The sequence below is a fragment of the Paenibacillus nuruki genome (genome assembly GCF_001721045.1).
Classification (GTDB): Bacteria; Bacillota; Bacilli; order Paenibacillales; family Paenibacillaceae; genus Saccharibacillus; species Saccharibacillus nuruki.
Genome location: NZ_MDER01000064.1, coordinates 1 through 57,671 on the forward strand (window position 1 = coordinate 1; position 57,671 = coordinate 57,671).

Sequence of the window (57,671 nt, forward strand, 5' to 3'; positions counted from 1 at the left end):
ATGTATAAACATTGGTCATTATCCAATTTGAAGTACCATATTTCCAATCTAATCCTTTATTTTCTTCACTCCATATTAAGTTTAAAATTTTGGTTGTCGATTTTTGTAAATCAAAAAGAATTAATTTTATTTCTGAAATAGAATATGAACCTATTGCTTCTGTTCTGAGTCTATTATTATTAAAAAAAGTCTTTGCTATAAAATGACGAAGTTCACGAAGTTTAGTGGTTTCACGAAGGTTTCCTTGCTCAATCTGGACTGGTTTTAATAAATGATAAATATAGTCTACAGGGGGTATAAAATATTGAACCTGAACTTTTATTAAGCGAGATAATTTATTAATATAATCTGTAAACTTAATAATTCCTTTATTTTTTAAATGTATAATTATATCTAAAACACAAAAACATTTTGAGTTTTCATCGATTTTATCGTAACTATTTAGATGACGATCATCTATCCATAATGCTACATTGGTTCTATTTCTCCCTATGGTTATTACATCATTCAATTGAATTGCAATAAGATTTTGAGTATCTAGATTGTTATTAGTTCGAACAATGTATTGAATTTGCTTTCCTTCTATTAAGATTTTAATACGGTTTAATAAATCCTCTAAACTTTGAATGAGTTCTTGTTTTCTAACTTCATGCTGAACAATATTATTTAACTCTTTTTCTAAGTGATCAGTAACTAATAAATAGAAATGATTATTTGCCGCGTCTATCCAATTATTTTCTAATAGAATTTCTAATACAATTTCATCTATAATAATTGGTTTTTTTTCGATGATCAGGTCTACTTTACTAGAAATCGGTAGATCAAAATATCTTGTGTTTATTAAGTCCTCACTATTTATTTCACCTAATTTAATCAAAGCATTTACTATATCGTCACTTGTTACTTGAACCGCTTTTAAAGCTTCTGGAATAAATAATTGACTACCATCATTTAATAATTCCTGTGTAAAATTTTCAATACCGATTAATGCATTATGACTTTTTGCTAGTTGAAAAAGAAACCCATCAAAAGGTTGTAAGGTTTGATCTATCATATTTATAGCTTCTTTATCCAAAGAAACTTTTTCTATTTTTAATCTTGTTATTGCTTTTAATATATTTTTTTTGCTTTGTATTAATTTAGGTTGTTTAATTGTCAGTTCTCTAATTTCATCTTGAATACAATTGATTAAATATGGCGATATTAATACATTCTCAAAAGCGACAGTTATAGCATTAAAAAGATCTAGGGAGAATATAGTTAAACAAGCTGTATAATCTAATACTATTGAATCATACTCATTCAAATTAGAAGCATTATTTTGTTTGCCACCGTAAAGCAAATACAAATTATTTTTAAATATTTTATTAGAATTAACGTTTACATCCCAAGTTTCTAAAAAATTAGAAGCAAAACGTATGTTTGAACTTTCTAATAAAATATGAATAGGTAAGTCCCCATCTTCATACATACTATTATTTTGCTCTTGGTTCTTTCTATGTTCATCAACCATTTCGCTAAATTCTGAAATATTTATTTTTTTAAAATATTTATTAGTTGGAAATTTGGTTTGATAGTCAATTAGTAACTGATTTGTTTCTTGATCCAAATTTGTTTTAAATCCAATACCAATCAAGTTCCGATATAATTCTTCAGTATTGTAGATATCATACCCTTCTTTTGCATATTTAAAAGCATCTGAAGGATTAATTTGAAGCAAAAGCTGGGATAAATAAATATATAAATCTGCTGAAGTAATTCTCTTATCAATACCATCTTTTAAGGCAACAATAGAACGTAATATGTCCCCGCTATTACTATATATAATTGATCGTTTTAACAGTAACTCGACATCCATATATTGAATCCACAATGAATCTGCTAGGTTAATAGCTTTTAACCATTGCCCAGAATAAACCAATATATCTAACTTAAAAAAACTAATCTCTTTTGAGATTTTCTGATCTGCAATGTTCTCCATTTTGTCTAAAAGTTTTAAACAAGTTTGATAGTCTTTAAGATTAAAGTAAGATTCTACTTCAAACAACAAAGCTCTAGGATCTTGGAAAAACGAAAACCAATCTTTAGATATTTCTATTAATCGACTCCAATTTTTCTCATAGCGCAAAATAATGCTTAATTGTTCATAATGGTATCGATCTTTTTGTAATTGAATTAATTTTTCTAATATATCAATTTGGTTTAAATTATCCGCATTTCTTACTTTTATTTGTAATCTAAGTGATTCTTTTTCTTTCTCACTAATATCTTCATCTTCTAAAAACATTAAAGCTTTATCTTGATTTTCAGTGATGTATATTAAATCAATCTTAAATTTTATCCATGTCAGTTTTTCTTGTTTTAGATTATATAACGATTTATAATCTTCTAGTAGTTCATTCGCTAATTCATTTTGACCTTTATTCAAATAATAAATAATAAGAGGATTTACCAAGTCTAAATTTTTATCTCCTTGCTCAATTGCTTCAATAAATGGTTCAACATACTTTTCTTCAAAAGAAATATTATTAAAAACAAGGTAACTAAACGCAAAATAGTTGTTCTTATCTTCGTCCAACAAAGAGAGTGCTTGTTCTTTTTTCTCGTTTAAAGAATTAGAAGATGTACTAATAGTTAGTAATAAGGCAAGTTTAGAATTTATTACTAATTCTTTATTTTTTTGAGCACTAGCTAACTGTATAGCCTCATAAAAAAATAGTTTAGCTTGTTCCATGTCAGTTGCTTGTTTTTCGAAAAGGCTAACAGGTGCATTTAATAAAACAGGGAAAAATGTGCTACGATATTCTTTCAGATCATCTGGAATTCCTTTCCAATAATAAATACATCCAGCAATAAGATAGTGATATGGCATTTCTTTTTCTTGTTTTATCGCTTTTTTAATTGCACGAATAGCTCTATCATACAAGCCTGCCTGTAAAAAGCTTCTAGCTAATGCTTGTTGAATCATAGGAGTAATCTCTATACTCAAGCTATTAACTAAATTCTCAACTTGATCCCCTTGGTTTTTCAACAAGTAGGTATTAATAGCGTTTAAAAGCAGTTCTTCATTGTCTATTGGTTCTAGAATCTCTATAGCTTTTTCATAATTTTGTTCTTTATTGAATATGTTAGATTTATAAATACGATCGTCTACTGAAATGTCTAAGGATTTAGCTTTTTGGTATAAAATACTTGATTTTTCAATTTCATTTACCTCTAACCCCATAGTGAAGCTTTCATGTAATATTTAGCAGCAGTGTGAGTAGACATATGATCGACATCTTCTAAAATTTCATATAGTTTAGTTAAAGCTTGTTTTCTATTTCCAGATCTTTTTTCTATTATCAGTTTTTGTAACTTATCTTCAGTACTCTGTTCTAGAATATTTTGATAGTCTGTAAGTAGATTACTCGGTTGTTTAAGATTCATTACTAAATGTGGATAATTATTAACTTGATATTCAACTATTTTAATTAAAGGATAATCATTCTCTTGTAAAATCTCATTTACTTTTAAAATAGATTCTGCTTCAAGATCTCCATAAGCGACATCATCATGTTTCACTTGAGTAAAAATACCCATTAAAAATAATGTACCGTTTTGATTTTCTTCGAAGAGTCCTGATCCCGAAAATCCTTCTATATAAACTTTAGCTTCTTTATCAAATGTTTGTTGTGGAGGAATCGAAAATTCCACCCGATTTAATCTATATGTTTTAACATTTGTGATATGACCTTTCAATTCTGACATAGGATTATCTGTTTTAATAGATTCTGCTGGAAAACCTTTAACATGAACTTCACTATTGTAGTTAGGCATAGTTGCACTAATTTGTTCAGGAAGATTTACTTTCTCAATAATTATAATAGCTAAATCCACCTCCCGTACGGAGTGCAAAAAGTAATCTCTTACTATGAATTCTTGAAACCCTCCATCAGGATGTAATCGTTGTACTTTAATACTTCCTTTTTGTAATTCTTGATCGTTTTCCTTTTTTCCAGTCAGACAATGCTTAGCTGTTATTACATAGCTACTATCTGGTGAAGACGAATTTATTAATACTCCACTTCCTTCTGATTTAGAACTTTTAACTTTTATGCAAAATAGATTATAAAGTTCGTCAAAACTCATACTAAACCTCCATTTCATCTATCGTGTACAAGCAAGTAAAATTATATTTTTGCATTTCTTCTTGGGTAAAAATCTCATTGTAAATATCATAATTAAATATTAGTTCTACGTTCTCTTGAGTTAATATTATTTTTGATAACATTTCTTTGCTGGGTGCGCCTCGTTTGGACCCATTAGTACTAATTATATACTTAGAGCATTTAATATGTTTTAACAACTCTATATTTGTATTTGCTTTACTTCCATGATGAGAAATCTTTACAAAGTCAACCTTTAAAGGATTATCGATACTATACCCTAATGATTTAATTCCTAAGATTACATCTTTTGGTGTACTATCTGCCAATAGTAAAATCGTTTTTTCATTATATTCTAAGATACATGATATGCTGCTTATATTAAAAGGTGCATCATCCTCTATAAACCCTTCTAAGTCATCAACCACGTTCACTTCGTTAATTTCAATATTAAAGTCATGTAGTTCTGCTGACGTTTTAAGCGATGCTTCTTTTTCAAATGCTATATTTAATGTTTGTAGAGATACAATATTAGGAGTTAATACTGTAATCATTGCTCCTTCAAAATTAATCTTATTATAGGATTTATTAAAATAAACAATTTCTGTATTTGCGATACCTAATTCTTCAAGCTTATTCTCAAAAGTAATAGAATTTGAATAACTCATTTTTTTTGATGCTTCATCGTAAAGATTAATTTCTTCTATTCCTAGATCTTGTATATATTTTGCTAAAATCTTATTAGAGTTGAACCATACCTTTTTAATTAAAGACTTATCCATACTGGAGTCACTAAAAAATTTAAGAATTCCTCTTAAATGATCATCATGAATATGTGTAACAATTAACAAATCAATAAACTCTCCACGATCTATAATATTTTGGATTTCTTTTTTAAGAGTAGCGATGTAGGTTCTAGTGATTCCGCCATCTATTAATATGTTATTTTTTTTATCTTGTTCTCCATACCTAATTAAAATACAGTCTCCATAATGTGCTGGTAGTGATTTAATACTAAACATGAATTACCTCACTAATTTTATTTAATTTATATTAATAATCGTAAAATAAATATAGCATATTTTTACATTACAAGAATAATCTTAATTTTTTTAAGTTTTACAATAAACTAATCAGGTTATGAATCAAAAGAATTAGCTGAAAGTGGACTTGTATACGTATTAAACGTGAGATTCATTGAGAATAAAAATTAATTGTATAGAAATGGACTAGCCACTTTAAGGCTAGTCCATTTTTGTTTGCAACAAAGTTTCAGTTATGTATCTCTCATAAGAACATTTACTTTTGTAGTAAAATAAATTCATAAAAAGACTAGTGGTTTGGTCTTAGCCCTGTCAAGTAGACACTAAAAAAGTACAGTTTCTCAAGCAACTACCTTTTCCCGAAATTCTTTCGGGGAAAGGTCGTTTAGTTTGCTTTGAAACCGTTCCTCATTGTAATAAATCAAATAATCCGCAATGTGGTGCCTTGCTTCTTCAATCGTTTTGGGAGGGTTCAAGTACAACTTCTCAGTCTTCAGATGTGAAAAAAAGACTCGACACACGCATTTTCAAAGCAATTCCCTCGCCTCAAATGGCTGCCCATGAGTCCTTTCACCTGTAGCCGATGAGCATAGCTCTTCGTCGTGTATTGAAAGCCTTGGTTCGAGTACAACAGACTCGGTTGGTGGTCCAACTTTTCAATCGTGTCGGTCACAAGCTTCAAATCATTACGCTCCGATAGCACCCAAGCCTTGATTTCATTGTTGTACAAATCGATTACCACAGATAAATAGGCAAATGTGTTTCACGTTCGCCCATACGTTATCTCGGTCACAAGTTTTTGCCCGGGCACTTCCGAAGCAAAGGCACGGTTCAACATATTCGCAAACAGACAGAGGATTTGCGCCCGGCAAAGGGACGCTTTCGGCGAATGACAGAGCGAATAGAGAGTTCAATGAAGTCAAAATTGCTTTCTATATGTAAAAATCTATTTATGTTGCAATACTATAAGACTATAAAATAGATCTTAGCACCCTTATTTCAAACATAATTAGACAATTAATTTTCTGTTAATTGTAAATAATCCCCTAAAATTCTAGCTATATTGTATAAATTAAGTACTTAAGTATCAATTTTCTATTACCATTTTGCAGTATACAGATTATAACTAAAAAGCCGATTCGAAAAAAAATCGAATCGGCTTTTTATCAAAATATTAAATTTAAAATACAAAAGTAAAATTGAGCCTAAAGATCGGGTTGAATATAAAAAGGCTCCATATTGATCGTGGACAAATATTGGCGGAAGCGAGACAGTTCTTCGACCGCCCTCTCCTTCTGTTGAAACGTACCTACCGTAAAAGCAGATTCGACCGAACCGTCTCCTACGTAAGCGGAAAGAACAGTTCCTTCGTTTGATGTTTCTAGAGTAAGGGCAACAGATTTGACGATCGTTTGCTCATCTTGACTGATGATCCACATGGTTGGTTTCTCCTCTCGAGGTATGTATAAGAGGAGTATAAAACAATTTAGTGAAATATAGAACATAAGGAAACAAATCGTTGCATTATTAGTAAAACTGGAAACAGCTTGTTACTTCACTTAGTTCTTAAATTATTAATTTTTTGCTTTAGATATATTCACATCCAGCCATTCTTTTATTTCAGGAACACTTTTGTTTAACTTATAGACTCTTTTCATATTCTCAAGAGAAGTAAAAATAGATTCTTTTAACATTACTTGAAAAACTCTATATATGAGTAAATTTGTCGCTTTTTTATAGGTACTTTCTTTAATTATTTTTTCTTTCATGAGCATATTTATACTGGAAGTTCTTAATGTCTCTTTATTATAACGTTCAAATTGATCAATACACGTTAAAACAATATCACAAAATAAATCTATGGGTACATTATTACTATAAATAGCTCCATTATTGGGTCTTGCAGTTTCTATTTTCACTAATTTTCCAATTACCTTCCAATTAGTTCTGTCGATTGCAGAAATTTCTTCATAATCAATTTCTTGTTCATCAATCTCTTGCTGATTTAATTCTTCATCTTCACTTGGTTCTTCATTCATAAAAATTTTGGACTTAAATAATAAATTTGTATCATTTAATAAATCAGTCTTTATATTATTAATTAAATTCTTTTGAACATTTAGCTTATTTTTAAGATTTTTTAAATTTTCAAATTCTTCACTATTATCTTCATCCTGTTCAATCATTTCGTGCAGAAGATTTTTAAATGATTGTTGTAAGTCAAGAAATCCGTCAAACAAAAGGTCAAATGCTGCATCTACATTTCCCAAGGTAACTTGTATATCAGTTTTATTTTTCACAATTAATCATTCTCCTTAAAATAATATTAGTTTATTTTGAAATTTTTATTGATTTTCTACTTTCCTTCACCCTCAAAATCATCTCAACCAGTTCCTCACGATCGACCAAGCGGACATTGTTCGACCTCGCCAATGTCCTTGCTTGTGGCGTATACCTACTATTCGTCACAACCCAACCTGCCGAAGCTTTGTAATGTGCAATGGCTCCATAGACTTCCTGTACTGCTTTCAACCCTACATTCTTGCTATACCGCTTCGCCTGAACTACAATCCGCTTGCCATCTTTGTTCAATACCAGATCAGCACCATAATCTCCCTGTGCCTGCGTTACTGTGGCGTTGTATCCTTGAAGGTGAAAAAGTTGACCTAGATAATGCTCAAATTGATCGCCTGTCATTTTGTCTATTTCAGCTATCCCTGATCTTCTTAATTTGTTGATTCTTGCCTGATTGATCGAGTAGGTAATCAGTGCAAATACAATGATGCCTAAGATGATGGCAACAACGCCTACCGCAATACTTTTAGCAAAATAACTAAAGCCTATTCCCCCGAATATAATCAGTCCACCGATTGCATTGGCGGATTCTTGCTGTTGTTTCTTTTTGCTCTTTCTACGTGCCATCTGTAACGCCCCTTTGAGAATATTCTAAAATGTGTTCTATGATTTGAATCGTTGTTGCTTCTTCTGTTCCACTGCATCACTTGCTTCGACAACCTTCTCTTCCAACCACCCTGCGAATCCCTCAACCTTGCTATAACTCAAAAACAACCAGTCCATCGCTCTCGTCATCCCGATATAAAATAACGACACTTCTCGCTCTGGATGTTCTTCTAGCTTGAAGGGCATACTATCAATATTGACGATAAATACTGCTTTGAAGTCCAGCCCTTTGGAGCTGTCGAGTGTGGATAGCTTCACGGCTTCTTGTTGGCGTTCGAATTGTCTTTTGGCGGCTGTATTTTCGGTGAACCAGTTGTAGGGAATCCCATACTTGGATAGTTCTTTTTGCAATACATCTATATAAGAGTACGAATAGCGCTTTTGTACCCGATACAGGACAGCCATTTCGGCGTAAGGTACTTTTTTCTGCTCATGTAGTATCTTCATCTGCTGTGCCACCCATGAGACTTCTTCTGCAAAAGAAGCACAGTGTTTGATCTGTGGCTCTCTTCCTTTGCGCTTGGTACTTTGCGGTGGGATAATCTCTACCCCTTCTATACTTGTGCCTTCTTTGACCTTTTCCCCTAAGCTCGAATGGGTACGATAGAAGTCCCATGCGAAGTTGACGATCTGAGCCGTATTGCGGTAGTTGATACTGAGAATCTTGGAGCGTCCACGGAAGTCCAGTCCGGTGTTCTGGCTCAGGCTGGTTTTGCGTTTGTAGATATTTTGCGCTTTGTCCTCGACCAGTAATAGTGATTGCGTCTCCGGGTTAAGCACCTTACTTAGCAATTCTAGCCATGACGGTTCGAAGTCTTGTCCTTCGTCGATCAGGATCGCATCGTATTGCGGTAAGATGGTTTCGCCTCGATTGATCTTTTCTAAGTAGGGTTCGATCAGCTCGTCTTTGATACGCATGGTGCTCCATAGCCATTCATGGAAAGTGGCGATCTGTAGGTTAGATGGCTTTTCTATAGAAGGTGTAGAAGATGGATTCTCCTGACTGTTGGCAAAATCGAACAAATCTTCTGGCTCTTCAAGCATCCGATGGATCTGGCTACGAATCACGCGGGATAATGGAATCCCATAGCAGAGAACAAGGATTTTCCAATCAGGATGTTCTTTAATTAGTATTTTCGCTCTAGCAGCTAAAATTAAGGTTTTACCACTTCCTGCCACACCACGAATTAAGCGGTTCTTATCCCCTAATTGTCTGGCAAGTGATTCCTGATGCAAGTCCATCGCTTGTATATTATGAAGCGATAGTAATAATTGATCTTGGTAGTACACCGGTTCACGGTACTGTGCACTAATTCGCACTTCCGGGAATAGATGATAACGAATCGCTTGGATATCTTCGTCTGTGAGCATCTGATTCATATGAAAAGGCGTATCGAACATATGGGTAATCCGCTCTAATAAATGATCTGCGGTGCAATTGGCATCTTCAAGGTCTATTTCTTCTCGTGTCAGCATATATCTAGGATCGATCACTCGATGCAGACTGTGCTTCACGATATGCGTCTGCTTAAGACGGGTAAAGACAACTCCATGTCCATAGCGGAACTTGAGATTATTTGCATAGACTCCACTTTGTTGAGTTAGATTCTGATCTTTTTTGAGCTTATTGTTAATGCGAAAAGCATAATCTCTTGCTTGAAGCAGTGGGTTCTTGACCGTTTCCACTGATCCTGTTCCTTTTTGAGTATGTAGCTGCCATTCATGAGTATTGAGTTCGTAGAGAGTATTTTCGGTATAGTCTTTGACTTCGAGTACAAGTAGTCCTAGATCGGGTCCGATAATCACATAATCCGGTCGTCTGCCACCGATCTCTGGTTCGTAGTAGACAATATAATCGTCTGGAAGATGTTCTTTGAGGGTCTGGAAAAGAAGGCGTTCGCCTGCGGTTGCTTTTCTAGGAATAGTTTCTGGAATCGTATACGCCATAGATGTATTCTCCTTAGTGCAGGCAGAAGATATAGATAGAGTCCAGTTCTTCTGGAAATCTGCGATGAATTTACTTCAAATTAAAACCTTTAAATTTTTAGGTCTTAAGTTGGGAGCTTATTTACCTACATCATACTTTGTTTGGACGATATTGGAAATACTTTTTTTCAAAATAATGGTTCAACTCCAAAAAAGAAGGACATCCCCCATATGAGTCTGGAAATGTCCTCTTCATGCAAATCATGATGGCTGAATCCCTAGCAGGTATGCTCATTTTATTAAATATTTCATTTCAATCTTCTATAAATTTTTTACTTTAATTGTAATATTTAATAATCAAATATAAACAAACAGCGAAATTTGTCGATATAGATATTACATTATATGTTTAAACAATCATAGGGAGTGGAATTATGCGTATTAGTATTCAGACTAAATTATTACTTGGATTTCTAAGTGTTATTTTATTATTAGTTTTAGTTAGTATCCTATCTTTATGGAGTATGAAAACGATGGGAGATCAGACCAAAGCGATTGATAACAAATGGATGCCAAGTGTTACTTTGCTAGGCACGATGAATGGAGATGTATCTGATGTAGAACGTTTGGTTCTGAATATGGTGATTGAAACGGATCCTACTGAACTGACTGCAATCAAAACAAGTTACGAGGAATTATTGAAAAAGATCGAAATCGAACGTAAAGAATATCAGGCATTGATTCAATCTGAAGATGAGAAGAAATTGTATGAACAATTTTCTACTAATTATGATAGTTATCTAACAACACTACCTGCACTTGTTCAGGCTGCTATGACTAATAATGCGGAACAATCTCAACAATTGCATCGTGCTTCTTATGATGAATGGTCTACAGCCAATAATACCATCTTTCAATTAATCACTTTAGATAATACGCAAGCCGCTTTGATCACAGCCGAGTCTGTCGATACAGCTGCAACATCAAGCAGAAACATTATTATTTTGAGTATTCTAGCGGTTCTGATTGGTATCGCTATCGCTTACTTGATTGCTCGCTCGATTTCTCGCCCTGTCAAACAAATCCAGCAAGCAGCAGAACGTATCTCTGGTGGTGATCTTACAGGAGAAGCGATTGTTATTCGTAACAAAGATGAAGTGGGCTTACTGTCTGTCGCTTTCAACCAAATGGTAGCTAATCTACGTGGCTTGATTGAATCAGTAGCCGCAACTTCTGAGATCGTTGCCGCTTCATCCGAGCAATTAACAGCCAGCAGTGAGCAAAATAAACAAGCTTCTGAACAGATCGCTGAAACCGTACAAGAAAATGCAAATGGTGCTGCCAAACAAGTCGATATTGCAACGAAGTCTTCACAAGCAATGCAAGAAATGGCAATCGGTGTAGAGCAGATTGCAGTTCGCGCACAGACGGTATCGAGTTCTGCTACCAATGCAGCAAGTAAATCATCTAATGGTAACAAAGCGATTCAACAAGCTGTTACACAGATGGATTCTATTCAGACTTCCCTCCATTCTCTCGGAACTGTAGTCAAAGAGTTGGGTAATCGTTCAGAAGAAATTGGGAATATTACTAAAGTCATCACTGGTATTGCGACACAGACCAATCTTCTTGCTCTGAATGCTTCGATTGAAGCGGCTCGTGCAGGTGAAGCTGGTCGCGGATTCGCAGTCGTCGCAGAAGAAGTTGGCAAACTAGCAGAACAATCTTCTCAATCGGCGAAGCAAATTATTGAACTGGTTACTTTTATTCAAAAAGACACGACAGAAGCGATCCATGCTGTTGAATTGAATAATCGAGAATTTGATAAAGGTCTTGCTTCAGTATCTATCGCTGGTGAAGCATTCGAAGATATCTTACAAGCGGTCAATCAAGTGGCTGGAGATATTGAAGAAGTATCGGCTGGTGCTGAACAACTATCTGCAAGCACAACAGAGATTGTTGAATACTCTAGACAGATCACTCATATTGCTGAAGAAGCTTCTGAAGGTATGCTTAGTGTATCTGCCGCGACTCAAGAACAGTTAGCATCAATGGAAGAAATCACTACCTCTTCTTCTTCGCTAGCACAGACAGCAGAACAACTTCACGCAGAAGTGAGTGAATTCAAAGTATAATCATTTATTGACACTCTTTAATGATAAAACAATACCCCTTATCTTGTATGATCAGAAGATCGTTTATGCAGGATAAGGGGTATTTTAGTTGTCTATATGCCTAATCGTTTTATATTTTGATCTTTTTACTTTTCTTCCCTTTATCATCCAAAGTCGAAAGTTTGCCTTCTGCTCGTTCCATCTCAATAATCTTTTCTGCTAAAATTTTGCTAGAGTTCGCCAATACCGCCATTTTGAGCGAAAGATTGCTGAGCATTTCTTGCTCTGTTGCTGCCGTCTGTCCCAATAGTTCGCTTTCGGCTTTGGCTTGTGCCATCGTATAGACCGAAGCTTGTTCTTGCTCAATCGCAAAGTGATCATAGACCTCGGCAAATGTTTTGGTCTGTAATTGAAACTCGATAATCCCTTGCACTACAGCCAAAGGCAAGACTGGCTTAAGTGTACAGAGCATCATTAGATAAGCAATATGGGTACGGGAATAACGCTTTTTGATAGTAGGCGGAATAATCCCTTGTTTGACATAATTATTAATCATCGAAGGTGAGATCAACTTGCCTGCACTATCTCCTGGGAACTTGTGAAAATGCTTTTCCAGTAAGGCAATCACTTGATCCATATACAACTCTATATCTGGAATCTGCTCCCACCGAGGAAATGTATATGCTACTTTCTCTTTGCCCCATGCTTCTAATTCTTGAGCAAGTTTGTCTTCCATATGTAATCCTCCTTGAGCTGAATAAATATTGTAGGTTGTATAGTACGAAGTTTGTGTTTATATCTCTATATGGTTATAATAACTATATCACAAAGTTATTAGTTTTATATGTTAAAATTTTAATAATCTTAATATAGCCTTTCTACTATATTATATCCCTGTGTACAGAAAGAGTGGTTTGAATGAAATCGATTGCTTGGATAACAGACAGTACAGCTATGATTGATAAAGACTTTGCAGCAGAGAATCATATTTATATTGTACCTCTACGTCTGATTGTGAACAACGAAGCTTACAAAGAAAATGTAGAAATTACCTCAGAACAGTTCTATGAGAAAATGCGTCAACATGAAAGTGTCAGTAGTTCACAACCTCCCATTGGCGAGTTTATGGAACTCTATGAATCACTTAAAGGCAAGTATGACGATATTATTGTGATTCATTGTTCTTCTGAATTAAGTGGTACGTATCACACTTCTCTACAAGCGGCTGAGATTACCGAAACAGAAGTGATCGGTATTGATTCTAGAGTAGGTGCTTTCCCTTTACGTGAAATGGTCATGCAAGGAATCAAATGGCAACAACAAGGTGATACTGCCCTGGAGATCAAAGCCAAAATTGATATGATCATCGAAAATATGGACTTCTATCTCATTCCAGCTAGCCTTTCTCAATTGCATCGTAGTGGACGTGTATCTGGTACTCAACTGGTGATTAGCCAATTGCTACGTATTCATTTATTGCTACGTTTTGTAGAAGGTAAGATTATTGTAGAAGACAAAATTCGTACATTTAAAAAAGCCAAATTCAAATTAATGGATATATTAAAAAGAGATATCAATGTTGTTAAAAGTGTCTGTATTATGCATGCTAACAATATTGAAGAAGCATTCCAGATGGAAAAAGAAATTAGTCTTTTTGCTCCTTTCCTCAAAATCGAGATTGCTCCTTTTATTCCAGTTGTAGGTGTTCATGCAGGTGAAGGTACGATGGCATTAGCATGGATTCGTCAGAAGTAATTGTTTGGTACACCGCTTTAAATTTATCGTACAAAATGAAATATCAATAGCCTAATCGAAAGCAATTTATAGGTAACCACTATAGATTGCTTTTTTTGTTGTGGGCTACTCGCTTACATTGTGAGTAATAGTACATCCCTAAAAATAAAGAATAGATATATTAATATGTAAGCATTTACAAATACAAACCTACGAACTACGCCCTTAGTACTAATATTTCCAAAAAAAACTAAATTATAAAAATATTTTGTCGATATAGATAAAGTTAAGAACGTTACCATTACATATTGGGGGATCATATTATGAAACAATTACGTATAGGCAAAGTTGGCAGAATCAAAATGAGTATACAAACCAAGCTATTAACTGGGTTTTTGAGTGTAATCTTGTTGTTAGTTATTGTTAGCTTACTTGCTCTAACAAGTACCAGAACGATGGGGAATCAAGCAACAGATATCAATACCAAATGGATGCCGAGTGTGACTTTGTTGGGTACACTTAATGGAGATATATCTGATTTAGAGCGTCTACTGATCAATATTATTATCGAAGATAATGCAGATGAAGTAACTAAATTAAATCAAGACTATACTGCATTATTAACCAAAATCCAAACGGAACGTACAGCTTATGAAAAATTGATTCAAAGTGATGATGAGCAGCGATTGTATGAACGCTTCTCTACTCAGTACGAAGCTTATGTCAAAGTTTCTCCTAATGTATTAAATGCAGGTCTGAATGATGAACTGGATAAAGCGATCTTGTTACACCGTAATGCATACGCTTTCTGGTATAATGCGAACTCAACGATTGCTGAATTGGTCGCTTATGATAACAAGCAAGCAACGCAACTTACTAATGAATCTGTAGATATCTCTCGGACAGCAAGCTTTAATATTATTGTCCTGAGTGTAATCGCTGTTATTGTTGCTTTTGTTATTGCTTTCCTTATTGCGCGCTCGATCTCCAAACCTGCCAAATCATTGCAACAAGCGGCTGAACAGATCGCTGCTGGTGATCTGACAGGTGCTGACCTTATCATCAAAAATAAAGATGAGATCGGTTCACTTGCTGTTTCCTTTAATCTAATGAAGCAAAATCTACGTCAGGTGATCGAATCGGTCGCTTCTACGTCCGAGTTGGTAGCGGCTTCGTCTGAACAACTAACAGCAAGTAGTGAACAGAACAAACAAGCAGCTGAACAAATCGCTGAAACAGTACAGGAAAATGCGATCGGAACCGCCAAACAAGTCGATATTGCAACAAAATCTTCTCAAGCGATGCAAGAAATGGCAATTGGAGTTGAACAAATCGCTGTTCGTGCACAGACGGTATCCAGTTCTGCGGTAGATGCAGCAAGTAAGTCTTCCGATGGTAATCAGGCGATTCAGCAAGCGGTTGCCCAAATGGATTCGATCCAACAATCTCTTCATTCTTTGGGATCTGTCGTGAAAGAGTTAGGTAATCGTTCACAAGAAATCGGTAATATTACCAAAGTGATCACTGGGATCTCTTCACAGACCAATCTACTCGCTCTGAATGCTTCGATTGAAGCGGCTCGTGCAGGTGAAGCAGGTCGTGGATTTGCAGTCGTAGCTGATGAAGTCGGTAAGCTTGCTGAACAATCTTCTCAATCGGCGAAGCAAATTATAGAACTGGTTTCGTTTATCCAGAAAGATACATTAAATGCGATTGAAGCTGTTGAATTGAACAATCGTGAATTTGATAAAGGGATGGCTTCGGTTGCAGTTGCAGGTACAGCATTCCAGGATATTTTACAAGCTGTTAATCAAGTTGCAAGTGATATTGAAGAAGTATCTGCCGGTGCTGAAGAAATGTCTGCTAGCACAACAGAGATTGTCGAGTATTCTAGACAGATTTCTCATATTGCTCAAGAGTCTGCTGAAGGTATGCTTAGTGTATCCGCTGCGACACAAGAGCAATTAGCATCGATGGAAGAAATCAATGCTTCTTCGTCTTCTCTAGCCGAGACCGCAGAACAACTGCATAGTGAAATGAACGAATTCAAAATTTAATACAGATCCGTATCGGCAACCTCTATGCTTACTATAAAATAGATATTAAAACCTATAGATCAAACAGCCCTAATTCTCTAAAATGAAAAGGATTGCTTTTCAAAAGAGATTAGGGCTGTTGTCGGTCTGCTTGTAATGCTTCTTAGTAGTAAGATAGAATAAAGAGAGATTTTCCTTCTGACTTCTCGTAGAACCGTAACAAAAGTAGATTTACCACCGATATATACAATAAGTACTTAGAAGAAGTAGACATAAAAAGATACAAATGCATCCTACACTCAGTCTTTATAATAATTAAGCAACTTTGTAAATCATTCTGAATCAGGAGGAATAGTCATTATGAGTACATCCAAACAAGAACATTCTAAATCATCTAGTACTCCATTACATACACAGACACCTTCTGTATCGGAAATGTCTCATACCCCTACTCCAACAGATGAAGAAGCTCTATTCGAAGCCAAACGCATGCGCTCACGTTTCCCCTGGTTGGATGCTCGATTACTGGTTGTGGTCGGTTTTACCTCTGTTGTAATGTTGATCTTACTTATTGTGCCTATGCCTACTGAAAGTACCAACACTACTGCCTCTTCTTGGGGCAAATTAGAACCTTTTCAGCAATATCAATCGGAAGTCATTCAGAACCAAAGCTTAATCTCGGCTATCAAACATAATTATATTCAGTATGTGAATGAAAGCGCTGAGAAAGACGGTTATATTGTCACGGTCAATGCTGTAACAGCCGATGAGAATCAGTTAATCCTTCTGTATACTGCCAAAAGCTTAAATGGGCAAGAAATCTATGGGATGAACAGTGTCAAATTAAGCAGTATCGCTACTGGAAAATCGTTAGGGCATTCACGCAATAATGGAACACATGATGCCGATCGGGAGAATGTATTCCGTGGCACAACCACTATTCGCTTGAAATCTAGAGAACCTTTTCCACAAGAAATTGCAGCCAAATTCCAAATCGCTTCTGTTGATGAAGGTCGACTTAGCGATCCAGTGACCAATACCAGTACAGAAGATATGCATCATTCACCTACCTTACTTATCCACTTCTCATTAGCCAGTCAATTCAAGCGACCTGAGACTGAAATTGTTTATCCGAATCATACGATTACTTTAGGAGATCATACTGTTGCTTTAGCCCGTGTAGAAATGTCTCCACTGGAGATGCGTGTACGCTTCACTTCAGATCAGCCTTTCGAGCCGTACAACACCAGTAGACAATGGGTTGAAGCTACAGGTATCCTTGCTGGCGAAGGCGATCAGGAAGTGCTGTTACGTGCGCTTAATCGCAAAGTCGCTTTCGATGATCCCAACAGTTATGAATATATTTTCTATAGCAATTTATTAGACCAACCAAAAACATTACAGTTACAAGTCGTAACGCGAGATGCCGATCATGTAGGAGATCCAACACTAATCCAGATCAAATAAAGTATCGTTTCACTCTATAATGTCTATTATGAGAATCATGAAATAATACAAATAGACGCAATATAACTATCGGGTTGATATACAGCGATCCGATAGTTATACTGCGTCTACTTTTGGTATCTATTTATGGAATATTAAATATTCGCTTCTAACGTTTTTCTTAGTTGTACAGGTGCGGATACAGATGCTGTATGCATTCCCGCAGACAACGCCTGACATTCATGAAAAGCAAAATGCTGACAACCACGACACTGTTCCAGGTTCAGATGGTCTAATGCTTTGTTAATAGCCACTCCTGTACGCTCATAGAAATGGTTAGCTCCGATCATCGTATATAGCCCTGTTTTACGCATCAGTTCAAGTGGTTGCTGCTGAATACCTGAGATGATAACGATTCCGCCATAAGCTTGTACTTTATGTACCAGTGTCAGTACATTTGCATCCCCTGTCGTATCAATCATCGGCACTCTAGCCATCCGAAGCAACACCACACGAGGTTGATTAGTGATAGCTTCATCTATAGCAGATTCAATTATATGGGTTCCGCCGAAAAAAAGAGCCCCTTCTACTGTATAAATACTAATCTGCGGACAATCATGATTTTCGGTGACCATGTGACTGTGTACTTGTTGATGCTTGGAATCAGGATCAGGCAATACTTTAGTGATCGTTAATCCTTGACTCATCCGCTGGATAAATAAAACCACAGCTAACAATAATCCAACTTCTACAGCAGTCGTCAGATCAGCAAATACCGTTAGTAGAAAAGTGATTGCTAATACAAGCGAATCACTGGTTTTGATTTTTAACATATGCATAAAATGCTTACGTTCACTCATATTCCATGCGACTAACATAAGAATAGGCGCCATACTGGCAAGCGGAATATGAGAAGCATACGGAGCAAAAAGAAGCAATACTAACAAAACCACTATTCCATGTACTACACCGGAAATCGGCGATACAGCGCCATTTTTGATATTTGTAGCTGTACGAGCAATAGCACCTGTAGCTGGAATCCCACCGAATAAAGGTGTAATCATATTGGCAATTCCTTGTCCGATTAACTCCCGATTACTATTATGACGCGTCCCTGTCATGCCATCGGCTACAACAGCAGATAATAATGACTCAATACTGCCTAACATCGCAATTACTAGAGCAGGACGAATCAAAAGTGTCATGTTGTCCAACGTTAAGTTAGGAATATGAAATTGAGGAAGTGCGCCCGAGATAGCGCCAAATGAAGATTCGATCGTAGACACTTTGCCTTGAAAAAAGAGTACCGCTACAGCTGTAGAAATACATAAGCCGATTAATGATCCTGGTACTTTGGGGAAAAATCGTGCCGTCAATATCATCGCCAAAAAACAGATTAATCCGGTGATTAAGCTGTAGATATTAAATGTATTCAAATGAGTAACGATTTCTCGCATATTCGAGAAAAAATCTTCATGCTTAGTGAGTCCTGTTAGACCGAGAAAATTAGCAATCTGTCCTCCAAAAATCGTGACAGCAATCCCTGCGGTAAATCCAATCGTTACTGGTCTAGGGATAAATGAGATCAATTTACCCAATCGACATAATCCCAAAATCAATAAAAATACCCCTGCCATAAAGCCGGCTATCAATAAATTCTCATAGCCATACTGCATGACCACTGCGAACAATATCGGAATAAATGCACCTGTCGGCCCGCCGATTTGAAATTTGGAACCGCCAAACAAAGAAATACATATCCCTGCAATAATAGTGGTATAGATTCCGTATTCCGGCTTCACTCCTGAAGCAATCGCAAAAGCCATTCCAAGTGGAATCGCAATAATACCTACAATCAAGCCTGAAATTAAGTCTTTACGCAAACTATTCTTATTGTATCCTGCAAATCTCCCTGTCCACTTCATCCAGTTACCTTCTCTTTTTAGATATTTGATCATTATTTTAAATATCTGATTATTTGAATATACAGAGATAGTACGCCTATGTATAGATCATGTCAATGATATTGTGTACACACCAAAAAGTACCTCCAATCAAACGAGAGATACTTTATTTTTATCATTCTATTCTATTGATTCTATCCTCAATCCAGATGCTTGATCGATTCTGGCTCATTTCGCATTCCTTCAAGTAAGGAGATCGCATCTACAAGATGATTGTCAAAAATCTGCTTCGCCACTGCTAACAAATCCTGAATCAACGGATCACGTAAAGAATAGATCACAGACGTGCCTTCTTTCACACCCTGCACCACATTTTTACTACGCAATATTGATAATTGTTGAGAAACGGCTGATCCTTCTGAACCGACAATCGTTTGCAGTTCATTCACAGTCTTGTCTCCAGTACATAGAGCTTCTAAAATCTGAATCCGCATCGGATGAGCTAAAGCTTTGAAGAAATCAGCTTTGAATTGCTGTATATTTTGATTCATGAATCCATACCCCTTACTGTATTATCTTCAACAGATACGGATATCATAACACAAAATAATCATCATACCACCAGATGACCTCGCTTCTCAGCTAGACCGATCGTTGCTGTCATCCCTGAATTGAATTCTAGAAAGTCACTTTCTACCCCATCGCTAAAGATCACTCCATTTTCAGGCATCTGCGATATAATCCGTAACGGTTGATTCTGATTAATTTGTCCGAATACACAGTTCGTCGATGTAGTACGACTAGGAAAAGGTTCTCTGACTGTAAAATATAATTGTGGTGTATCCCATGCTAATGAAGTCGTAGTGACTGACTGTGTCTCCTCGTAATGGACACTGCCTGTAATCTGCTGATAACTTTCGCTATGCACAATACCACTTGCACCAGCGAGCACACTTTTGAACCATCCGGTGGCTCCCATCCCTGTAGATACAATAATCCCACTTGAAGATTGCTGTTCAGTATGCCCTGCTAACTGTAATTGATACCGTGCAGAGACATGCGTTTTGCGTCCGATAAATAAATCGTTGACTCCATACAATGTCTGCCCATCATTCAGCTCTGCTTTGGCAAGCATCACTTCTTGAATCGTACGACGCTTGCTCAATACTTCCGGTACAATCTTAATCAGATCACGCACTTGAAAAGGAAGCAATACTCCATCCCAGCGTAGTGGATCAGGATTCACGCCGATCAATGGTTGATGCGTGACATACTTCATCGTATTAGCGACTAATCCATCTTGACCGAGTACCACTACAATATCATCATCCCCAAAAATAAAGTTGGGTACATGTTCGCGTTCTAGCAATTGTACTCTGCCTATACTTTGCAATGTCATTACGGATTGCTCTACAGCATGGCGGTAATTCTGATCTTCTTGAATATAGTCGGTAAAATCAACACCCAGACGCTCAATATAAAATTGTGCTTGCTGGATCGTATTATAACGAACAATCAATTCTTCTAATCGTGTTTTACGTTTTACGAGTACAATTTTATTTTCGCTCATCCGGCTATTCATCTACTCCGACCTCCTTGCTGTTGTTGATGGTTATTCGATTCTGATAACAGTCCTTGCAATAGATCCGGCGTAATGTTTAGTTGCCCGATTCGTCCTGCATTTTCAGCTAATCCCTGGAAAGCAATAGCGATTAACTTATCAGGATTCATGCCCATATTCGCCATGGATTGTAACAGCGCAGGATTAACACCTTCAAGCGACTTCATTACCGCAGACATTTCGTATGCTTTGGCATCGGCTTGTGATTTGGCATTGGCAATAGACAATTCTGTTAACTGTTGTTTCTTTTCTTCCATCATCGTATCGAATTGCAATTGTTCTTCTTTGATTTCGTTCTTTTTCACACTCACTGAACGTTCAGCATCTAATTGTGTTTCACGAATTTGTTTTTTCTTAGTTTCTACTGCAATCTCTGTATTTAGTTCGTTTTCTTTGACCCGGCGTTCTTGCTCAATCGATGCGTTACGTCGTTCATATAGTGCATCATCCGCATTACGTAGAATCTGCTCACGAGCTTGCGCTTCTAACGCTCTCATTGTTTCTTTATTAGGTAGAATCGCTAATACAGAGAAACCCATCAATTCAATTCCTAGCTTTTCCAATTCTTCATTTTGCATAATTTCGCGTGTAATACTTTGGGCTAATCGTTCACTGGATTGAATGGCTTCTCGTAGTGGCATTTGTTCCAGATGCTTTTTGGTCAATACTTTCGCAATATTAATCACCCGTTGGGCCAGCTTATTCGGATCATCTGAAATATATTGATTTTTACGTAAATTGTAGGTGTAGTTGAGAATTTGAGTTGTTTTACGATAATCGACAATACGATAAGTTAATTGTCCTTGCACGGTTACCGTCTGATAATCATTTGTTATTTCTTCAAAGATAAATGGAACATCAATAGAAGATACAGGTACTACAATTACCGAAGTAGTCGGCGCATAATAACGGAATGATAAGCCTACGCCTTCTTTAACTATTTTACCGTTTCTTACTTTCATCACATATTCACTCGGTTGAAATTTGACGAAGCGAAATCCAAACATAATCACTCTCTCCTTTGTTATTTCCTTTTTGTTAATAACAATATATCATTCTTTATTGATATTTACAATATGATAATAACAAATTGTTAATTATTATTGTGATAACGGTAATTGTAGATCATGTTACAATCAAATAAGATATAGAGAAAGGGAGTGTTCGGATGATCTATCGCCCTATTCAGCCACCCAAATTGCAATCTCATTTGCTTCATTCCTATTATGATTATCAAGAATATGCTCCACGACTAGCATTGCAAAATACAGTAGCTTGTTACTGGTCATCCACTTTTCAGATGTCTTCTTCTACTCTATCTCATGCTTTGGAATACCGTATTATTCCTGACGGATGTATTGATATTATTTTCGATATGGATGCTGTGTCTGCAACTCAAGGTGCTTTTGTATCTTCGTGGATGTCTAGTTATGAAGTTTTTTATCCTCAACAATCAATGAATTTTTTCGGTATTCGAATGTATATCGAAGCCGTACAAGCTATACTTGGTTATCCTATTGCTGAACTACGGGGACAGATGTTGTTAGAGGAATTATGGGGTTACGCAGCAGGTGATTTTTGGGAACAAACGTTAGCTGCACCTGATATAAAGTCTCGAATCGATCGTATTGAACAACGACTACTTCAAGTGCTATATACATATGATATTCACTCTCGCTCGATTCATCCTTTACTTTCTAATAGTTTGCAATTGATGTACGCGCAGCGTGGACAAATGGATCTAGCCGCTCTTGCTCATGAAGTTCATTATAGTGAACGAACGATTCGTCGTATTTTCCAACAGGAGCTAGGTATTCGTCCCAAAGAAGTACTTGATATTATTCGTTTTCAGTCGGTTTTGCAGGCGATGTACCGTTTCCCACAGCTACCGATGAGTGAATTAGCCACCTCTTATGGTTATTATGATCAATCGCATTTCATTAATAACTTTCAGCGTTATTATGGACTATCTCCTAGCCAACTTTGAAAAGGAATGAATCGTATTGACGTATCTCGATCACAAGCATGTACATCTACGTTCGATATTGACCGTTTTTTCCAATGCTTATTCCATCTAAGCAGGCATAATAGATATAGATTCTTTGATTGATAACGTCACTGAATGTAAATAATGATAAGAAAGTGGGATGAGTAGATGAAATTAGCTATGAAGTATATTATTTTGTATGTTCGCAATGTAGAAGAGACGATGCATTTTTACAGAGATGTTTTGCAATTGCCGGTCAAAATGCAAGTCGATACTTATGTTGAATTCGATACAGGCATGACTACTTTATCGTTTAACACCCGTGAATCGGTTCGACAAGATATTGGACTGGATGTTGCTGAAAATTTGATGGCATCCAGTACATTTGAGATTGGTTTTGTCGTTGAGGACGTTGTTGCCATGATTGAACACTTACGCCAGCAACAGGTCGTTATTGCTAAAGAACCTGTCGTCAAACCATGGGGACAGACGGTTGCTTATATTACCGATCCTGATGGACATTTTATTGAAATATGTAGTGCTATATAATAGTATTACAGTTGTTATCCGCATGCATTGATCGAATGGTTCTATTTATATTCAAGCTACAAACAACTTGTCCAATGATGGATAAGTTGTTTTTTTATTAGAAAGTGATTGAAATTCCCATTATTGCTTTATATAGTACAGGAACTTAATTTAAGATATACAAGTCAATATTACTTATTAGCATTATGTCTTAATACCTACATATTCAGGATTATTTTTATTTTTCGACAAAATTTGTGATTATTATGATATGTCTATTGTTATATTGTATGCTATATAGTATTATGTACCTATATCTAAAAGACTAAAAAAAGATGTAAGGGGTGATCGTGTTGACTCTAATGGTGGATTATTGTTCAAAATGTGGTTCTATTTTCCAAAAAAATATGCGTAACTTATGTTCTTCTTGTAGTAATCAGTTAGATAATGCTCTGAAAAACTGTATGGATTACATGTGGAGATTTCCTAAAGCAACAACTGAAGCTTTAAGCGAAGCGACTAAAGTTCCACTAACAGAATTGCACGATCTGATTAAACAAGGTAAATTATCCAATGGTTACAAAAATTTGACGTATCCTTGCGAATGTTGCTTACAGCCTATCGCTCAAGGTCGCTTATGCTCAGGTTGCTCTACTTCGTTCAAAGATGCTTTCCAAGCTACACCAAAATCACAACCTCATGTGGTTCATGGTGCACCTAGCCTGAATAGCACGGGACAAAAAGTATTGTTTACTTCACAGACGCGTTCACCTCGTCGTTAATTTTATATACTTGTAGTTTATTCATAACATAGATAAAAGCCTGAATTCTGATAAAAGAGTTCAGGCTTTTTGTTATTTATTGTTCTAGATTATATTTATCATTTCAGCATATTGTCGTCTTTAATTAGTCTTAGTAAGCTGTCCAACCTGCATCAGCCACGATCACTGTACCATTCACAAAGCTTGAATCATCAGAAGCTAGAAACAAGGCTACTTTTGCAATATCATGAGACTCGCCTGTTTTAGGATTCAGATTCATACCGATCATGGCACGTTCCATTCCAAATGCATTTGGTTCATTAATCGTACTGCTAATATTCGTAGCTACTCCCCCCGGTGCAATCGCATTACAACGTATACCTAGTGGAGCATATTGGAATCCCACATTTTTGGTTAAGCCCACTACAGCGTGTTTGGAAGCCGTATAAGCGGCTCCTGCTCTAGATCCATTTAATCCACCGGCAGAAGCAATATTAATAATCACACCACTACTTTTTTCTGTGAAAATCGGTAAAGCTTGACGAATCGTACGCATTGTTCCTGTCGTATTGATTGCAAAAACACGTTCCCACAAATCGTCTGTTACATCAGCTGCTGGTACAAAATTATCCATAATGCCTGCATTATTTACGAGGATATCCAGTGTTCCATATTCTTTGACTGCTTTTTGAATTAATTGTTGTACTTCTTGCTCTTGTGTCACATTGGTAGCGATTGCAACAGCTTGTCCGCCACTGGCTTCTATTTCATCCACTGTGATCTGAGCCGCTTCTTTTTGAATATCAGATACGACTACTTTTGCTCCTTCTTGTGCAAATAATAAAGCAATCGCTTTGCCCATTCCTGAAGCCGCTCCTGTAATAACTGCCACTTTGTGTTCAAGTCTCATCTATACAACCTCCATAGCTTTTGTCTCTAATCTTCAACAGTTGTTGATTAACATACATCTGTTATATTATCTTAGAGCGAGACCCGTAGAGATACAATCAGCAAATCATTCGACTTTTGTTGAAAAATGAACAAATATCCTCTAATTTGTTCATTTTGTGCCGATTGGACTTGCTTATGTCTGTCATTAAAGGAGCCTATCTATGAGTGATCGTCGTATTCGTAAAAGCAAACAAGCTTTGACCGCTGCTCTGATTGAACTGTTACAGCAAAAAGAATTTCGCAGTATTTCGATCACAGATATTGTAGCTGTCGCTGATGTGAACCGAGGTACATTTTACAAACATTATACATACAAAGAAGACTTGCTTGATGAGCTTGTAGAGAGTGTGATAATCGATCTTCGAGACTCGTATGAAGAACCTTATCGACATGTCACTACGCTTATTATTCAAGAATTAGTTGCTTCAGCTGTCAAAATTTTTGATCATGTATATAAACATCGTAGCTTCTATCAACTGATCTCTAATTCTAATGCGTTACCCGGTTTTCAGCAGCGACTTTGTAACGAGTTACAAAATTTATCCTTACAAGATTACCGCAATGAAGAAGCCCGAAATGCCATGATTGAGCTAGGAATTAATCCAGAATTATACGCTAGTTATCAAGCGTATGCGATCTGGGGATTGATTATCGCTTGGATTCAGAATGACTTTGAGCATAGTACGCACTATATGTCTGAGCAATTGCTAAAGATCCTGAATCAACAGTCTACTTTCCGCCCTACTCATGAATAAAATAGCTTTTTACGATTGGTTACGATGATGGTGAAGGTGGTAATAGTATCGGCTGATACGCTAAAGCCTTATCTACAATTTCTGCGGCTGAGCAGTCTTTATCATTCCAGAAAATCAGGTTACTAATCTCCGGATGAGGGACATTTTGCTCAAGTGTAACAAGCCATTGATCGATCTCTTGCTCATTACCTCGATCTTGCATAATTCGCTCGACAAGATCAATACATTCGTTACGGGAAAGAGTCATCATCCACATCTCCTTATGTCTTTGAAGTATTACTCTCTACCATAACTTTCAAATTCAGGTATTGCAATTCTAAAAAAGAGGGATTATACTAAGCCTACGATTTTGATCGATCAATCGTTAATCGTTTTCTTTATGACTTATAATAATTTCACTTATAAATAATGATGAAGTATATACACATTCTATGACGAGAAAGAGTACGCTTTTAATCTGATCCACAGAGAGTTGGGTACGGTGCAAACCAACGTTCAGATGCTAGCTGAAGCCATCTCCGAGAAGCAGGCTGAAATAACCAACTAGGTGCTGCCGCATGTCCAGCGTTAACGGGAACACGTATTGATAGATACGTAGCAGAGTGTCACTTTGTGTACGCACAAAGTGGAACTAGGGTGGTAACACGGGTAAAAGACTCGTCCCTTTTTAGGGACGGGTCTTTTTTGTTTTCTTTTCCCTATTCCTCTACCGAATCTTACACATACGTGAACAGATGAGCATTCACTATTTAGAGACTTTTGAGGAGGAACAACCATGACAACTTCAACAATCAGCCAATTTTTGACCCCTTCTATTCAACAGATGCAACCTTCAGGTATTCGCAAATTTTTCGATTATTCTTCAGAACGTACCGATATTATTTCGCTCGGTATCGGTGAACCTGACTTTCCGACCCCACGTTTAGTTCGTGAAGCTTGTGTGCGTGCTTTGGAAGAAGGTAGGACGACGTATACTCATAATGCAGGCTTGCCTGAATTGCGTGAAAGTATCGCTGAATACCTGCATACGAATTTCCAAGTCCATTACAATCCTGCGCATGAATTGATGGTCACGATCGGCAGCAGTGAAGCACTGGATCTTGCACTACGTGTCTTGATCAACGAAGGTGATGAGATTCTAGTACCTGCGCCTTGTTATGTATCGTATTCACCGATTACGAATCTAGGTGGTGGTGTCGCTGTCGAGGTGGAGACATTCGCTCATAATAATTTCAAATTGACACCGGATTCCTTACTTGCAAGTCTGACACCACGTTCGAAAGTATTGATTTTGAGCTATCCGAGTAACCCTACAGGCGGAATTATGACGTATGAAGATTGGTTACCGATTGCTAAGATCGCCGAAGAACATAATCTAGTGGTGATTACAGATGAAGTATATGCAGAATTAACGTATGGGCAAAAGCATGTTAGTTTTGCAAGTCTACCGGGTATGAAAGAACGTACATTGTTATTAAGTGGATTTTCCAAAGCTTTTGCTATGACAGGATGGCGAATTGGATATGCTTGTGGCCCTGAAGAGTTGATTCAAGCGATGCTCAAAATTCATCAATATACGGTCATGTGTGCGCCGATACTGGGTCAGATTGCTGCGCTCGAATCGCTCAAACCTCATGGACTTGCTGCAAAAGATAAAATGATGGCTTCGTATAATGCACGCCGTATATCTTTTGTACAAGGATTACGTCAGATCGGGTTACAATGCCATGAACCGCTGGGTTCCTTTTTCGCTTTCCCTTCTATCGCTCATACCGGTTTAACGTCAGAACAATTTGCTCAGCGATTGTTACAAGAAGTCGGCGTGCTCGCTGTTCCGGGTACAGCATTTGGTAAAGGTGGCGAAGGATTTATACGTTGTTCTTATGCTACGTCCTCTGTACAACTGGATGAAGCTTTAGAACGGATGCGTCAATTTTTACAGACCCTTTAATCAGAGCATGATAAATGCTATTGAAATGATCTCTAGAGAGATGAATAACATCATACCTCTTCATTCTCTAGAGATCATCTATAGTGATTGATTTACTTTATATGGCCTACTATTTCATGGATACCTTAATCCGTTCTGTTCATGTTTCTTTTCTTCTATAGATAACGCCTTATACTTTGATCCTGTACTGTATTTAAGCTTCTAAGCGACAGATCATTCTCATTCAGCACTAGAGCGAAATTGGTCATAGCTATATAGCTTCTGGTATAATCGGTAACTATTATCAAGTATAAGCCTTATTTGAAGATAACTATCCTACAACTACGGGATGTGTACAAAAGAGATGTAGACCGAACTTTATTGAAATCCAGAAAAGGTAGGCGATATATATGAATACACAGACTTATATGCAAAAGCTTGAATTACTAGCGGAACGTTCTATTTCTTCTTACTCTTATATTCATTCATTATTAGAAGAATTAAAGCCCCTTCTTCCTTTTGCAGGCGCATGTTGTACGAATATTGATCCGTATCGTTTACTCTCTACAGGAGCTGTTGTAGCACATAATATGGAATCGATTCACCATCAATTACTAACATATGCGTATGGACAAGAAGGTGTTCATAGCTATGATAATATGACTCCTTCGCATACATCTGTGATGACATTGCATTGTGCGACAGAAGGTCAACCGGAACAGAGTTCAAGATATCAGGATATTTTACAGCCTGCTGGATTCGGTGATGAGCTACGTGCGGCATTATTGTATAAAGGTAGTTGTTGGGGATATTTAACGTTATTTCGCAAACAAGATCAATCGTTATTCAGTGAGCAGGAATGTCAGTGGATGGTGGAGATTGCTCCTATCATCGCAAAACACCTGCGCCAGTTCAGCCTCGCGATTCCTTTTGTCAATGAAGTCAAATTACGTTCACCCGAAATTCTGATGCTGTCTCAGCAATTGGAATTATTATCTTCCAATTCAGATACACATCACTGGTTAGACGTGTTACGCCAACATGAAGGAATAACAACGTCTGCGCTCCCACGCTCTATTTTAACGGTTGCCAGTATGGCATTAACAGATGATACAATATTCGATCAACGATTACATACAGATTGCTGTTCATCTTCTCTACCATGTTCTCCTATTCAAGTGTGTGTGCCTGTACGTGAACATGACTATATCGATATTACAGCTTATGCGCTGTATAGTCACACCTCAAGTATTCAGTTGATGATTGCCATTCAATCTGCTTCTCCACTTGATATCTTGCCGTGGATGATGGAGGATTACCATTTATCTGAACGTGAAAAGCAGATCGTCGATCAAGTGATCGAAGGATTGTCTACACGCAAGATTGCTGATATTCTGCATCTTTCTCCTTGTGCTGTGGAAGAACATCTTCAATCTATTTTTGCCAAAACAAAAACGACCAGTCGTAGAGAACTGATCGCTCGTTTATTATCCCAAACCGATTGTATTATTTCCAGATAGCTGTTATATGTTTTGTTTTTCTTCTCATGTATCGTTTGAGTGCACTCTCATTTTTGCGAGACGCTAGTGTTTGTTTTACACCTTGCATGAGTAGTTTATAGCGCCAGTCATCATCATGGCTAATTTTGTGTAATTCATCCAAAAATTCTTCACTCATTATAATCACTCCAGCTCCAAAATATGAACTCTATACCTATAATATACCCAATGTATATGAATTCTTTATGGAAACTAGCTTAAAATAAGATGAAAAATGTATGAAGAATGTAAGGCTGATGTGATGATGTGTAAGCATATGGTTCAATAAACCTTCTGATTATCCGATATATAGTACTGAAGGTATACGAATATAATCAGGAGGCACGACCATGGATACATACCCACCTTACCAAGATCCTTACCGAAAAGAAGGTAGCAATCGTTTTGGATTGGCTTTGACTTCTTTTATTTTGGGGATCATTAGCTTTTTCACTTCTTTTATGAGCTTTGCTATTATTGGAGAATTTGGACAAGAAGATAGTGGCTTTTGGAACATATTACTTGCTTTAAGTGCATTTGTAGCGATTGTCCTACTTATTCTTGTGCTCACATTTAGTCTTATTTCGATTCGTACTACACATGGTAGAGCATTTGCTATTACAGGGCTTGTATTAGGATCCATACAGATCCTTTTTGTACTGCTACTGATTTTTGTAGTCAATTAAGTCGATAGATATTAACCTTTGATCGCACCTTCTGCCATTCCAGCTAAAACTTGCTTGTTAAACACAGCGAATAAGACCACTGTTGGAATGGTAGCGATCATAATCGCTGCGAACATCGGCGCATAATCGGTTGTATACTCCCCTGCAAAACGGGTCAGTCCCACAGGAAGTGTTAATTTATCAGGATCAGAAATAAAGACAAGCGCCAATAACAACTCGTTCCACACCCCGACAAAACTCAGTATCGTTACGGTCATCAGAGCAGGCTTCGAGATCGGTATAACAATCCGCCAAAAAATACTATATACCGTACAACCATCCATCACAGAAGCTTCTAACATTTCTTTCGGAATACCTGTAAAAAATCCGCACAGTACCAGTACAGCCGCTGGCAATCCAAATGAAATATAAATCAGAATCAGACCGAACTGCGAATCGACCAATCCAACTTTCGTAAAATACACAAACAGTGGAATCAATGTCGCATGAATCGGAACCATCATCCCCAGTAGAAAATAAACAAAAGTCGCTTTTGATAATTTCCAACGTAACTTGGTTAGAGCATATGCTGACATAGCACTAAATACCAGTACAGCAACCAAAGTAGCTGAAGAAATCCAGACCGAGTTTAACAGATATCTGCCTGTATTCCCTGTTGTCCAAGCATTCCAATAATTACTCCACATCCAGTGTTGAGGTAATCCCCATGGATTGGTATAGATCTCCGGGGTCTGCTTCAGTGAATTTAGCAATAACCATAACAACGGATAGACATAGAAAATCGCTACAAAACACAATACAGCATAAATCATGATTTTACCTATAGGAAAAAAACGTCGTGTATCTACGTTAGTTTGCCGTTTGGTTGTCTCTACATAAGGCGAAGATTTCATCCTTCCTGTTCACCCCCATCACGATACGATTTAATATTCAATACTTGATTTGCGGAAAATCATATTGATCAATACTGTTGCCACCAGACACATCAACAGCAAGATAACAGATAGAGCGTCTCCGTACCCGTATTCGAATTGACGGAAAGATCTACCATACAAGTAAGAGGCTAATACCTGTGTCTGATTGGCTGGACCTCCACCTGTCATGACAAATACGAGATCAAAGAACTTAAGTGAACCAATTGTTATCAGAATTGTAGTTACTTTCATAATTGGTTGTACCAGCGGAATCGTCATATGCCAGACCACTTTCCACCCTACAGCTCCATCTATACGTGCTGATTCAAAGATATGTGCTGGAATATTCTGAATCGCCGCAATATATAGAATCATCGTATACCCCAGATATTGCCAACCGACTACAAAAGATACTGCCCACATGGCTGTATCCGGTTGAGATAACCAATCATTAGCCAGTGAAGACATACCAAGCACGTCTAACAATTTATTAAGCATTCCGATTTCTGGATTATAGATAAAGCTCCACATCATCCCTACAGCCACACTAGAAATAACAGCCGGGAAAAAGAAAATATTTTTAAACCATTCTTTGCCTTTGATCGAGCCGGTAATCAGAATGGCTAGTAAAAAGCCCAATCCTTGCTGAATAACCAGACTCACAAATAGTAGAATCATCATATTTTTGATACTGGTAAAAAAGACAGAGTCTCTGGTAAACATACGAGTATAATTATCCATCCCGATAAACTTCATCGGGCTAATCACATCCCATTTAAAAAAGCTAAAGTAAATCGAAGCCACAATAGGGATAAATACAATCGCTGTATACAGCAATAACGCTGGCAACAAAAATAGAATAATCGCTGATTTGTTCCGTAGCATTCGTTCCATGATTTTCCGCCTTTCCAGAACTTCATTCTTTGCAACTTATAGATTCGCTTAGAACATGTATCTGTTGAGAAGATCAGTCAGGAATCACTAACCACTGTTGCTACCTATCAATACAGTAACTTCGTTGTTATCATGATTCCTGACCTCATCTTTATACAGTGCTTACTAAGGAATGATTTACTCTTTATTATCTTGCGTAAACTGCTCTAGACTTTGAAACGCTTCTTCAGGTGCTTGACCTGCTAAGATCGCTTGGATCGTTGTATTGTATTCGTCTCCGATCTTCGCGCCTAGTCCTACATCGTAGAAAATAAACATACCTTTCATATCTGACATTTCTTTTTGCAGTTCTTGAGCAACCGCAGGCACTTTATCTTTGTTGAGCTTAACGTTGACCGCTGGAATATCACCATTTTCTTCAGCTAACTTTGTCTGAATATCATTGCTTGTCCATGCTTTGATATATTCTAATGCTTGATCTTTATTCTCTGTATTGGCACGAATGACTAGATTGTAACTCGGTTGCCCTAGCCATGTATCTAGATCGCCTTTACCACCTTCAAAAGTAGGGAATTTGGCTACGCCTACTTTTCCTTTGACTTTAGAGTCAGCGGCTTCTACTGAACCTACTGCCCAGCTTCCCATTACAAACATAGCCGCTTCACCATTTTTGAACATATTGGTAATGGCTGTATTATCCAGCCCTAAGAATCCCGAAGGGAACGCACCCATATCTCGTAATTCATTCATCACATTTCCTGTCTGAATATAAGAAGGGTCCATCCAAGATCCTGTGCCATCCATCAATTTGTTAAATGGCTCGTCTCCACCAATTCGATTCGCTACCATTTCGCTAAATAGAGCACTTGTCCATGATTCTTTCGCTCCAAAAGCAAATGGAGTTACGCCATTATCTTTAAGTACTTTAATTACATTTTTGAGTTCTTCATAAGTAGTCGGTGGTGTTAGATTATATTTAGCAAAAATTTCTTTGTTATAAAAAAGCGGTACAGTCGCAAATGCAGTCGGGATCGCATACACTTTATCGTCAAAAGTCAGTAGATTAAACGCTCCAGAAGTAAAGCTTTTTTTCCACTCAGGATCTGCATTTAAAATCTCTGTCAAATCCATAATTCTACCAGAGTCAGCGTATGTTTTTAATTTACCGGCGGCATGACTTACAAATACATCTGGCCCTGCATTCGCAGCAAGTTCTGCATTCAATTTGGGATAATAACGATCTGTTCCCGGAATATGTTGTACTTTCATCGTCGTTGTGGCATCTTTGCGTGCATTGTAATCTTTAGCTAGTTGTTCCGACATCTTATACACAAAACTATCTGCATTCTGCCAATCATAGATCACCATTTCACCTTTAGCACCTGCCGAACCTGATCCTGTGGCTGATTCAGAGCTGTTGCCGCAACCTGCGAGTACACTACTCAATAAGAGAACACCTGTCAGCACACCTATACTTTTTTTCCAATACCCCTTTGCCATGACTCATTTCATCCTCTCATGCTTTCGGTATAGAATACGCTTTCATCATATAAGGTGTTTGGAATATCGACCATGTGGTATTTCTGACATTTAACTTGAAAATTCCGACCTCTTTTCCAATAAGTGTATATTAGGAATATGCAATATAACGGTTGTTCCTTGGTCTTCTAGACTTTCAATTTGTAGTCCATAATCTTCTCCATAATGCAGTTGGATTCGCTGATGCACATTGAGCAGCCCTATACCTGACAAGCTCGAATCTGAAGGATGATCTAGATAATGGCGTAATGTTTCCAGATGAGCAGTATTCATTCCCAGTCCATCATCGTGGATCGATAGGATTAAAGTATCTTCACTTTGATGTGCATGAATACAGATCATTCCATTTTCCATTTGCATTTCTAATCCGTGAACGATTGCATTCTCAATGATTGGTTGCAAAATAAATCTCGGCACAATCAATGATAAGACTGCCGGATCGATATCGTATTGCATATCGAACTTATCTACATACCTCACTTTCTGAATATAAATGTATTTTTTGACACTCTCTAATTCTTCACTCAGTGTAATAAATTCTTTCCCTTTGATCCCTTCACGCATCAGATCACCTAACGCTTTGGACAACTTGCCTACTTCCGGGACGCCTTCGATCCGTGCCATCCAATTCATCGTTTCTAGCGTATTGAATAAAAAATGAGGATTGATCTGGAACATTAGAAATTTCAGTTGTGATTGTTGCCGTAGACGTTCTTCTTCATACACTTGATTGATCAAATAATGGATACGTGCAATCATTCGATTGAAATTTAGACTGAGAATACCAATCTCATCTCGCGAAGGATAATTAAAGCTAATCGACCAATTATCACGTTCCGTATTTTTCATAATAGACGATAACTGACGAATCGGTCTGGAAATACTGACAGATAAGGAATAGCCTAATATCAACGTGATAAGCGCAACAATGATAAACAAAATTAACATCCATTGCTGCAACACAATCGATTGTTCTGAATAACGTGCAGTCGGAATAATACTAACGATTTTCCAATCGGTATTCTGAATACGTTGATACGATACAATCTGCTGTTTATCATCAATATGATCTGCAAAATCACCTGTATCTCCACTGGTAATAATCTTCTGTAGATATGCTTCAGTAGGTGTATGATGAATACTTGCTTTATTTCCACTGGAAATAATCTGTCCATGACTGTCAATAATAAATAGCTCACCTTGTTCATTAAGCTTGATCTGACTGTACACTTTGTACAAAGCTTCCTCATGATAAGTCAACAAAAAATAGCCTATCTTTTGCAGGCTATCCACGTCATAAATAGTACTTACTGCGGCTACGACCGATTGCTGTCCTGACGGATTGAACCAGGTTAGATCGCCACGGTTGCGCTGTAATACTTGCCAATTCTGATCTCGCAAATCTAACTTTCTTGGATAGGTACTGGTCTGAAAAGAAGTACCATCCAGTGCATATAGACTTACACCTTCAACATCTTCTCGATCACTTATTAACCCGTACAGAATATTACGTATACGCTTATCGGCTGAGACATGTTGAAGTGGCGACCATTGCTGTCGATTAACAGCTTTGAGCGATTCACGAATCTCTTGATTGGTAAAAATCGCATAATACAGACGTTCAATATCATGCATATGCAATTCAATATTTTTACTGACTTCACTTAACATATCCATTGTATAAATATTCGTCTGCTCTTGAATCAGTGAACTCGATTTCTGATACGTCCAGACACTAATGACAGCTAATGGAATCAGATTAAGTACGATAAAGGCGATAAATAATTTATTGCGAATATTGAGATCACGAGCCGCTTGAATCAGTCGATGTAACCACACTTCAAGCATGGGATTGATCTCCTTTTTTACGAAATTCATTCGGAGTTAGTCCATATCTTTTTTTGAATACTTGTCCAAAATAACGAGCATCTCGAATCCCTACCTGCTCTGCTATTTTGTAAATTTCAAGATGAGGATTGGCAAGCAATTGAACAGCCTTTTGCATCCGAATTCTTGTAAGCGTATTCAAGAAATTGTCGCCTGTTTCTTTTTTGAATAATCGGCTAAGATAATCGGCATTAAAGTGATTTTTGTCTGCAATATGTTCTATCGTAATATCTTTCATATACTGCTTTTCCATGGTTTGAAGCATTTGCTGAATAACAGGATGTATCGACGGTGATTCTTGATGAGCAGTATGTTTACCTTGTAAAGTCAGTGCATATTCTTCGAGTTGATCCCGTAATTCTTCTTCAGTATGCTGGCGTTGACGTTCTTCTAGAATCGTTGCTTTGGCTTTGAGACAAGCCGCTATAATTTCATCTGGATCTGTCGGTTTCAAAACAAACCCTAATGCTCCTAATTGAATCGCTTTGAGTGCGTAATCCAACTGATGATAAGCTGTAATAAAGATGACTTTAGGTGCACACAGTTGCTGATTAAGACTATCCATTAGCGCTAATCCATCCAGACCGGGCATCCGAATATCTGTAAGCAATAAATCTGGCTTTTGCGAAAGACTGAGTTGTCTGGCTTCGATTCCATTAGCAGCTATGCCGACCAATTGAAATCCATGATCGTGCCAGTTGAGCATTTCCAATCCCCGGCGAGTCATGATTTCATCGTCTGCGATCATTAGTGTAATCATGCTTTCTCCTCCTTAACTGTTTTGATCAAACAATGAAAAGGGACACTTGTGGCTTCACTCCACAAAGGCGAACGTTCGATATGATCGTTATAACTCCATACAAATTTGAAATGATGTCCATAATCCCAATCCATACTGGCTAGATTCTGTTGCCAAAATCGTATATCTGTATATTCAAAAGGCGCAGGAGTGGCATACTGAAGAGGTAAACGATCGACAGGAGAATACAACCCAACTGCTTCTACTGTACTTCCATCCCAATTCCGACTGTACCGTAGAATTTTGACCATTTTCCATAAAGGATGTAATCCACGTTGAAATAATTCGGGTTGCCCCAGATCGTGTAATATATTCAGTGCATGAGCAAAAGTTAACGTATGCCCGATCAGATCATGATGTGCTTCTGCTAGATAGATCCGCTCTGTTGCTGCTAACTCCTGCAAAATAAAAGCAGATAATTCCGTAGGAGATGTTATAGCTGGAAAATGATCTTCTGTAGTGATTTCTAACTTTTTGACTTCCGATACTTTATATCCGATCCATGAACGTCCCGGAATCGTGCCATCAAAAGCAGTAATCAATTGCCGAATACGTTTGATATCTGCTCGACATTCCCATACGTTCTGTTCACGCATAGCGAGCAATGATACAGCGGCATAGATAACATTGTGACCTACCCAATGCAGTTGATCGATATTAGCTTGTAATGCTTCTAAAATGAACATGGACGCATCTGCATATGAAATAAGTCCGTCTGGAGCAGAAAAAGTAGATTTCAATTCCTGTTCTGGATTGTGTGAAGATAGCGACGTAGTGGAATCATGTATCGCCGCCTTTTCTTTGACCGATTGATCTTCACTTAAATACGTAGTAGATGTTAATTCATATTGAGTGATCATCTGCTCCGCTTGGTTCAATAACGCGGTTGCTACTTCCTCTGTGATCGTAGGCGATTGGGCTAAGAAGTAAGCGGCAATACTAGCTGTTCCATAATGAGCATCCCAGATATCTCCTGACTGTTGCTGACAATCAGCGATTATTTTTAATCCACTTGTCAAAAAAGATGAGCGTAACATTAATATCCTTCCTTTCTGAATCTCATGTAATGTTGACGAATCTATTTTTTTCGTTAATGATAAAAGAAGTGAGTTGTTAGCTTGGCTGACAATCCGATACTTAATCTACATACACAGAGGAGCGCTTATCATGAAATATCGTAATCTGGGTCAAACCGGTCTAAAAGTGAGCGAAATTAGTCTTGGAAGCTGGTTAACTTATGGTACGGCGGCAGAACAACAAGCAGCCGATGATTGTATACGTACTGCGTTTGATTTAGGGATTAACTTTTTCGATACCGCAAACGCTTACAACCGTGGTGAAGGGGAAAAAGCGATTGGATCTGCGCTTCGTTCGTATGAACGTTCAAGCTATGTACTAAGCACGAAAGTCTTTTTCCCGATGGGTGAAGGTCCCAATGATCGTGGATTATCACGTAAACATATTATGGAACAATGCGAAGCCAGCCTCAAGCGTCTGGGTACAGATTATATTGATATTTATTTCTGCCATCGCTTTGATCAAGAGACTCCTACTGAAGAAACATTGCGTGCACTAGATGATCTTACATCACAAGGTAAAATTTTGTATAGTGCAGTGAGTGAATGGACAGCAGCTCAGATCAGTGATGCGGCTCATATAGCAGATCGTCTGCGCTTACGTCCACTTGCAGCCAATCAACCGATCTATAATTTATTTGAACGTTATATCGAACATGAAGTTCTTCCTGTTTCTCAGCAACATGGATTAGGACAAGTCGTCTTCTCCCCGCTTGCTCAAGGTATTCTGACAGGTAAATACAAGCCGGGTCAAGCTCCCGCAGCAGGCACACGAGCAGCAGACGATTCGGTAAACCATGTGATTAACAGTTACCTACGAGACGATGTATTAGAAGTTGTAGGTCAGTTGGATCAATTAGCGCAAGGGCTGAACATCAAATTATCTCAATTGGCTTTAGCTTGGGTTCTTCGTCAACCGGGTGTGAGTTCAGCTATTATCGGAGCATCCAAACCCCATCAGATTCAAGAAAATGTAGAAGCGGTAAATATTACTTTGAGCGAAGATATATTATCACAAATCGATCAGATCATGGAAAATGTTCATGACTTCTCACCGATGCGTTAATATGATGAATGAGTCTGTGAGTACATCTGAATATTAGAAATTGCTCTGGTCCATCATTGGTAGGAGGATAAGAAGATGAATGATATTCAGATGGGACAGACACATATTGTATTGCTTCAAGGAGATATTACTGTGCAACACGTTGATGCAATTGTAAACGCGGCTAACTCTAGTCTGTTAGGAGGTGGCGGAGTTGATGGTGCTATTCATCGTGCAGGTGGTTCTGCAATTCTTGAAGAATGTCAACAGATTCGTAATCGTCAAGGAGGATGTCCTACAGGTGAAGCGGTCATTACAACAGCTGGACGCTTACCAGCCAAGCATGTGATCCATACGGTAGGCCCTGTCTGGAATGGTGGTTCTAATCATGAGCAACAATTACTGGCTCAATGCTATAGCCATTCTCTTCAACTAGCAGATGAACATCAACTGACTTCGATTGCTTTTCCCAATATCAGTACAGGAATTTACCATTTTCCCAAAAAAGAAGCAGCTACGATCGCTTTGAATACGGTAAAAGAGTATATCGAGCAACATCCTGCAACTTCCTTAAAGCAGATTATGTTTGTATGTTATGATGCCGATAATTTATCATTGTATCAACAACAACTGCAAGCGATGAATGTCTAGCACGCTATTCTTTTAGCAAAATAAAAACACCCTGCTCTTTACATCACAGTTATTCTCTGTGAGAAAAAGGCAGGGTGTTTTTATTTACAGATATGATTAACGTTCGTCATTCCAGAAATTCACAGGATGATTTTGTTTGTTCAATACTTTAAACGTATATCCATCTTTTTTGAGTGTTTCTAACACCAATGGTAATACTTTCAGTGTCGCTGGCTGATCATGCATTAGTACGACTGGAGCGGTACCACGTTTCTCAACAGAGTTAACTTGACTCATAATATTTTTGTAGACACGTTGATGATCTTTTTTGTATTTCCAATCCAGTGAATCGACGTTCCAATCCCATAAATGGAATCCACCTTGATTCAACATCACATCACGATACCCTTGCTTCATATAAGGTTTACTGCCGTAAGGTGTACGTACAAGACTGGTACGAACGCCTGCCACTTGGAATAGACTTTCGTTAGCATCACGCATTTCTTTGTAAGCGCTGAATGGTGAACTATAGAATTTTTTAACCACATGCGTTACACCGTGTAATCCAAGTCCATTGCCTTCTTTAACAATTCGTTTCGTTGCTGTCTGATATTGTTCCATATGCGGTCCTAACATAAAGAAGGTTGCTTTCGCATCATATTTACCCAAGATATCCAACAGTTGCATAGTATGTGCTGTTGGCCCATCATCGAATGTTAAATAAATAACTTTTTCTGCTTTTTCTGAACGTGTGGTAGTTGCACTTTTTGTAGCTGTTTTACTTGCACTAGCAACTGCTGTTTGTGTAGCCCATTGAGGAATTAACAATCCAATTAAAATCGTAACCAGTATCCATTTTTGATAGCGTAACATAATAATCTTCTCTCTCCCTTGTCCTATGTAATTTCGACATCTCTCGTCATTATTATATCTAATGTGCAGAGTCCATTTCATCCTTCAATAGCTACTTTCATATCACATTTTTGTTACGATTGAGAAAAACAAAAAACAATTTCGTAAATTAATTGTTATGATCATGCACAAAAAGGCTACATTTTGACGTGTAGCCCTTCTGTTCTATCCTATATATCGTACTTGATATTCAATCTGTATGTCACCAATCTATAATATGATTATTTGCGTCTCATACTTCGTATATGATGTTTGGTCTCTGGGTCGATCCGGTAAGATTCTATGATTTTCTGCAATGCTTTGTTGTACGTAAATCGATCCAATTGATTATGTTGCAAATAGTGCATCGTTGGTTCAGGTAAATGAATATAACAAATCGAAATTGCCCATGCGACAGCCATTTTCACATAATATCCTTCATGTTGAACACGATCCAAATGACGCAGCACATCTTGAATATAATATTCGTCTACATAATAAGTAAGTAACATTACAACTGCAAATCTCACCTCATATTCGTGCTCTGAAGAAAGATAAGGCAAAATAAATTCCCATACTGGCTGTTGATGGGTTGAAGTGAATTTCAATCCACCGCAGAAGCGATCACAAACAGACCAATTATCAATTTTCGGTACAAAATCAGTCATATATTGAAATCGTTCTTCAATATCCATCTGTGCATACCCGATAACCATCCCTTGTAACATCACTTCTTCAAAATATTCATGATCCGCTTGTTGTAAATATATACGCCAATCGTCTTTAACGATCTGCTTGGCCATAATACGAAGTGCAGGTATGCGCACCCCTAATATATTGGTGATCGTAGGCAACAAGCTAGCTGAGAATTGCTGATAATCTGAATCGACTTTCGCTAAAATCTGCTCTCGGATCATAGAACCTCCTTACGTTTTTCCAAATCCAATAATGTTGTCTTCATATTCAATCCACCACGATAGCCTGTTAACGCTCCACTTTTGCCAATCACTCGGTGACAAGGAATTGTAATTAAGAACGGATTAGCACCAATCGCTGCTCCCACCGCACGAACGGCCGCAGGTCTCCCGATATGTTGTGCAATATCCGAATATGACCATGTTGCTCCATAAGGAATCTGTAACAACGCTTGCCAGACCTGTATTTGAAAAGAAGTGCCTTGAAAGTCATGTCTGATCGTAAACTGTTGTCGTTCTCCACTTAAATATTGAATCATTTCTTCAATATAAGGTTGTAATTGATGCTCATCATGTATGATCGTGTTCCCTGGTCGTCTGGCGTGAAGCCACACTTCCATTTCGTCATAAGGTTGACCTTGTGAGCCGATATAACAAAGTCCCTCTGGTGTTGCTGCAAGATAGAATTTCCATTGATCATGTTCGATATATGCCCAGTAGATGATAGGCTTGGTGGCTGTATTATGATTGTTCACTGCTAATCCCCTCCTTAATGCTATCTTTCTGTTGATGTATCATTTGGTGTTGTTTACGATATTGCGCAGGTGTAATGCCCATTTTCTTTTTGAATAAAGTAACAAAATAAGACGTATTCGGTATGCCTATATTCAGTCCTATAGCCGTAATACTGTGATGAGACTCTTTTAATTCTTGGCAAGCTTGATGGATACGATGCTGCTGAATATAATCGACAGGCGTGATATGCATGATTTTTTTGAATGTGCGGTGTAAATGATAAGGACTTCCATGACATATTTCAGCTAACTGATGTAGTGTTAACGGTTCTGTATAATGATGATCTATATATTCAGTCATTACTGATACCCACTCGCTATCTGGCAATCGCTCTCCTGTTGGTTTGCACCGTTTGCAAGGACGATATTTGGCTGTTATCGCTTGCTGAGCATCTGCAAAAATCGTTACATTTTGGGGCTTGGGTTCTTTGGATTTGCAAGAAGGACGACAAAATATACCTGTTGTACGTACCGCATAAAAAAACTGCCCATCATAAGAAGCATCATTATTAATAATCGCTTGCCACTGCTCGATAGAAATCTGAGATTCATGATTGAACTGCGTTTGGATATCCGTCATCGGGTTCACCTCTACCTGTAGTATATCTTTTTCAATCTCCCTTTGTACGCTGTTTTGAATGTAAAAGCAAGATTACAACATTTTCAAACAAGCTTGAATCTCAAATTAGACAGCAAAAAAGCATCCCGATCATAATGACCGAAATGCTTTTTCAAGATAGCTTCTTATTTATCTAATGTTAATTCCAATTGAACACCGATATCATTTTGTGTGCTTAATACAACAGAGTGAGGATTTTTCATACCGAAATCTTCAAATGTGACAGTCGTTGTACCGGATAGTAGAATTTGTCCGCCTTTGTATACTGCTTTACCTGCAACAGTTACATCTTTAGCAATACCTTTAACCGTCAATGTGCCTTTCATGGTGAAATCATTTGTTGCGCCTTCTGTCCATGTTGTTGGCAAGCCTTCAAAAGAAGTTGCTTTGAATGTAGCTTGTGGGAACTTAGCAACATCGAAGAAATCGGCTTCTTTCACATGCTCATCACGTTGCGCTGTTCCTGAATCAATCGCGCTCATATCAATTTGTCCTTCAGCTACCATTTTGGTAGGATCATCTACATTGATATTCCAGTTACCTGTTACTTTGTTATCTACAAAGTTAACGGTCTCTTGTGAAGTGGTAACGGAGAAGTACACTTTAGAAGCATCGGTATTGATTTTCCAATCGCCATTCAGTTGTTCGCCTGTTGCACTTGCACCTGATGCGGTTGCACTGGATTCAGTAGACGTTGCTGCTGGTATGACTTGCTCGATTGCTACTTTGTTTCCCATATAACTCTTCATAAATTGATATCCACCAATAGCTACAACCACAATAACGATAGCTGCAATAATGATGATATTTCTTGTTTTTTTATTCATCGATTTAATCTCCTTTTGTAAACTGTTCTTGTACCCCTATCATAAACGGCGAATGTGTCGAGAAGATGTCCAAATCGATGCGGAAGGTTAAAATAATAAAATATTATAAAATGGCTTGATCATTGAAGATCGGTATGTACAATAAGTAGACAACGCATTATGCTCTCATTAAACGATAGTGCAAGCTAAACGTAGATATTATGTAGATATAAGGAGCCTTTGAAATATGAACTTAATACTGATTGTAGAAGATGAAGAAGGTATTGCACGAGTACTTTCGGCTTATTTGAAAAAAGCAGGCTTCGAAACATTACGTGCAACGGATGGTCATCAAGCGTTAGAACTATTCAATTCTTCTGCTCCTGCATTGGTTATCCTTGATATTATGTTACCCGGCATGGATGGCTGGGATTTACTCAAAATTATTCGTAGTAAAAGTGCTTGTCCGGTTATTATGCTGACTGCACGCGATGATATTCAAGATCGACTCACTGGACTGGACGGTGGAGCCGATGATTATATGACCAAGCCTTTTATGCCTGAAGAAGTGGTCGCACGGGTCAATGCAGTACTACGTCGTCGTCCACACTGGAACGATGGAGGCAGTAAACGGAACTTTGGTAATCTAGTAATTGATATGGCTGCCAAACGTGTCTATCTAAATGGTGCTGAGGTGGCACTTAGTCCACGAGATCTATCATTATTACTCTTTTTATCAGAACATCCAAATCGTACATTTACCCGTGATCACTTGATAGAGCAAGTCTGGGGAATGGATTACGATGGAAGTGATCGAGCGGTCGATCTATCGGTCAAAAGATTGCGCCAGTCACTCTCTCACTGGTCATCACAGACGGGAGAACTTCGAACATTGCGCGGAATGGGGTATCAATTTTGGCTAAGCGAGTAAAAAAATCAAAACAAACTTCGATCTTATCGTATTGGACGATTCGTTATTTTCTAATACTGTGTGTTGGATTCTTAATTATTGCAGCTGCGGCGGTCTATTGGGTACGCGATACAGCCATGGATAACCGTTTGAAAACAGCGGGTTTACTCGGACAGGAAGTTGCTGATCGAGTCACTTCGGATAATGGGACTATCGTTATTCCTCAGAGGCTGGATGGTATTATTCAAAATCGACTAAAGTTTTTTAATTTAGATGAATATATGTGTATTATGATCGCTAATGAAAAAGGGCAATTCTTATTCTCTATGCCTAATCTTCCGCAAGATAAATTAAGTAAAAAGTTAACTCCTGATCTTGCCGAACCGACAGATAAACGGTATATGGCGGTAAACACACCTATTTTCAATGAACAAGGAGTTAAGATTGGACAAGTGACTCTTCTTCAATCCAAAAAGTCGTTAACGTATAGCCCAAATGAAATTATATTAGTAGTGGTTCTGTTAAGTACGCTTATTATCTCAGGGTGGCTTACCATCTACTGGCTGTCGCGCAAACTATCCAGACCGATTCAATTAGTAGCCGATGCCGCCAAGCAAATTCGTGCAGGTAACTACGATGTTAACTTGGATATTGATACACGGGAACAAGAAATCACGGAACTTGTGCAATCTTTTGAAGAAATGGCTCAACGGTTGAAGCAATTGGAAGAATGGCGTGCTTTATCGTTAGCTGGAGTTACCCATGAACTGAAAACACCGGTTACATCAATTAAAGGTCTGGTCATGGCGGTACGTGAAGAAGTCGTTACCCAAGATGAAGCCAAAGAATTTCTTGATATTGCACTGAAAGAATCAGATCGTATGGAACGTATGATTGCGGATCTGCTGGATTACAATGCTTTTACTTCCGGTAGTGTAGAGATCCAAAGTGATCGCTTGCATTTACAGTTGTTGATCTCAGAGATTGCCTACCAGTGGAAAATAACACATGAAGCGTATCCTGTAGATATGATTCTTGATCTACCTGAAGAACCACTATACACGATGGGCGATTCGCTACGTATTCAACAAATCTTTGTCAATTTATTAAATAATGGATTACAAGCTGTTGATAAAAGTATACCGATTCAATTTCGGATTCGGATGTATGCAGAACAACAATATGTTCATGTTGAAGTAACAGATAACGGAACAGGCGTAGCACTTGAAGATCAATCTCATATTTTCGAACGCTTTTATCGTGGAGATTGTAAAAAGCGTAGTGTACGTGGATTAGGACTCGGATTAACGTATAGTCAATTGCTTGCTCGTGCTCAAGGTGGCGAATTGCGATTGCGTCAAAGTTCTTCTGCGGGTAGTACGTTTGCTTTACAGTTGCCTCGATAATCACATGCTGATTCTGTTCGATAAATCTGCTAAATCAATATATGACTCCAAAGGTGAATCTTTAGATTCGCCTTTTTGGATTGCTATAAAACTTAAATGATATGGATACAACTACAGAATAGGATATATTCACTTAACTTATTAAGTAAGTTTACCTTTTTAGAGAGTTGGTTAATTTATTATATGATCCTAAATTATGGGATTATACTATGAATTAACATTATTAGGGGGCTGTGTCATGAAAAAGAGGCAGATAGGTATAAGTATATTATCGGTAATGTTATTGGGATGGAGCCAGATTCCTGCTCACGTAGATGCTGCTTCTACGTCTTATCAAGCATCTAGCGACTTTGCTACCACACAAGGGCAACATAATTGGCATTATCAACAAGGGTCTGGCAATACATACTCTAATCTCACTTATAATACGGGTGCGAGTCGTTGGGATTTGAATCAAAGTTATCCATGGGTTTCTGCTAATGCTCAGCATCCCGGCAATACTGCTGATGCTGTTCGTACATGGATATCTCCAGGTACAGGCACGATCACGATCTCTGGAAGTATCACTAAAGGCTCCGCAGATGGCGATGGTATCCAAGCTACGATCAAAAAAGACAACACTACTTTGTGGACGCAAAAAATTACAACGACTGCTGACCAAAACCCTACCGGAGTTACTCAAATTCCAGTGGTCAAAGGCACACAAATTCATTTTATGATCAATAAAGTACAGTCGATCAGCTTCGATCACACCCTATGGAATCCAACGATTACGTATACCACTCCAGACAATCCGTATCTATCGATAGTCGATTTTGGAGCTATCCCCAATGACAGCAAAGATGATTACGCTGCGATTACCAAAACAATTACAGAAGCTAAAAAACAAGGAAAAGAAGTCTATGTACCGGCAGGCAATTTTACACTAAGTCAAATTCTTAAAGTAGATAGTGTAGCCATTCATGGAGAATCTCAAGATAGCTCTATCCTGACTTCTACTGATCCTAACAATGGCTCGATTGATCTGTCTGGAACCAGCCCTGCTCTTCGCAAATTGACTCATACGTATCAGACGACTGTTGAACGTGGTAATGGTGCGAATGAGAAAAACAGTATTACTGTACATGGTGCAACTAACTTCACGATTGATCATGTGACTGTAGACAAATCGAGTGCTGCCGGAATGTTAATAAGAGGTCAAGCTAATCAAGGAACGATTACAAATAACATTGTACAAGACACAGGAGCAGATGGTATTCATACAACTGATGGGAGTTATAATATTACGATTGCAAATAATAAGGTCAATCGTACTCTGGACGATATGATTGCTGTTGTTAGCTACGGTGATGATAAAGATAGCTCAGGCAAATTACTACCTACTCATGACGTAAAAATTCTTAACAATCAAGTTAATGGTAGTACAGAAGCACGGGGTATTTCTGTTGTAGGCGGTCATGATGTATTGATTGAAGGGAACTCTATTCAAAATACTTACATGGCTGGAATTTTAGTGGCTACAGAAGCGGGCGATTATAATACTCAAGATGTCAATCAAGTTACTGTTAACAACAACACACTAAATTCTACTGCTACTAATCTAGGCGGTGGTCATCCAAGCCTTTTGGTAACTACAGGACCGGGAAAAATCGATAATGTAACATTTAATGATAATACAATTAGTGAAGCAGGTAAGTATGTTTTCGGTACATTAGGTAGCGGAACGATGGGTACAATTAATTTTAATCGCAATAATATTATTGGAACAGGAAAAAGTGGACTATATATTTTTAAAAATGGGAACGTATTCGTAGATGGAGAAAAAAAGGTACTTACTAAATAATTAAAGACTGCATTACATTCACCATTAAATAAAAAGGAACCTTTGCTCCCTAAGAGGAGGACAAAGGTTCTTTTTTTATTTTAATATAAAAAAGCTATAGACTATTCGCAAGCTACGCCGTCTTTATCACGATCTAATTTTAAACGGTATCCTGGCTCTCCTTTATACAAAGGCGCTTTACCTGCTTTGCGAACAGCGCTACAGTTTTTGTAAAAGACTGTTTTGGATTTGGTATTCACATAACTTCCAGCTTGACTGGATTGTGCTTGAACCGTTGGTGCAACAGCTACTGTTAATCCTGCTAATAATGATAATGCGATTAATCCTGAACATGCTTTGTTCATTTTTTTCATGAGTATACCCCTTTACATTATAAGTGTTATTATACTTTTTTGGTACTATATGGATTATATCGGAGAGTTAGTTAAATTGTTTAGTTTAATTTATAAGTTACTTTCAAAAAATAAAAAGCATACCTTATGATGGACAAGCCACATTGGTATGCTTTGGGATATATAAGACTTGAACTTTATCTATGGAGATTGGCTGAATCCATACGCTCATTATAGTGAAAATGCTTTCTCAAAAGCTTGAATAACATGCTTCTTGGGGGATCGATCATACACAGCAAAAACAATCTGTTTAAATAAGAGTGCATATTTTTCTTCTAGTAGCACTTGACGGAACCACGCTGCTACTTCGTGCGGATCATTGCGAAATACACCACATCCGAATGCCCCTAATACCAGATACTCGTCTCCCTGCTCTGCGGCTACAGCCAAAATATAGCGAATACGTTCTAACATCACTTCACTGATTCGATCTACATTTGCAGGTTCACGTTCTCTGACTACACCTGCATTAACAGCTGGTGCAGTAATCATAGATACTTGATAGGTCTGTGCTCTCAGCGAACCATCGTCTTCCCGAAAGACCGTTACTTGTGGTGAGTAGATCATATAGTCTGAATACAGACAACTTTTTTGCTTACGATTATAATCATACATTTCAGTCATTTGAATCTGACTCGGATACAGAGAAGATGAACGTGCTAGACTTTCTTCTTGCGCCTGACTTCCTCCTAGAAAGCCACCACCAGGATTACGTGCAGAAGCAAAGTTTAGACAAGCGACTTTGTCACGTTGTTGTCTCATGGTTAGTTGTTCAGCTGCTTTGAGCGTTGAATAAGGATTTACAATAATCTTTGACGCACAGCGCTCATCATCCGACAATGACGACTCTTCCGGTTGTAATAAATCTGCTATATTTAGATTTCCTATATGAGTTGTATGTTGTAAAAGAGTGTTGATCTTTGCGACTGCTTTTTCTTTGACTGTTGATAATTTTTCAGGTGTATACAGAACAGAATAATTGATAGTATATTCAATCTCTGACTTGATCTCAATCTCTTTACCTGATAATACTTTGTAATGACCTTGTTCTAAAATATCTAATGTTTCTTGCGCCCACTTGGAGCGAACTTCTCGTGATGTCATGATTGGCAACTCCTTACTTCTCTATTTCTAGTTAGACTTGAGACAATAAATCTTCTCGCAGTTGTGTTAAAACTTCGCCCAGCCAATTCGTTCCCCGCCATGTTGCTCGCTGATGGATACGAGGATCATCTTCAGATAATCCAATACCCCAGATACGATCAGTTGGACTGGCTTCGACTAAAGTCTGTCCGGCTGTGGCTAACAGTACCAGTAATAACTCCGGGTTCTGCGTAAACTTGGCATGATTGCCACGGTATACGATATTTTTGGCTTCTCGATTCCAAAGCTCATCATCAAATCGTTGAATCTGTCTGCCTAACGCTTTTTGCTGACGCGGATGGTCCGCTTGTAAAATACGTGCAGCGATATCCCGATCACCGAATAATTGCGCTTTGCCATACATCATATATTGTTCTGCTGATGTAAATTGCTGCCCTTCCAACTCAAAAGAAGCTGGATACCACTGAGAGAATGGAGAGGCATCTCGGTAAAAAAATAAAAAGCGTTCAGATTGAGAGCTTGATCTACTCATTGTATGATTCCTCTTTTCTTGATCCAGACGTTATTTGATGACCTCTTCCCAAGCGGGACGAAAACGAAACAGTTGGGACGGTCGATGTCCTGCATCTTTGGTATATTCATTCGTAGCTACGACTTGTGAAGCGATTTTACGGCGAAATGCAGGTGCTAATAACTCTCGATCCAAAATAATTTCATAGACTTGTTGTAATGCAGATAATGTAAATAACGGTGGCATCAAATTAAAAGCAATATCGGTATACTCAATTTTGCTACGCAAACGTTCTACACCATAAGCAATCATTTTGGCATGATCAAAAGCGATTCCTTCGCTCTCTATTACTTCCCAGCGTACATCGTTGATCGTACCTCGATAGACATGAGTGACTCGAACCAAGCCAGATAGATGGTGTTCTCCATGCTGTAAATGAATACGAATATCCCGCTCAATCTCGCATCCATCGGGTAAACGTACTTTCTTTTCTTGCATAATCTGATAATTAAGCTTAAACCATCTTGCATCGTCTGCGTCTTCTCCCGCTTGTACTTGCTGAGTTGTAGAATCGACCAGTGCCATGTAAGAACAACTGATTACCCGTGTGCGAGGATCACGATTCACTTCGCCCCATGTGTATAATTGCTCCATATAGATGTGCTCCAGATTCGTTTCACTCCGCAATTCCCGAGCCGCCGCTTCATCCAGACTTTCGTCGATAGATACGAACCCACCCGGTAATGCCCATTGCCCCATATATGGATGTTCACCACGTTGAATCATCAGCAACTGCAATGACTTTTCTGGTAATTTGCGATAGTTATCTTGCTCTTGATTCATCACTGTAAAAATCAGCATATCGACTGTAGCTGAAGGTCGATCATATATACCAGCATCATATTGTTCCAGAAATTGTTCTTCTGTAAGACCTTTATGGTTAAGAATGGGCGTCGCATCAGTTGGCGAATCAGACATAAATATAACCTCCGTATTAGAATTAGCTATTATTAGTATTTACGTTTATTGGTTAAATGTGTTCAGCAAAATAAATCAGATATATGTTCGAATGATATTCACTCTTTGTTATTAACATATAGTTATTATTAATCAAAAATAATCTCCAAGTCAACACTAATCATAAAATAACCAAAAAGACTTTCCCTAGATAACAGAGAAAGCCTATAGTGTAAAATATCAAATCTACCGTTTATTTACGTTGATTACGCTTATTTTTACGATTCGTTTGGATCGTCATAAAACCAAAAATAATAAAGACCACTCCTGCACCTACAAGCATTTGTATCAAAAAATCCATCATTTCACCTCAAGCTTAGTCGTTATGTATACAGCTTACTTTACACTTAACCGATTACGCAGTACTTGCCACACTTTTATTAGAAAATATGCTGTAATATAGCAACCTATTAATGATACAAAAAAAGAATCTGTTTTAAAATATACTTTCTCTGTATGCATAGTGATAAACCATAGATTCTCATATCCTGTCAGATCATCACTTGTCTGCAATGTTAAAAAAGAAGAAAACTGACCAAACTGATACTGCTTTACAATATCTGAAGGGAAATTTCGCGTTATATGTACTCTATTAGGTATTAACATAAACAGTAACATCACAATTACAGTCACTAGCCAAACTCTTTTATGATCAAAAAAAGTCATATTGTCCTCCTTTCCTATCAAACGTGTAATATAAACATTGTAGACCAAATAAAAAAGCCTGAAACATTATGACTCTCTCGCGATCGCAAATGGTTAGGCTATAGTTATAAGGTTATATACTTCATTTGTTCAAAATCCTTAACGTGGTATCTATAATATCTGTTAATTTCTGCTGATCTACAGCTGTTTTCACTGTGGTACGTAGACCTAACCAGGCATTCATAAAATAGTGAGCCAGCAGTTCAGCATCAAGGTCTGCTTGGATCTCTCCACTTCCTTGACCTGCCACCAGTAGATCCAACAAACATTGTTCAGTGTGTGTATAAGCACCTTCTACTAATGCAGAGACTTCAGGATCGAGTGTACCTAATTCTACACCAGAATTCACCATTAGACAGCCTTTCGGTAATGCTTGATTATCGACCGTTGTTTCCAGAAATATACGAATGATATCTGTAACAGGAACTTGCCGTTCCAATAAATGTTGCAGTCGTTGGGACTGAAGAAGTTGATAGCGTTGCAGCGCTTGAATAAACAGCGCATGTTTATCTCCAAATGTATCATAGATACTTCTGCGATGAATCCCCATCGTATCAACCAATTCTTGCATTGACGTCTTCTCATAACCTTGGGACCAGAATAGATACATCGCTTTATCGAGTACTTCATTAATTTCAAATTCTTTATGTCTTGCCATTGTTCTCACCTCGCTTATTTAGTATACATTGAAGTGAATGATCAGCAAACGTGAGATTGATCCCAACTCATTCCTAACAGAAACTGTTGAATCTTTAAGATCATAGTATTGATCTTTAAAAATTATGATATTATTCTTCAAAATCCAGATAATAATAGATATCAGAATTGCCTCGTTCAGATGTAAAATAGTAATCTCTTGTATTCAAACCGCCGATTTCAAAACCATATTTTAAATAGAATTTATTTGCAGCAAGATTATATGATTGGGCAATAGTACTCAAGCCTTTACAATTTTTTTCTTTGGATACGACTATTCCCAAATCAAGCATATCTGTAGAGACACCACTTCTACGATAGTTTTGATTTACTTTCAGATCACTAAGATAACAATACTTATTCCAATGGATCTCAAACACAGCGAGTCCAACACAGATATCCTGATCAAAGGCAGCTATAGCAAAACCATTCTGATAGATTTTGGCAAATGAATAATCTTCTTCTGGAAATGTTTTCTCCTGCGTCTGATCAAAGTACTTTTCTTGATACTCCCATTGATCATTAGGCTTGGTCACGACTAATTCACCGAATATCTGAAAGGTCTCATTAGGTAATTGCAAAGAATCTTTGGTTGCTTCTGTAATCAATTCAATTCTTATATGATTCAATTTGTAGCCTCCTTCGATCTCTAACTATTCAGCTTCCAGAGTCCACAAAACTGAACGTATCAGAATTGTATAATAACTTTACCTTTTGGTCGACCATTAGCTACAAGCTCTAACGCATAATTGATATCGTTGATCGTAAATGTCTGCGGATGAAGAAGTGGAACAATATGATTGGTTTCAACGATTTGAGTAATTTCTTTCAATTGTGTACCGTCTGAGCGGACAAAGATAAATCGATATTGTATGTCTTTCTTCTTCGCTTTGTTATCATATCTTGCACCAACAGCACCAAAAAGCTTTTGTTTCCACCAAGGAAAGCCACGATCTTCTGCAAAACGTTTGTTAGGCCCGGTACGAAGAGAAAGTAATCGTCCGCCACGCTTCATAATTTGTAATTCATTATCGAACTCTTCCGGTCCTAAAGCATCGATCACATGATCAATATTCGTTAGAACGTCTACATAATTTTCTTTCGTATAATCTAAATATTGATCTGCACCAATCTGTAACGTACGTTCGCGTGTCTGTGCATTGCCGCTTACAATAACTTTTAATCCCATAGCTTTGGCGATAGGTACAGCGATTTGTCCAAAACTACCAGATCCACCGGGAATAAACACAGACTGCCCTGATTTTGCTTCTAGTTCTTCATGTAGCCCTTGATAAGCAGTAAGTCCTGTCAATGCTACCGCTGAAGCTTCTGCATAAGACAAATTTTTGGGCATGGGTGCAATAGCCGCCGCATCTACAGCTACATACTCGGCGAATGCGCCTATTTTTTTCAAAGGTAACCGTGTGTAAATATCATCGCCTACCTGAAATTCACGTACATTTTTACCTACTTTTTCAATCACACCTGCTAATTCATTACCGATTGTCAGTGGAAAAGGATAGTCTTGAATTAATTTGACACTACCTGTTATGATTAACATTTCTAGTGGATTCACAGCGGCAGCTTTGACTTTGACCAGCACTTCATGATCTTCAATATCTGGAATCGAAATCGTATTCACTTGTGCTTCTATTTGCTTGGAATACTTGCTGATCTGAGCAGCTTTCATTGTTTTGTTCATGTATGAGTACACATCCTTTTTAAATTCATTTTAGAATTTATGTTTTTAGTCGCATTATACAAATATATACTATTTATGTTAAATAATCCTATTTATACTTATTAAAATATTGAATAATAGAGAGCGTACATGGTTTAAATTGTACGCTCTCTTTAAGCAGATCAAAGGAATGACTGTGTTACTTTTTTTCTAATTCTTTTGTTTTTCTAATTCTTTTAACGTAGGATAATCCGTGTAACCCTCGCTACCTCCACTAAAGAATGCAGCAGGGTTTGCTTCATTTAGTGGTGCGCCTGTTTGAAGTCTTTCTACCAAATCAGGATTAGCTAATGCCCATACACCAACCGGTACAAGATCAGCTAGACCGCTATCCAGATCTGCACTTATATTTTCTAATGTCCGACCTGCACGATTAACCAATAATGGATTCGTCCATATAGATCGAATATCTTTTAACAATTCTTCATTTCCAAGGTGCATGATATGAAGATAAGCCAGATTGAATTGTGCTAATTCTTTGGTCAGGTAACGATAAAGATCAGGACCCTGTTCACCTTCTTCAATACCTCCAAGAGGTGTATGTGGAGAAATACGGAATCCTGTTTTGTCGGCTCCAATCTCCTCTACAATGGCTTGGGCAACTTCGATAGCAAAGCGAGCACGATTTTCGATCGAACCACCATATTCATCAGTACGTGTATTTGAATTTTCGCCTATAAATTGATTAATCAGATAACCGTTCGCCCCATGAATCTCAACGCCATCGGCTCCAGCTGCAATAGCAGCCGCCGCAGCTTGACGGAACTCTTGAATCGTTATTTGAATCTCTTCTTGACTCAACTCACGAGGTACAGGGATATTTTGCATACCATTTGCTGTAAACATGTCGACGCCGGGTGCAATCGCAGAAGGAGCAACAGGTTGACGATGATGAGGTGTATTTTCAGGATGTGACATCCGTCCAACATGCATCAATTGTATATAGACATAGCCGCCTGCTTCATGAACAGAATCGATCACTTTTTTCCATCCTGCAATATGTTGTTCTGTATAAATACCGGGTGACCATAAGTATCCTTGACCATCGTCTGAAGGCTGTGCTCCTTCTGTAATCAGAAGCCCCAAAGAAGCGCGTTGCGTATAATACTCTGCGGCTAACTCTCCAGGGGTACCATCTTCTTGTGCTCTACTGCGTGTCATCGGTGCCATAGCTAGTCGATGCTGTAATTCCATATTTCCTATTTTCGTGGGGCTCCATAATTTTTCCATTTGTATTCCTCCGATATTTGATAGGTTATAAGCTAAATGCTATTGATTTGATATTTAAAATTCTGAAATGACCGGGTAGATCGGTGCTGTTAAATTAAAATCGTAATTGGTATCAACAATACCTACAGTCTCTGTACCTTCATACAGATTCACCATAAATCCAGCCATTTCTTTTGCTGTGTGATACTTAGGCATATTGGCTTGATAATCATATTCTTCAATATCGTTTGAGTTTTTCACAAAATCGGTTTCAGTGATCGCTGGAGCCAATACTTTAGCTTTCAGATGCGCACCTTTGATTTCTAATTCTTTGGCAAGACCTTCTGTAAATGCACTTACATAATATTTAGAAGCAGAGTAGGCTACACTTCCAACAGCAATCGCATAACCAAGTGCTGAAGATACATTGATCAATTGAGTGCCTTCGATATTTGCATAATCTTTGACATAAAGGGTGGAAAGAATCGTTAATGATTCGATATTAACTTTTAACATCATTTCGACTTTACTTAGATTCTGATCGACGATGAAAGAACCTTCACCAAGTCCTGCATTGTTAATCCAAGTCTCGATTTGATAATTTTTTAGACTGTTGTATAGCGTATAGGCTTGCTGAGTGATAGAAAGATCACTCTCTACGATTACAACATCTAATGCTGGATGCAATTCTTTGATTTTGGCTTGAAGTTCTTCGAGCTTTTCTACTCTTCTGGCTACGATAATTAAGTTCTTTCCTTTAGCTGCAAATGCCAATGCGCTCTCATAACCGATTCCTGAACTTGCTCCTGTGATGACTGTATATTTCATTATTATTGCTCCCTTTAATCATATTTTAAATTTGAGAACGATCATTCTAAAATTGGTATAAAAGATCGTTTCTCCTTCTTTCGCCATAAGCATATCATTTCTAGAACGATCGGTAAAGTATTATTTTTAAAAATCATTTGTTGTGTCAAAAAGAAGTCATAGGATGGAATTTAACCATTACTTAAATAATAAAGTGACTCTTCTGCATCTAAAATGTAACGCTTAGTGGTTGGTGTTAGCTTGTGTAGATCTTACGAGACGAGTTGTCCATTTGCGTGGTAATAATCGTGGCATAAATGCTAATAAGCGATTGCGCGCTCCCGGTATAATCAACGTATCTCCTTTTAAAAATCCGTGATATCCTTCCTTCGCTACTTGACTAGATGTCATGACTGAACCGCTTTTTGCCATTTGCGGGGCTTCTTCCATACCCGAACGATTGAAAAATCCAGTCGCTGTAACTCCCGGGCATAATGCTGTCACAGTCACACCGGTTCCACGTAGTTCATTTTCAAGTGCTTCTGTAAAAGATAATACATAGGCTTTAGACGCATAATACACAGACATCAGCGGACCCGGAAAAAATCCAACAAGAGAAGATACATTCATGATCCCGCCATGTCCTCGCTTCACCATGTCCGGTAGAAATAACTTGGTCATTACAGTTAAAGCTTTGATATTGATATCAATCATATTCACTTCTTGTTCTAGATCTGTTTCTAAAAACGTTCCATACAAGCCAAATCCAGCATTATTAATCAGGTAATCTACGACAATTCCTTTTTCCTGAAGTTCTGCAAAAACAGCTTGAGGCATTCCTGTTGCCGAGACATCTTTGGCGATGATTATCGAGTGTGTACCGTATTTTTGTTTGTACTCTTTCGCCATTTCTTGCAACTTGGCTTCATTGCGTGCTACCAACACCAAGTTATAGCTATCTCTTGCAAAAAGGTCTGCTAATTCTTTTCCAATCCCGCCCGATACGCCTGTGATCAATACCGTTTTTTTCATTGTCATGGCTCCTTATTCATATAGTAAGTGAAAGTTAAACGTGTTCGTTGTATTCGTTTATAAGTCTGTACAAAGGATAATGGTTGCTAACATAAAAATACAAGAATGATCGTTCTAAAAATATTAAAAAAATAAACTTTTCTTTGAATATCTTATTTGCGTATGAACATTCTTTAACTATTGTTAGTTAGCGAACTTCTGATTTAAACTCTACCATATTGAGAACGATCGGTAAAGAAAAATATTTTTTATTTCTATATGTTAAAGAATTAGATATTAAAAAGCCTTTAGCCTGTATAAGCTAAAGACTTCCCTTCGAGTACAATTGTTAGATAAGCAAAGACTCGTTGCTTATCAACCTGCACTAACATTTCGGACAACATAGACTAATATTAACCATAATACAAATATGATGCCTACCACCAATACGATTTTAGACTGTTTACTTCTGAACATATACCATGCTCCTTCTATTTTCTATTTGGTATTCATTCTAAATACTATGTAACTCTTTTCAAAATCTTTGGTTATTGCTCTACTTATTTATTGATTTAATTTTAATATCAAAATTACTTTCTTCCATATTATAGCATTTAGTTAACAAAGTATAAGCAGAGATCGTTTGCAAATGATTGACTACCTTTTCCAACTGTTCTATAGAATCTGTTCCGTGAGCTACTTTAATGTATTGGTGGCTATATAATGCTCTATAAATATCCTCATGATCTGTCGGCTCAATCTGTACCAGATGAATATGAGAATCTGCTGTATGTCCACTGCCTACGATAGCATAATGATCATCAATTAGAAGGGCTTTGTCATGATGATATTGCAAATGTTTTTCATGTGGAACGACCCAGATTTGTTTCATATGTAGATGTCCTCCTAAAATTAAATACGTTTAAGTATTATTATTATACTCTATTCTTAAAACAATTAATACTTATAAATATCATTTAATAGTACTTATATATTCCTTACACCTTTATGATTTATTGTCTACTCTTTTAGAGAGGTGTTGAATATGGATGAGGTTTTGATAAAATTAGGAAGTAAAATAAGAGAATATCGTAATCTTAAAGGATTATCTCAAGATCAATTAGGAGAATTATGCGGATTTCATTTTTCCTATATTGGCGGAGTCGAACGTGGAGAACGAAATATTACTATTGAAAATATTGCAAAGATTTCTAAAGCTTTAGATATTGAACTTTCTAAATTATTTGAATTTAATCAAGAAACAGATGAGAATAATTTAGGAGAAAAGCAAAACCTTTTAAATGAATTAACTATCTTACTTGAAAATAAGAGTGTTAGTCAGATTACTATGATAAAAAATATTATTAATGAGATTTTTAAAACTTTTTCGAAATAAAAAAAAGATACACTAACAAATTAGTGTATCTTTTTTTTATTAAGTTAAACAGGATCGGATAAAATTTTCTGATTGTTGCATAGCATCTAATAATGACGCCTCCCAGAAATTATTTCCATATATTTTTCTTTTGCTTTCTGCTTCATCTTGTAAATCTAACTCTACATCTTCTATAGTCACTTTTGTGGTTGATCTTCTGGATTTTGCTAATAAGGTCATTCTATGGGTGGTAATTGTTCCATTAGCTAACTTAGAATAGTTATCC

At 37.5% G+C, this 57,671-nt stretch carries 55 protein-coding genes, 2 pseudogenes and 1 other annotated feature (1 of these 58 running past the window's edge); of the genes and pseudogenes, 17 read left to right on the forward strand and 40 right to left on the reverse strand.

The genetic code is table 11. From position 1 onward, the window contains the following. The 8 genes and pseudogenes from PTI45_RS16560 to PTI45_RS16590 all read right to left on the reverse strand — a co-directional run. Nucleotides 1-3,226: tetratricopeptide repeat protein (locus tag PTI45_RS16560; protein WP_139129271.1), on the reverse strand; the 3,226-nt coding region annotated here is incomplete at its 3' end. Continuing rightward, nucleotides 3,217-4,131, reverse strand: coding sequence for a S1 family serine peptidase (locus PTI45_RS16565; RefSeq protein ID WP_069328719.1), 915 nt, complete (start codon nucleotides 4,129-4,131; stop codon nucleotides 3,217-3,219). The genes PTI45_RS16565 and PTI45_RS16560, both read right to left, overlap by 10 nt. Nucleotide 4,132: 1 nt before the next feature. Next, nucleotides 4,133-5,170 carry an MBL fold metallo-hydrolase gene (locus PTI45_RS16570; RefSeq protein ID WP_069328720.1) on the reverse strand — a complete coding sequence of 346 codons (1,038 nt, stop codon included), beginning with the start codon at nucleotides 5,168-5,170 and terminating at the stop codon, nucleotides 4,133-4,135. 362 nt (nucleotides 5,171-5,532) lie between these two features. After that, nucleotides 5,533-6,103, reverse strand: a pseudogene (locus PTI45_RS24485) (IS3 family transposase); the annotation flags it as partial. A gap of 293 nt (nucleotides 6,104-6,396) precedes the next feature. Beyond that, entirely contained in the window at nucleotides 6,397-6,630 is a 234-nt protein-coding gene (locus tag PTI45_RS16575; protein ID WP_069328721.1) for a hypothetical protein, read from the reverse strand. A 135-nt stretch (nucleotides 6,631-6,765) separates the two neighbouring features. Then, complete coding sequence (locus PTI45_RS16580; protein ID WP_069328722.1) at nucleotides 6,766-7,491, reverse strand: hypothetical protein; 726 nt, start codon at nucleotides 7,489-7,491, stop codon at nucleotides 6,766-6,768. Nucleotides 7,492-7,522: 31 nt separating this feature from the next. After that, nucleotides 7,523-8,113, reverse strand: a complete 591-nt coding sequence (locus PTI45_RS16585; protein WP_069328723.1) for a restriction endonuclease — start codon at nucleotides 8,111-8,113, stop codon at nucleotides 7,523-7,525. A 36-nt stretch (nucleotides 8,114-8,149) separates the two neighbouring features. Then, nucleotides 8,150-10,099: a 3'-5' exonuclease gene (locus PTI45_RS16590; RefSeq protein WP_069328724.1), complete on the reverse strand. Its 1,950-nt coding sequence runs from the start codon at nucleotides 10,097-10,099 to the stop codon at nucleotides 8,150-8,152. 413 nt (nucleotides 10,100-10,512) lie between these two features. Here PTI45_RS16590 and PTI45_RS16595 point away from each other — a divergent pair, with 413 nt between their 5' ends. Further along, on the forward strand, nucleotides 10,513-12,213 hold the full coding sequence (locus tag PTI45_RS16595) for a methyl-accepting chemotaxis protein (RefSeq protein WP_069328725.1): 1,701 nt from the start codon (nucleotides 10,513-10,515) through the stop codon (nucleotides 12,211-12,213). A 109-nt stretch (nucleotides 12,214-12,322) separates the two neighbouring features. On the opposite strand, the gene PTI45_RS16600 is transcribed toward PTI45_RS16595, so the two are convergent. Continuing rightward, nucleotides 12,323-12,928, reverse strand: coding sequence for a DUF1836 domain-containing protein (locus PTI45_RS16600; protein ID WP_069328726.1), 606 nt, complete (start codon nucleotides 12,926-12,928; stop codon nucleotides 12,323-12,325). Between the two features lie 182 nt (nucleotides 12,929-13,110). On the opposite strand from PTI45_RS16600, the gene PTI45_RS16605 reads away from it, so the two are divergent. The 3 genes from PTI45_RS16605 (at nucleotide 13,111) to PTI45_RS16615 (ending at nucleotide 17,429) form a co-directional block, all read left to right on the forward strand. Further along, nucleotides 13,111-13,947 carry a DegV family protein gene (locus tag PTI45_RS16605; RefSeq protein WP_069328727.1) on the forward strand — a complete coding sequence of 279 codons (837 nt, stop codon included), beginning with the start codon at nucleotides 13,111-13,113 and terminating at the stop codon, nucleotides 13,945-13,947. Between the two features lie 302 nt (nucleotides 13,948-14,249). Further along, nucleotides 14,250-15,983, forward strand: a complete 1,734-nt coding sequence (locus PTI45_RS16610) for a methyl-accepting chemotaxis protein (RefSeq protein WP_245703497.1) — start codon at nucleotides 14,250-14,252, stop codon at nucleotides 15,981-15,983. 339 nt (nucleotides 15,984-16,322) lie between these two features. Then, nucleotides 16,323-17,429 carry a DUF4179 domain-containing protein gene (locus PTI45_RS16615; protein ID WP_069328728.1) on the forward strand — a complete coding sequence of 369 codons (1,107 nt, stop codon included), beginning with the start codon at nucleotides 16,323-16,325 and terminating at the stop codon, nucleotides 17,427-17,429. Between the two features lie 134 nt (nucleotides 17,430-17,563). Here PTI45_RS16615 and PTI45_RS16620 read toward each other — a convergent pair whose 3' ends face one another. The 4 genes from PTI45_RS16620 to PTI45_RS16635 form a co-directional block, all read right to left on the reverse strand. Further along, nucleotides 17,564-19,333, reverse strand: a complete 1,770-nt coding sequence (locus PTI45_RS16620) for a SulP family inorganic anion transporter (RefSeq protein ID WP_069328729.1) — start codon at nucleotides 19,331-19,333, stop codon at nucleotides 17,564-17,566. A 179-nt stretch (nucleotides 19,334-19,512) separates the two neighbouring features. After that, nucleotides 19,513-19,863, reverse strand: a complete 351-nt coding sequence (locus PTI45_RS16625; RefSeq protein WP_069328730.1) for an ArsR/SmtB family transcription factor — start codon at nucleotides 19,861-19,863, stop codon at nucleotides 19,513-19,515. Nucleotides 19,864-19,925: 62 nt separating this feature from the next. Beyond that, on the reverse strand, nucleotides 19,926-20,894 hold the full coding sequence (locus tag PTI45_RS16630; protein ID WP_069328731.1) for an NAD(+)/NADH kinase: 969 nt from the start codon (nucleotides 20,892-20,894) through the stop codon (nucleotides 19,926-19,928). Further along, nucleotides 20,891-21,940 carry an SPFH domain-containing protein gene (locus PTI45_RS16635; protein WP_069328732.1) on the reverse strand — a complete coding sequence of 350 codons (1,050 nt, stop codon included), beginning with the start codon at nucleotides 21,938-21,940 and terminating at the stop codon, nucleotides 20,891-20,893. Before PTI45_RS16635 ends, PTI45_RS16630 begins: the two co-directional genes overlap by 4 nt. A gap of 161 nt (nucleotides 21,941-22,101) precedes the next feature. Here PTI45_RS16635 and PTI45_RS16640 point away from each other — a divergent pair, with 161 nt between their 5' ends. The 3 genes from PTI45_RS16640 to PTI45_RS16650 all read left to right on the forward strand — a co-directional run bounded on the left by PTI45_RS16640 (nucleotide 22,102) and on the right by PTI45_RS16650 (nucleotide 24,230). Further along, the gene (locus PTI45_RS16640) at nucleotides 22,102-22,920 is read left to right on the forward strand and encodes a helix-turn-helix transcriptional regulator (RefSeq protein WP_069328733.1); all 819 of its coding nucleotides are present in this window, start codon (nucleotides 22,102-22,104) and stop codon (nucleotides 22,918-22,920) included. Between the two features lie 168 nt (nucleotides 22,921-23,088). Then, nucleotides 23,089-23,469 (forward strand): VOC family protein, encoded by a 381-nt coding sequence (locus PTI45_RS16645; protein WP_069328734.1) that lies wholly within the window; start codon nucleotides 23,089-23,091, stop codon nucleotides 23,467-23,469. A 332-nt stretch (nucleotides 23,470-23,801) separates the two neighbouring features. Next, nucleotides 23,802-24,230, forward strand: a complete 429-nt coding sequence (locus PTI45_RS16650) for a hypothetical protein (protein WP_069328735.1) — start codon at nucleotides 23,802-23,804, stop codon at nucleotides 24,228-24,230. Between the two features lie 130 nt (nucleotides 24,231-24,360). Here PTI45_RS16650 and PTI45_RS16655 read toward each other — a convergent pair whose 3' ends face one another. Beyond that, complete coding sequence (locus tag PTI45_RS16655) at nucleotides 24,361-25,119, reverse strand: SDR family oxidoreductase (RefSeq protein ID WP_069328736.1); 759 nt, start codon at nucleotides 25,117-25,119, stop codon at nucleotides 24,361-24,363. Nucleotides 25,120-25,321: 202 nt separating this feature from the next. Between PTI45_RS16655 and PTI45_RS16660 the strand changes: the two genes are divergently transcribed. Then, the gene (locus tag PTI45_RS16660) at nucleotides 25,322-25,915 is read left to right on the forward strand and encodes a TetR/AcrR family transcriptional regulator (RefSeq protein ID WP_069328737.1); all 594 of its coding nucleotides are present in this window, start codon (nucleotides 25,322-25,324) and stop codon (nucleotides 25,913-25,915) included. Between the two features lie 19 nt (nucleotides 25,916-25,934). Here PTI45_RS16660 and PTI45_RS16665 read toward each other — a convergent pair whose 3' ends face one another. Then, on the reverse strand, nucleotides 25,935-26,165 hold the full coding sequence (locus PTI45_RS16665; RefSeq protein ID WP_245703498.1) for a bacteriocin immunity protein: 231 nt from the start codon (nucleotides 26,163-26,165) through the stop codon (nucleotides 25,935-25,937). Between the two features lie 172 nt (nucleotides 26,166-26,337). Continuing rightward, nucleotides 26,338-26,583, forward strand: a binding site (T-box leader). Between the two features lie 107 nt (nucleotides 26,584-26,690). Here PTI45_RS16665 and PTI45_RS16670 point away from each other — a divergent pair. Together PTI45_RS16670 and PTI45_RS16675 are read left to right on the forward strand one after the other, a co-directional pair. Then, complete coding sequence (locus PTI45_RS16670; RefSeq protein WP_069328739.1) at nucleotides 26,691-27,866, forward strand: aminotransferase class I/II-fold pyridoxal phosphate-dependent enzyme; 1,176 nt, start codon at nucleotides 26,691-26,693, stop codon at nucleotides 27,864-27,866. A gap of 389 nt (nucleotides 27,867-28,255) precedes the next feature. Continuing rightward, a complete protein-coding gene (locus tag PTI45_RS16675) occupies nucleotides 28,256-29,365 on the forward strand; it encodes a helix-turn-helix transcriptional regulator (protein WP_069328740.1) in 1,110 nt (369 codons plus the stop codon). On the opposite strand, the gene PTI45_RS24200 is transcribed toward PTI45_RS16675, so the two are convergent. Then, complete coding sequence (locus PTI45_RS24200) at nucleotides 29,352-29,522, reverse strand: hypothetical protein (RefSeq protein ID WP_175425206.1); 171 nt, start codon at nucleotides 29,520-29,522, stop codon at nucleotides 29,352-29,354. The two genes, PTI45_RS16675 and PTI45_RS24200, sit on opposite strands and share 14 nt — an antisense overlap. Nucleotides 29,523-29,733: 211 nt before the next feature. Here PTI45_RS24200 and PTI45_RS16680 point away from each other — a divergent pair, with 211 nt between their 5' ends. After that, nucleotides 29,734-30,069, forward strand: coding sequence for a hypothetical protein (locus tag PTI45_RS16680; protein ID WP_069328741.1), 336 nt, complete (start codon nucleotides 29,734-29,736; stop codon nucleotides 30,067-30,069). A gap of 11 nt (nucleotides 30,070-30,080) precedes the next feature. Here PTI45_RS16680 and PTI45_RS16685 read toward each other — a convergent pair whose 3' ends face one another. The 6 genes from PTI45_RS16685 to PTI45_RS16710 all read right to left on the reverse strand — a co-directional run bounded on the left by PTI45_RS16685 (nucleotide 30,081) and on the right by PTI45_RS16710 (nucleotide 37,139). After that, the gene (locus tag PTI45_RS16685; protein ID WP_083243582.1) at nucleotides 30,081-30,962 is read right to left on the reverse strand and encodes a carbohydrate ABC transporter permease; all 882 of its coding nucleotides are present in this window, start codon (nucleotides 30,960-30,962) and stop codon (nucleotides 30,081-30,083) included. A gap of 30 nt (nucleotides 30,963-30,992) precedes the next feature. Beyond that, entirely contained in the window at nucleotides 30,993-31,877 is an 885-nt protein-coding gene (locus PTI45_RS16690) for a carbohydrate ABC transporter permease (protein ID WP_069328742.1), read from the reverse strand. 177 nt (nucleotides 31,878-32,054) lie between these two features. Beyond that, on the reverse strand, nucleotides 32,055-33,377 hold the full coding sequence (locus PTI45_RS16695; protein ID WP_069328743.1) for an ABC transporter substrate-binding protein: 1,323 nt from the start codon (nucleotides 33,375-33,377) through the stop codon (nucleotides 32,055-32,057). Between the two features lie 90 nt (nucleotides 33,378-33,467). After that, the gene (locus PTI45_RS16700) at nucleotides 33,468-35,264 is read right to left on the reverse strand and encodes a sensor histidine kinase (RefSeq protein WP_069328744.1); all 1,797 of its coding nucleotides are present in this window, start codon (nucleotides 35,262-35,264) and stop codon (nucleotides 33,468-33,470) included. Beyond that, nucleotides 35,257-36,063: a response regulator transcription factor gene (locus PTI45_RS16705; protein ID WP_069328745.1), complete on the reverse strand. Its 807-nt coding sequence runs from the start codon at nucleotides 36,061-36,063 to the stop codon at nucleotides 35,257-35,259. The genes PTI45_RS16700 and PTI45_RS16705 overlap by 8 nt, the downstream gene beginning before the upstream one ends. Beyond that, complete coding sequence (locus PTI45_RS16710; RefSeq protein ID WP_069328746.1) at nucleotides 36,060-37,139, reverse strand: hypothetical protein; 1,080 nt, start codon at nucleotides 37,137-37,139, stop codon at nucleotides 36,060-36,062. Before PTI45_RS16710 ends, PTI45_RS16705 begins: the two co-directional genes overlap by 4 nt. A 130-nt stretch (nucleotides 37,140-37,269) precedes the next feature. Here PTI45_RS16710 and PTI45_RS16715 point away from each other — a divergent pair, with 130 nt between their 5' ends. Both PTI45_RS16715 and PTI45_RS16720 read left to right on the forward strand, forming a co-directional pair. Next, entirely contained in the window at nucleotides 37,270-38,244 is a 975-nt protein-coding gene (locus tag PTI45_RS16715; protein WP_069328747.1) for an aldo/keto reductase family protein, read from the forward strand. Nucleotides 38,245-38,319: 75 nt separating this feature from the next. Beyond that, complete coding sequence (locus tag PTI45_RS16720; protein ID WP_069328748.1) at nucleotides 38,320-38,874, forward strand: O-acetyl-ADP-ribose deacetylase; 555 nt, start codon at nucleotides 38,320-38,322, stop codon at nucleotides 38,872-38,874. 96 nt (nucleotides 38,875-38,970) lie between these two features. Here PTI45_RS16720 and PTI45_RS16725 read toward each other — a convergent pair whose 3' ends face one another. From PTI45_RS16725 to PTI45_RS16745, 5 genes are all read right to left on the reverse strand, one after another. Then, nucleotides 38,971-39,726, reverse strand: a complete 756-nt coding sequence (locus PTI45_RS16725) for a polysaccharide deacetylase family protein (protein ID WP_069328749.1) — start codon at nucleotides 39,724-39,726, stop codon at nucleotides 38,971-38,973. Nucleotides 39,727-39,986: 260 nt separating this feature from the next. Next, nucleotides 39,987-40,661, reverse strand: a complete 675-nt coding sequence (locus tag PTI45_RS16730) for a DNA alkylation repair protein (RefSeq protein ID WP_069328750.1) — start codon at nucleotides 40,659-40,661, stop codon at nucleotides 39,987-39,989. Beyond that, a complete protein-coding gene (locus PTI45_RS16735; RefSeq protein WP_069328751.1) occupies nucleotides 40,658-41,194 on the reverse strand; it encodes a methylated-DNA--[protein]-cysteine S-methyltransferase in 537 nt (178 codons plus the stop codon). Before PTI45_RS16735 ends, PTI45_RS16730 begins: the two co-directional genes overlap by 4 nt. Beyond that, nucleotides 41,181-41,813 (reverse strand): bifunctional transcriptional activator/DNA repair enzyme AdaA, encoded by a 633-nt coding sequence (locus PTI45_RS16740; protein WP_069328752.1) that lies wholly within the window; start codon nucleotides 41,811-41,813, stop codon nucleotides 41,181-41,183. The genes PTI45_RS16735 and PTI45_RS16740 overlap by 14 nt, the downstream gene beginning before the upstream one ends. Before the next feature lie 164 nt (nucleotides 41,814-41,977). After that, a complete protein-coding gene (locus tag PTI45_RS16745) occupies nucleotides 41,978-42,679 on the reverse strand; it encodes a YceI family protein (protein ID WP_069328753.1) in 702 nt (233 codons plus the stop codon). Nucleotides 42,680-42,905: 226 nt separating this feature from the next. Between PTI45_RS16745 and PTI45_RS16750 the strand changes: the two genes are divergently transcribed. The 3 genes from PTI45_RS16750 to PTI45_RS16760 all read left to right on the forward strand — a co-directional run bounded on the left by PTI45_RS16750 (nucleotide 42,906) and on the right by PTI45_RS16760 (nucleotide 46,817). Then, entirely contained in the window at nucleotides 42,906-43,589 is a 684-nt protein-coding gene (locus PTI45_RS16750; protein WP_069328790.1) for a response regulator transcription factor, read from the forward strand. Continuing rightward, entirely contained in the window at nucleotides 43,574-44,974 is a 1,401-nt protein-coding gene (locus PTI45_RS16755) for a HAMP domain-containing sensor histidine kinase (RefSeq protein ID WP_069328754.1), read from the forward strand. Before PTI45_RS16750 ends, PTI45_RS16755 begins: the two co-directional genes overlap by 16 nt. A gap of 238 nt (nucleotides 44,975-45,212) precedes the next feature. Next, a complete protein-coding gene (locus PTI45_RS16760) occupies nucleotides 45,213-46,817 on the forward strand; it encodes a right-handed parallel beta-helix repeat-containing protein (protein WP_175425207.1) in 1,605 nt (534 codons plus the stop codon). 101 nt (nucleotides 46,818-46,918) lie between these two features. Here PTI45_RS16760 and PTI45_RS24490 read toward each other — a convergent pair. The 12 genes and pseudogenes from PTI45_RS24490 to PTI45_RS16820 form a co-directional block, all read right to left on the reverse strand. Continuing rightward, a pseudogene (locus PTI45_RS24490) lies at nucleotides 46,919-47,086 on the reverse strand (excalibur calcium-binding domain-containing protein); the annotation flags it as partial. Nucleotides 47,087-47,380: 294 nt separating this feature from the next. Then, the gene (locus PTI45_RS16770; protein ID WP_069328756.1) at nucleotides 47,381-48,313 is read right to left on the reverse strand and encodes a TIGR02452 family protein; all 933 of its coding nucleotides are present in this window, start codon (nucleotides 48,311-48,313) and stop codon (nucleotides 47,381-47,383) included. Between the two features lie 31 nt (nucleotides 48,314-48,344). After that, nucleotides 48,345-48,845, reverse strand: coding sequence for a riboflavin biosynthesis intermediates N-glycosidase (locus tag PTI45_RS16775; protein WP_069328757.1), 501 nt, complete (start codon nucleotides 48,843-48,845; stop codon nucleotides 48,345-48,347). Nucleotides 48,846-48,875: 30 nt separating this feature from the next. Further along, the gene (locus tag PTI45_RS16780; RefSeq protein ID WP_069328758.1) at nucleotides 48,876-49,802 is read right to left on the reverse strand and encodes an NUDIX hydrolase; all 927 of its coding nucleotides are present in this window, start codon (nucleotides 49,800-49,802) and stop codon (nucleotides 48,876-48,878) included. 375 nt (nucleotides 49,803-50,177) lie between these two features. Then, on the reverse strand, nucleotides 50,178-50,507 hold the full coding sequence (locus PTI45_RS16785) for a hypothetical protein (RefSeq protein ID WP_069328759.1): 330 nt from the start codon (nucleotides 50,505-50,507) through the stop codon (nucleotides 50,178-50,180). A gap of 121 nt (nucleotides 50,508-50,628) precedes the next feature. Then, on the reverse strand, nucleotides 50,629-51,204 hold the full coding sequence (locus PTI45_RS16790) for a TetR/AcrR family transcriptional regulator (RefSeq protein ID WP_069328760.1): 576 nt from the start codon (nucleotides 51,202-51,204) through the stop codon (nucleotides 50,629-50,631). Nucleotides 51,205-51,334: 130 nt separating this feature from the next. Further along, nucleotides 51,335-51,871, reverse strand: a complete 537-nt coding sequence (locus PTI45_RS16795; protein WP_245703499.1) for a GNAT family N-acetyltransferase — start codon at nucleotides 51,869-51,871, stop codon at nucleotides 51,335-51,337. A gap of 59 nt (nucleotides 51,872-51,930) precedes the next feature. After that, nucleotides 51,931-52,944 carry an NADP-dependent oxidoreductase gene (locus tag PTI45_RS16800; protein ID WP_069328761.1) on the reverse strand — a complete coding sequence of 338 codons (1,014 nt, stop codon included), beginning with the start codon at nucleotides 52,942-52,944 and terminating at the stop codon, nucleotides 51,931-51,933. Between the two features lie 189 nt (nucleotides 52,945-53,133). Next, nucleotides 53,134-54,213, reverse strand: coding sequence for an alkene reductase (locus PTI45_RS16805; protein ID WP_069328762.1), 1,080 nt, complete (start codon nucleotides 54,211-54,213; stop codon nucleotides 53,134-53,136). Nucleotides 54,214-54,267: 54 nt separating this feature from the next. Continuing rightward, a complete protein-coding gene (locus tag PTI45_RS16810) occupies nucleotides 54,268-55,020 on the reverse strand; it encodes an SDR family NAD(P)-dependent oxidoreductase (RefSeq protein ID WP_069328763.1) in 753 nt (250 codons plus the stop codon). A gap of 222 nt (nucleotides 55,021-55,242) precedes the next feature. Next, nucleotides 55,243-56,031 carry an SDR family NAD(P)-dependent oxidoreductase gene (locus tag PTI45_RS16815; protein ID WP_083243586.1) on the reverse strand — a complete coding sequence of 263 codons (789 nt, stop codon included), beginning with the start codon at nucleotides 56,029-56,031 and terminating at the stop codon, nucleotides 55,243-55,245. A 535-nt stretch (nucleotides 56,032-56,566) separates the two neighbouring features. Beyond that, nucleotides 56,567-56,902, reverse strand: coding sequence for a hypothetical protein (locus tag PTI45_RS16820; protein ID WP_069328765.1), 336 nt, complete (start codon nucleotides 56,900-56,902; stop codon nucleotides 56,567-56,569). A 153-nt stretch (nucleotides 56,903-57,055) separates the two neighbouring features. On the opposite strand from PTI45_RS16820, the gene PTI45_RS16825 reads away from it, so the two are divergent. Further along, complete coding sequence (locus PTI45_RS16825) at nucleotides 57,056-57,406, forward strand: helix-turn-helix domain-containing protein (RefSeq protein WP_069328766.1); 351 nt, start codon at nucleotides 57,056-57,058, stop codon at nucleotides 57,404-57,406. A gap of 39 nt (nucleotides 57,407-57,445) precedes the next feature. On the opposite strand, the gene PTI45_RS16830 is transcribed toward PTI45_RS16825, so the two are convergent. Then, on the reverse strand, nucleotides 57,446-57,671 hold the 3' portion of the coding sequence (locus PTI45_RS16830; RefSeq protein ID WP_069328767.1) for an HNH endonuclease. Its footprint extends 641 nt past the window's final position; only the last 226 of its 867 coding nucleotides appear in the window; its start codon lies beyond the right edge, outside the window — the gene reads right to left on this strand; the stop codon is at nucleotides 57,446-57,448.

Coding starts and splice junctions, on each gene's coding strand:
- PTI45_RS16565 (WP_069328719.1), bottom strand. CDS start 4,131: ATGAGTTTTGACGAACTTTATAATCTATTTTGCATAAAAGTTAAAAGT.
- PTI45_RS16570 (WP_069328720.1), bottom strand. CDS start 5,170: ATGTTTAGTATTAAATCACTACCAGCACATTATGGAGACTGTATTTTA.
- PTI45_RS16575 (WP_069328721.1), bottom strand. CDS start 6,630: ATGTGGATCATCAGTCAAGATGAGCAAACGATCGTCAAATCTGTTGCC.
- PTI45_RS16585 (WP_069328723.1), bottom strand. CDS start 8,113: ATGGCACGTAGAAAGAGCAAAAAGAAACAACAGCAAGAATCCGCCAAT.
- PTI45_RS16590 (WP_069328724.1), bottom strand. CDS start 10,099: ATGGCGTATACGATTCCAGAAACTATTCCTAGAAAAGCAACCGCAGGC.
- PTI45_RS16595 (WP_069328725.1), top strand. CDS start 10,513: ATGCGTATTAGTATTCAGACTAAATTATTACTTGGATTTCTAAGTGTT.
- PTI45_RS16600 (WP_069328726.1), bottom strand. CDS start 12,928: ATGGAAGACAAACTTGCTCAAGAATTAGAAGCATGGGGCAAAGAGAAA.
- PTI45_RS16605 (WP_069328727.1), top strand. CDS start 13,111: ATGAAATCGATTGCTTGGATAACAGACAGTACAGCTATGATTGATAAA.
- PTI45_RS16610 (WP_245703497.1), top strand. CDS start 14,250: ATGAAACAATTACGTATAGGCAAAGTTGGCAGAATCAAAATGAGTATA.
- PTI45_RS16615 (WP_069328728.1), top strand. CDS start 16,323: ATGAGTACATCCAAACAAGAACATTCTAAATCATCTAGTACTCCATTA.
- PTI45_RS16620 (WP_069328729.1), bottom strand. CDS start 19,333: ATGAAGTGGACAGGGAGATTTGCAGGATACAATAAGAATAGTTTGCGT.
- PTI45_RS16625 (WP_069328730.1), bottom strand. CDS start 19,863: ATGAATCAAAATATACAGCAATTCAAAGCTGATTTCTTCAAAGCTTTA.
- PTI45_RS16630 (WP_069328731.1), bottom strand. CDS start 20,894: ATGAATAGCCGGATGAGCGAAAATAAAATTGTACTCGTAAAACGTAAA.
- PTI45_RS16635 (WP_069328732.1), bottom strand. CDS start 21,940: ATGTTTGGATTTCGCTTCGTCAAATTTCAACCGAGTGAATATGTGATG.
- PTI45_RS16640 (WP_069328733.1), top strand. CDS start 22,102: ATGATCTATCGCCCTATTCAGCCACCCAAATTGCAATCTCATTTGCTT.
- PTI45_RS16645 (WP_069328734.1), top strand. CDS start 23,089: ATGAAATTAGCTATGAAGTATATTATTTTGTATGTTCGCAATGTAGAA.
- PTI45_RS16655 (WP_069328736.1), bottom strand. CDS start 25,119: ATGAGACTTGAACACAAAGTGGCAGTTATTACAGGAGCGGCTTCAGGA.
- PTI45_RS16660 (WP_069328737.1), top strand. CDS start 25,322: ATGAGTGATCGTCGTATTCGTAAAAGCAAACAAGCTTTGACCGCTGCT.
- PTI45_RS16665 (WP_245703498.1), bottom strand. CDS start 26,165: ATGATGACTCTTTCCCGTAACGAATGTATTGATCTTGTCGAGCGAATT.
- PTI45_RS16670 (WP_069328739.1), top strand. CDS start 26,691: ATGACAACTTCAACAATCAGCCAATTTTTGACCCCTTCTATTCAACAG.
- PTI45_RS16675 (WP_069328740.1), top strand. CDS start 28,256: ATGAATACACAGACTTATATGCAAAAGCTTGAATTACTAGCGGAACGT.
- PTI45_RS24200 (WP_175425206.1), bottom strand. CDS start 29,522: ATGAGTGAAGAATTTTTGGATGAATTACACAAAATTAGCCATGATGAT.
- PTI45_RS16680 (WP_069328741.1), top strand. CDS start 29,734: ATGGATACATACCCACCTTACCAAGATCCTTACCGAAAAGAAGGTAGC.
- PTI45_RS16685 (WP_083243582.1), bottom strand. CDS start 30,962: ATGAAATCTTCGCCTTATGTAGAGACAACCAAACGGCAAACTAACGTA.
- PTI45_RS16690 (WP_069328742.1), bottom strand. CDS start 31,877: ATGGAACGAATGCTACGGAACAAATCAGCGATTATTCTATTTTTGTTG.
- PTI45_RS16695 (WP_069328743.1), bottom strand. CDS start 33,377: ATGGCAAAGGGGTATTGGAAAAAAAGTATAGGTGTGCTGACAGGTGTT.
- PTI45_RS16700 (WP_069328744.1), bottom strand. CDS start 35,264: ATGCTTGAAGTGTGGTTACATCGACTGATTCAAGCGGCTCGTGATCTC.
- PTI45_RS16705 (WP_069328745.1), bottom strand. CDS start 36,063: ATGATTACACTAATGATCGCAGACGATGAAATCATGACTCGCCGGGGA.
- PTI45_RS16710 (WP_069328746.1), bottom strand. CDS start 37,139: ATGTTACGCTCATCTTTTTTGACAAGTGGATTAAAAATAATCGCTGAT.
- PTI45_RS16715 (WP_069328747.1), top strand. CDS start 37,270: ATGAAATATCGTAATCTGGGTCAAACCGGTCTAAAAGTGAGCGAAATT.
- PTI45_RS16720 (WP_069328748.1), top strand. CDS start 38,320: ATGAATGATATTCAGATGGGACAGACACATATTGTATTGCTTCAAGGA.
- PTI45_RS16725 (WP_069328749.1), bottom strand. CDS start 39,726: ATGTTACGCTATCAAAAATGGATACTGGTTACGATTTTAATTGGATTG.
- PTI45_RS16730 (WP_069328750.1), bottom strand. CDS start 40,661: ATGATCCGAGAGCAGATTTTAGCGAAAGTCGATTCAGATTATCAGCAA.
- PTI45_RS16740 (WP_069328752.1), bottom strand. CDS start 41,813: ATGACGGATATCCAAACGCAGTTCAATCATGAATCTCAGATTTCTATC.
- PTI45_RS16745 (WP_069328753.1), bottom strand. CDS start 42,679: ATGAATAAAAAAACAAGAAATATCATCATTATTGCAGCTATCGTTATT.
- PTI45_RS16750 (WP_069328790.1), top strand. CDS start 42,906: ATGAACTTAATACTGATTGTAGAAGATGAAGAAGGTATTGCACGAGTA.
- PTI45_RS16760 (WP_175425207.1), top strand. CDS start 45,213: ATGAAAAAGAGGCAGATAGGTATAAGTATATTATCGGTAATGTTATTG.
- PTI45_RS16770 (WP_069328756.1), bottom strand. CDS start 48,313: ATGACATCACGAGAAGTTCGCTCCAAGTGGGCGCAAGAAACATTAGAT.
- PTI45_RS16775 (WP_069328757.1), bottom strand. CDS start 48,845: ATGAGTAGATCAAGCTCTCAATCTGAACGCTTTTTATTTTTTTACCGA.
- PTI45_RS16780 (WP_069328758.1), bottom strand. CDS start 49,802: ATGTCTGATTCGCCAACTGATGCGACGCCCATTCTTAACCATAAAGGT.
- PTI45_RS16785 (WP_069328759.1), bottom strand. CDS start 50,507: ATGACTTTTTTTGATCATAAAAGAGTTTGGCTAGTGACTGTAATTGTG.
- PTI45_RS16790 (WP_069328760.1), bottom strand. CDS start 51,204: ATGGCAAGACATAAAGAATTTGAAATTAATGAAGTACTCGATAAAGCG.
- PTI45_RS16800 (WP_069328761.1), bottom strand. CDS start 52,944: ATGAACAAAACAATGAAAGCTGCTCAGATCAGCAAGTATTCCAAGCAA.
- PTI45_RS16805 (WP_069328762.1), bottom strand. CDS start 54,213: ATGGAAAAATTATGGAGCCCCACGAAAATAGGAAATATGGAATTACAG.
- PTI45_RS16810 (WP_069328763.1), bottom strand. CDS start 55,020: ATGAAATATACAGTCATCACAGGAGCAAGTTCAGGAATCGGTTATGAG.
- PTI45_RS16815 (WP_083243586.1), bottom strand. CDS start 56,031: ATGAAAAAAACGGTATTGATCACAGGCGTATCGGGCGGGATTGGAAAA.
- PTI45_RS16820 (WP_069328765.1), bottom strand. CDS start 56,902: ATGAAACAAATCTGGGTCGTTCCACATGAAAAACATTTGCAATATCAT.
- PTI45_RS16825 (WP_069328766.1), top strand. CDS start 57,056: ATGGATGAGGTTTTGATAAAATTAGGAAGTAAAATAAGAGAATATCGT.